The 57,671-nt window shown below is 61.6% G+C and carries 47 protein-coding genes, 1 tRNA gene, 1 other RNA gene and 2 pseudogenes (1 of these 51 running past the window's edge); 35 read left to right on the top strand and 16 right to left on the bottom strand.

The genetic code is table 11. From position 1 onward, the window contains the following. Positions 1 to 508: pseudogene (locus tag QWU44_RS03600) on the top strand (UPF0182 family protein) (its annotated part extends 2,495 nt beyond the left edge of the window); the annotation flags it as partial. Between the two features lie 244 nt (positions 509 to 752). Beyond that, positions 753 to 829, top strand: a tRNA-Met gene (locus QWU44_RS03595). On the opposite strand, the gene QWU44_RS03590 is transcribed toward QWU44_RS03595, so the two are convergent. Next, complete coding sequence (locus QWU44_RS03590) at positions 808 to 1,083, bottom strand: helix-turn-helix transcriptional regulator (protein ID WP_370914356.1); 276 nt, start codon at positions 1,081 to 1,083, stop codon at positions 808 to 810. The two genes, QWU44_RS03595 and QWU44_RS03590, sit on opposite strands and share 22 nt — an antisense overlap. A 189-nt stretch (positions 1,084 to 1,272) precedes the next feature. Here QWU44_RS03590 and QWU44_RS03585 point away from each other — a divergent pair, with 189 nt between their 5' ends. The 17 genes and pseudogenes from QWU44_RS03585 (at position 1,273) to QWU44_RS03505 (ending at position 15,688) form a co-directional block, all read left to right on the top strand. Then, a complete protein-coding gene (locus QWU44_RS03585) occupies positions 1,273 to 1,443 on the top strand; it encodes a helix-turn-helix domain-containing protein (RefSeq protein WP_370914355.1) in 171 nt (56 codons plus the stop codon). 126 nt (positions 1,444 to 1,569) lie between these two features. Next, positions 1,570 to 1,752 (top strand): helix-turn-helix domain-containing protein, encoded by a 183-nt coding sequence (locus tag QWU44_RS03580; RefSeq protein WP_370914354.1) that lies wholly within the window; start codon positions 1,570 to 1,572, stop codon positions 1,750 to 1,752. Between the two features lie 477 nt (positions 1,753 to 2,229). After that, positions 2,230 to 2,694 carry a hypothetical protein gene (locus QWU44_RS03575; RefSeq protein ID WP_370914353.1) on the top strand — a complete coding sequence of 155 codons (465 nt, stop codon included), beginning with the start codon at positions 2,230 to 2,232 and terminating at the stop codon, positions 2,692 to 2,694. A 10-nt stretch (positions 2,695 to 2,704) separates the two neighbouring features. Then, positions 2,705 to 3,247, top strand: a complete 543-nt coding sequence (locus tag QWU44_RS03570) for a hypothetical protein (protein ID WP_370914352.1) — start codon at positions 2,705 to 2,707, stop codon at positions 3,245 to 3,247. Then, entirely contained in the window at positions 3,244 to 3,510 is a 267-nt protein-coding gene (locus tag QWU44_RS03565; protein WP_267173136.1) for a hypothetical protein, read from the top strand. The genes QWU44_RS03570 and QWU44_RS03565 overlap by 4 nt, the downstream gene beginning before the upstream one ends. A gap of 5 nt (positions 3,511 to 3,515) precedes the next feature. Beyond that, positions 3,516 to 3,830: a M23 family metallopeptidase gene (locus tag QWU44_RS03560; protein WP_198737075.1), complete on the top strand. Its 315-nt coding sequence runs from the start codon at positions 3,516 to 3,518 to the stop codon at positions 3,828 to 3,830. Positions 3,831 to 4,025: 195 nt separating this feature from the next. Next, positions 4,026 to 4,451, top strand: a complete 426-nt coding sequence (locus QWU44_RS03555; RefSeq protein ID WP_370914351.1) for a hypothetical protein — start codon at positions 4,026 to 4,028, stop codon at positions 4,449 to 4,451. 4 nt (positions 4,452 to 4,455) lie between these two features. Then, entirely contained in the window at positions 4,456 to 4,932 is a 477-nt protein-coding gene (locus QWU44_RS03550; protein ID WP_370914350.1) for a hypothetical protein, read from the top strand. A 5-nt stretch (positions 4,933 to 4,937) separates the two neighbouring features. Continuing rightward, a pseudogene (locus QWU44_RS03545) lies at positions 4,938 to 5,276 on the top strand (peptidase M23); the annotation flags it as partial. Between the two features lie 33 nt (positions 5,277 to 5,309). Continuing rightward, positions 5,310 to 5,927, top strand: coding sequence for a hypothetical protein (locus tag QWU44_RS03540; protein ID WP_370914349.1), 618 nt, complete (start codon positions 5,310 to 5,312; stop codon positions 5,925 to 5,927). 321 nt (positions 5,928 to 6,248) lie between these two features. Beyond that, entirely contained in the window at positions 6,249 to 7,577 is a 1,329-nt protein-coding gene (locus QWU44_RS03535) for a phospholipase A2 (protein WP_370914348.1), read from the top strand. Between the two features lie 143 nt (positions 7,578 to 7,720). Beyond that, positions 7,721 to 8,626, top strand: a complete 906-nt coding sequence (locus QWU44_RS03530; protein WP_370914347.1) for a hypothetical protein — start codon at positions 7,721 to 7,723, stop codon at positions 8,624 to 8,626. A gap of 131 nt (positions 8,627 to 8,757) precedes the next feature. Further along, positions 8,758 to 9,438 (top strand): hypothetical protein, encoded by a 681-nt coding sequence (locus QWU44_RS03525; RefSeq protein ID WP_370914346.1) that lies wholly within the window; start codon positions 8,758 to 8,760, stop codon positions 9,436 to 9,438. Further along, positions 9,431 to 10,090, top strand: a complete 660-nt coding sequence (locus QWU44_RS03520) for a hypothetical protein (protein WP_370914345.1) — start codon at positions 9,431 to 9,433, stop codon at positions 10,088 to 10,090. The genes QWU44_RS03525 and QWU44_RS03520 overlap by 8 nt, the downstream gene beginning before the upstream one ends. 42 nt (positions 10,091 to 10,132) lie before the next feature. Further along, positions 10,133 to 10,300: a hypothetical protein gene (locus QWU44_RS03515; RefSeq protein ID WP_198737068.1), complete on the top strand. Its 168-nt coding sequence runs from the start codon at positions 10,133 to 10,135 to the stop codon at positions 10,298 to 10,300. Between the two features lie 460 nt (positions 10,301 to 10,760). Further along, complete coding sequence (locus tag QWU44_RS03510; protein ID WP_370914344.1) at positions 10,761 to 14,402, top strand: ABC transporter ATP-binding protein; 3,642 nt, start codon at positions 10,761 to 10,763, stop codon at positions 14,400 to 14,402. Then, complete coding sequence (locus QWU44_RS03505) at positions 14,399 to 15,688, top strand: MFS transporter (RefSeq protein WP_370914343.1); 1,290 nt, start codon at positions 14,399 to 14,401, stop codon at positions 15,686 to 15,688. Before QWU44_RS03510 ends, QWU44_RS03505 begins: the two co-directional genes overlap by 4 nt. Here the strand turns inward: QWU44_RS03505 and QWU44_RS03500 are convergent. The 4 genes from QWU44_RS03500 to QWU44_RS03485 form a co-directional block, all read right to left on the bottom strand. Next, positions 15,651 to 16,424 carry a 2-phosphosulfolactate phosphatase gene (locus QWU44_RS03500; RefSeq protein ID WP_370914342.1) on the bottom strand — a complete coding sequence of 258 codons (774 nt, stop codon included), beginning with the start codon at positions 16,422 to 16,424 and terminating at the stop codon, positions 15,651 to 15,653. The two genes, QWU44_RS03505 and QWU44_RS03500, sit on opposite strands and share 38 nt — an antisense overlap. Positions 16,425 to 16,497: 73 nt before the next feature. Then, the gene (locus QWU44_RS03495; protein WP_370914341.1) at positions 16,498 to 17,271 is read right to left on the bottom strand and encodes a hypothetical protein; all 774 of its coding nucleotides are present in this window, start codon (positions 17,269 to 17,271) and stop codon (positions 16,498 to 16,500) included. A gap of 80 nt (positions 17,272 to 17,351) precedes the next feature. Further along, positions 17,352 to 18,341, bottom strand: a complete 990-nt coding sequence (locus tag QWU44_RS03490; protein ID WP_370914340.1) for a lysostaphin resistance A-like protein — start codon at positions 18,339 to 18,341, stop codon at positions 17,352 to 17,354. A 399-nt stretch (positions 18,342 to 18,740) separates the two neighbouring features. After that, entirely contained in the window at positions 18,741 to 23,786 is a 5,046-nt protein-coding gene (locus tag QWU44_RS03485) for a DEAD/DEAH box helicase (protein ID WP_370914339.1), read from the bottom strand. 171 nt (positions 23,787 to 23,957) lie between these two features. Between QWU44_RS03485 and QWU44_RS03480 the strand changes: the two genes are divergently transcribed. From QWU44_RS03480 to QWU44_RS03465, 4 genes are all read left to right on the top strand, one after another. Beyond that, the gene (locus QWU44_RS03480) at positions 23,958 to 24,371 is read left to right on the top strand and encodes a hypothetical protein (protein ID WP_370914338.1); all 414 of its coding nucleotides are present in this window, start codon (positions 23,958 to 23,960) and stop codon (positions 24,369 to 24,371) included. Between the two features lie 173 nt (positions 24,372 to 24,544). After that, the gene (locus tag QWU44_RS03475) at positions 24,545 to 25,801 is read left to right on the top strand and encodes a S1 family peptidase (RefSeq protein WP_370914337.1); all 1,257 of its coding nucleotides are present in this window, start codon (positions 24,545 to 24,547) and stop codon (positions 25,799 to 25,801) included. Positions 25,802 to 26,128: 327 nt separating this feature from the next. Further along, on the top strand, positions 26,129 to 28,630 hold the full coding sequence (locus tag QWU44_RS03470; protein ID WP_370914336.1) for a Rib/alpha-like domain-containing protein: 2,502 nt from the start codon (positions 26,129 to 26,131) through the stop codon (positions 28,628 to 28,630). 2 nt (positions 28,631 to 28,632) lie between these two features. After that, positions 28,633 to 31,662: a Rib/alpha-like domain-containing protein gene (locus tag QWU44_RS03465; RefSeq protein ID WP_370914335.1), complete on the top strand. Its 3,030-nt coding sequence runs from the start codon at positions 28,633 to 28,635 to the stop codon at positions 31,660 to 31,662. Between the two features lie 29 nt (positions 31,663 to 31,691). On the opposite strand, the gene hisN is transcribed toward QWU44_RS03465, so the two are convergent. Then, complete coding sequence (gene hisN / locus QWU44_RS03460) at positions 31,692 to 32,477, bottom strand: histidinol-phosphatase (protein WP_370914334.1); 786 nt, start codon at positions 32,475 to 32,477, stop codon at positions 31,692 to 31,694. Between the two features lie 151 nt (positions 32,478 to 32,628). Here hisN and deoD point away from each other — a divergent pair, with 151 nt between their 5' ends. Next, positions 32,629 to 33,345: a purine-nucleoside phosphorylase gene (gene deoD / locus QWU44_RS03455; protein WP_370914333.1), complete on the top strand. Its 717-nt coding sequence runs from the start codon at positions 32,629 to 32,631 to the stop codon at positions 33,343 to 33,345. Positions 33,346 to 33,377: 32 nt separating this feature from the next. Then, a complete protein-coding gene (locus tag QWU44_RS03450) occupies positions 33,378 to 34,802 on the top strand; it encodes an MFS transporter (protein WP_370914332.1) in 1,425 nt (474 codons plus the stop codon). A gap of 123 nt (positions 34,803 to 34,925) precedes the next feature. Here the strand turns inward: QWU44_RS03450 and QWU44_RS03445 are convergent, their stop codons facing one another. The 5 genes from QWU44_RS03445 to QWU44_RS03425 form a co-directional block, all read right to left on the bottom strand. After that, on the bottom strand, positions 34,926 to 35,786 hold the full coding sequence (locus tag QWU44_RS03445; RefSeq protein WP_370914331.1) for a hypothetical protein: 861 nt from the start codon (positions 35,784 to 35,786) through the stop codon (positions 34,926 to 34,928). A 215-nt stretch (positions 35,787 to 36,001) separates the two neighbouring features. Further along, entirely contained in the window at positions 36,002 to 37,300 is a 1,299-nt protein-coding gene (locus tag QWU44_RS03440; protein ID WP_370914330.1) for an ABC transporter permease, read from the bottom strand. Next, positions 37,297 to 37,971 carry an ABC transporter ATP-binding protein gene (locus QWU44_RS03435; protein ID WP_370914891.1) on the bottom strand — a complete coding sequence of 225 codons (675 nt, stop codon included), beginning with the start codon at positions 37,969 to 37,971 and terminating at the stop codon, positions 37,297 to 37,299. Before QWU44_RS03435 ends, QWU44_RS03440 begins: the two co-directional genes overlap by 4 nt. A 113-nt stretch (positions 37,972 to 38,084) precedes the next feature. Beyond that, on the bottom strand, positions 38,085 to 39,893 hold the full coding sequence (locus QWU44_RS03430; RefSeq protein ID WP_370914329.1) for an HlyD family efflux transporter periplasmic adaptor subunit: 1,809 nt from the start codon (positions 39,891 to 39,893) through the stop codon (positions 38,085 to 38,087). A 137-nt stretch (positions 39,894 to 40,030) separates the two neighbouring features. Continuing rightward, the gene (locus QWU44_RS03425; RefSeq protein WP_370914328.1) at positions 40,031 to 40,963 is read right to left on the bottom strand and encodes an inositol monophosphatase; all 933 of its coding nucleotides are present in this window, start codon (positions 40,961 to 40,963) and stop codon (positions 40,031 to 40,033) included. Between the two features lie 38 nt (positions 40,964 to 41,001). On the opposite strand from QWU44_RS03425, the gene prfB reads away from it, so the two are divergent. Continuing rightward, the gene (gene prfB, locus QWU44_RS03420; protein WP_370914327.1) at positions 41,002 to 42,108 is read left to right on the top strand and encodes a peptide chain release factor 2; all 1,107 of its coding nucleotides are present in this window, start codon (positions 41,002 to 41,004) and stop codon (positions 42,106 to 42,108) included. A gap of 104 nt (positions 42,109 to 42,212) precedes the next feature. Here the strand turns inward: prfB and QWU44_RS03415 are convergent, their stop codons facing one another. Next, complete coding sequence (locus QWU44_RS03415) at positions 42,213 to 43,865, bottom strand: AbgT family transporter (RefSeq protein ID WP_370914326.1); 1,653 nt, start codon at positions 43,863 to 43,865, stop codon at positions 42,213 to 42,215. Positions 43,866 to 44,170: 305 nt separating this feature from the next. Between QWU44_RS03415 and ftsE the strand changes: the two genes are divergently transcribed. The 6 genes from ftsE (at position 44,171) to QWU44_RS03385 (ending at position 50,651) form a co-directional block, all read left to right on the top strand. Then, positions 44,171 to 44,860: a cell division ATP-binding protein FtsE gene (gene ftsE / locus QWU44_RS03410; RefSeq protein WP_370914325.1), complete on the top strand. Its 690-nt coding sequence runs from the start codon at positions 44,171 to 44,173 to the stop codon at positions 44,858 to 44,860. 38 nt (positions 44,861 to 44,898) lie between these two features. After that, complete coding sequence (ftsX, locus tag QWU44_RS03405; protein ID WP_370914324.1) at positions 44,899 to 45,801, top strand: permease-like cell division protein FtsX; 903 nt, start codon at positions 44,899 to 44,901, stop codon at positions 45,799 to 45,801. A 92-nt stretch (positions 45,802 to 45,893) separates the two neighbouring features. Continuing rightward, positions 45,894 to 46,385 (top strand): SsrA-binding protein SmpB, encoded by a 492-nt coding sequence (gene smpB / locus QWU44_RS03400; RefSeq protein ID WP_370914323.1) that lies wholly within the window; start codon positions 45,894 to 45,896, stop codon positions 46,383 to 46,385. Positions 46,386 to 46,476: 91 nt separating this feature from the next. Then, entirely contained in the window at positions 46,477 to 47,562 is a 1,086-nt protein-coding gene (locus QWU44_RS03395) for a hypothetical protein (RefSeq protein WP_370914322.1), read from the top strand. A gap of 116 nt (positions 47,563 to 47,678) precedes the next feature. Beyond that, positions 47,679 to 48,056, top strand: a transfer-messenger RNA (tmRNA) gene (gene ssrA / locus QWU44_RS03390). A 162-nt stretch (positions 48,057 to 48,218) separates the two neighbouring features. Continuing rightward, the gene (locus QWU44_RS03385; RefSeq protein WP_370914321.1) at positions 48,219 to 50,651 is read left to right on the top strand and encodes a DUF262 domain-containing protein; all 2,433 of its coding nucleotides are present in this window, start codon (positions 48,219 to 48,221) and stop codon (positions 50,649 to 50,651) included. Positions 50,652 to 51,881: 1,230 nt separating this feature from the next. Here QWU44_RS03385 and QWU44_RS03380 read toward each other — a convergent pair. After that, positions 51,882 to 53,411, bottom strand: coding sequence for a nucleobase:cation symporter-2 family protein (locus QWU44_RS03380; protein ID WP_370914320.1), 1,530 nt, complete (start codon positions 53,409 to 53,411; stop codon positions 51,882 to 51,884). A 146-nt stretch (positions 53,412 to 53,557) separates the two neighbouring features. Then, on the bottom strand, positions 53,558 to 54,073 hold the full coding sequence (locus QWU44_RS03375; RefSeq protein WP_370914319.1) for a type IIL restriction-modification enzyme MmeI: 516 nt from the start codon (positions 54,071 to 54,073) through the stop codon (positions 53,558 to 53,560). 193 nt (positions 54,074 to 54,266) lie between these two features. On the opposite strand from QWU44_RS03375, the gene QWU44_RS03370 reads away from it, so the two are divergent. After that, positions 54,267 to 54,968: a metal-dependent transcriptional regulator gene (locus tag QWU44_RS03370; protein WP_370914318.1), complete on the top strand. Its 702-nt coding sequence runs from the start codon at positions 54,267 to 54,269 to the stop codon at positions 54,966 to 54,968. Here the strand turns inward: QWU44_RS03370 and QWU44_RS03365 are convergent. Beyond that, positions 54,965 to 55,480: a flavin reductase family protein gene (locus tag QWU44_RS03365; RefSeq protein WP_370914317.1), complete on the bottom strand. Its 516-nt coding sequence runs from the start codon at positions 55,478 to 55,480 to the stop codon at positions 54,965 to 54,967. The two genes, QWU44_RS03370 and QWU44_RS03365, sit on opposite strands and share 4 nt — an antisense overlap. Continuing rightward, positions 55,477 to 55,881, bottom strand: a complete 405-nt coding sequence (locus QWU44_RS03360; RefSeq protein ID WP_370914316.1) for a pyridoxamine 5'-phosphate oxidase family protein — start codon at positions 55,879 to 55,881, stop codon at positions 55,477 to 55,479. Before QWU44_RS03360 ends, QWU44_RS03365 begins: the two co-directional genes overlap by 4 nt. Before the next feature lie 86 nt (positions 55,882 to 55,967). Here QWU44_RS03360 and nrdI point away from each other — a divergent pair, with 86 nt between their 5' ends. Together nrdI and nrdF are read left to right on the top strand one after the other, a co-directional pair. After that, complete coding sequence (gene nrdI, locus QWU44_RS03355; RefSeq protein ID WP_370914315.1) at positions 55,968 to 56,420, top strand: class Ib ribonucleoside-diphosphate reductase assembly flavoprotein NrdI; 453 nt, start codon at positions 55,968 to 55,970, stop codon at positions 56,418 to 56,420. Positions 56,421 to 56,433: 13 nt separating this feature from the next. Then, positions 56,434 to 57,432 (top strand): class 1b ribonucleoside-diphosphate reductase subunit beta, encoded by a 999-nt coding sequence (gene nrdF / locus QWU44_RS03350; protein ID WP_370914314.1) that lies wholly within the window; start codon positions 56,434 to 56,436, stop codon positions 57,430 to 57,432. Positions 57,433 to 57,671 lie beyond the last annotated feature (239 nt).

Raw genomic sequence — 57,671 nt, 5'->3', positions numbered from 1 at the left:
CTCCGACCAGGTCGCCCGGGACCGCTCACTGTGGCAGGGCACGAACGACATCAAGAACGGTAACCTCCTGACCCTGCCCGTCGGTGGGGGAGAGATCCTCTACGTCGAGCCGATCTACACCCAGCGCAAGGATCAGGACTCCGCCTTCCCGAAGCTGCTGCGTGTGCTCGTGAACTACAACGGCCAGGTCGGTTACGCACCGACCATCGCTGAGGCGCTGAGCCAGGTGGGTATCGATCCGCGTTCCGCCGCGGACGTCGAGGAAGCCACGGACCTGCCGGACAGCGTCGAGAAGACGCCCGCCGGTGGTGAGTCCGGTGGCGGCGGAGAATCCACACCACCGACCCCCGCAGGCGTTCCGGCAGTGGACCTCAACGAGGCGATGAACCGTGTCTCCGAGGCACTCAAGGGGCTGAACGACGCCAAGAATGATTCCCACGAAAAGTACGGTCGGGCCCTCGACCGACTCGACCGTGCGGTCGCCGAGTACCAGCGGCTGCAGAACAGTGCGGGTAACACGGACACTCGATCAGAGGAATCCGGGGATAGTTCCCCGGAAGATTCCGCAGGTGCAGACTCCTGACGGATGACTGAAGCGGTGAGCCCCATCAACCGGGTTCGCCGCTTCTCTCATTTTCGCAGTTCAAAGCGTCGATTGGACGTTCATCGGGAAGCTATGTAAAGTAACTCAACGTTGCCAGGGAGCAAACGAAAGAAAGTTTCCCGGCACGGTGTCAGTACGTAGCACCCGACGCGGGGTGGAGCAGCTCGGTAGCTCGCTGGGCTCATAACCCAGAGGTCGTAGGTTCAAATCCTGCCCCCGCTACCACGTACAGAAACCCCCTCTCCTTCGGGAGAGGGGGTTTTCGCATTTTCAGAGTCGGGGAGCTGAACGCGTCGGGGGAGAAGGTCTTCCAGGGGGATTTTGAAGAAGTCGGCGACCACATATAGGTCGTCCAGAGACCATGTGATCTCCCCTCGAACTTTGCGCCCGGCGGTCGCGGGCGTGACACCTAGCGCTTCCGCTAGCTCTCGCTTTGTGCGGCGAGTTAGGAAGAGAAGCTCGTGAACCTTGATGCCCACACATTCATTTGCGCTATAGCTGCGCCGAGAGAGTTACGGCGCTTTCGTGATCTGTTGGATGTTGCTCATGTTTCGTAACCTGCACGAGTTGCGCACCTTACGCAATAGGTTGCGCGAGTAACGCTTGACGTAATCTTTAGTGGCCGGCATGGTCACACCCATGGAATTACGTGACACGCAACAAGTTACGTGGCTAACGGTTTCGGAAGCTGCGGAACTTCTGCCAGAACTAGCAAGCGTTCAGTCCAGAACTGGGTGAAGGCTGGCGTCCTGCCAGGGGCAATGAAGCTCCCCAATGGCCAGTGGCGCATCCCTCTCGAGGCGATCCTTCGTGGTGAAGGGGGACCAGCAAATGACTGAGCGCATGAAAAAACCCGCCCCTGCTGGAACAGGGACGGGTAGCAAACGCTACAAGAACACTCCAATGATGGCTCTGAGCTTAGGTGCATTGAACGCACTTTGCAACACTGAGGACGGGGGAAGCTGATGGGCTTCGTGGGGATGGGCATCGTGCTCAACAATGTTGAGCTGCAACCTGCTCAGAAGATGATTCTCATGGCTCTGGCTGACCGTGCAGATGCGGCAGGGGTCTGTTGGCCGTCTATCGGCGAGATCGCTCACCGCACTTGCCAGTCGAGCGCACCGTGTTGCGCCACATCGCAACCCTGAAAGACATGGGTCTGTTGACCTTGCAGCAGCGCCGCTACCGCACAGTCAACGGTGACACGCGCCAGGCCTCGAACGTCTATCACCTGAACCTCGCGGGCATGTTGGCAGGTAGTTTCGATTCCCGCCCAAAGCGAGAAAAGACCAGCTCAAGCCCAGGGTGTCAGACTGTGCAATCCCAGGGTGACAACGGTGTCAGTCGTAGAACCTGTCATAAAGAACTAACCATTCCTGTACCTGTACCTGAGGCCAGCTCATCGAACGGTGAGCCACTTGAGACATCGGCACAGGAACAGGAGCCAGGGCCAGGCGGGGCTGTCGCCCCGGCAGAGGATTCTCCCTCCACCGCCTCCGGCAAGGCTTCGCCTGCCATCCGCGGAGCTTTGCGCACCGCGGCAACCGAGGACGAGTGGGATCGAGTGTTTGCGTGCCTGCCGTCCCGCATGGCCGAGGAGCTACCTCCAGCAAAAATCCCGCAAATTGCCAGCTATCTCGCTGAGCGAATCAACGCAGGATGGCCGCCAGGTCAACATGGTCTCCATGCTGGTCTCCCTGGGGCGCGGTGAGCCGATCCGCGACTGGGAATCCATGCTCGTCTCGGTCGCACTGCGCGAAATTTACGAGTCCGAGACCATCGACTGGGATAACCCCCCAGTGTTGGCAGAACTGATTGACTACCTCCAGGCAGGCTCTGAGCAGATGATGGATAAGGGGCGTGCCCGCGACAAGCACGAGTGGCATTTGCGTATCGATGACCTGATGCTCAGCCTGAACTCCCTGTTGGATGGCCCTACTGGACGTATTTTCGCAGGACAGACCTCCACACCGATTCGCGTTGATGCCACCGCAGTGTGCATTGATGTCTCCGCCATCGACCGTGGCGATAAGGCCATGAAAAGCAGATGTGATGATGGCATGCTGGTCGGCAGCGTTCGGTGCGATTGAGGCAGCGCACATGCTCGCAGACGCTGGCCTTGCCCCGCAGAAGTACTTTTCAGCCACCTTGGACGAGTTGTGGCAGGTGCTGGCAGCAGCACCCGGCATGGTCGCCCAGGTTGACGCATTGACCCGTCTGAACCGCTCGGACGCCACGGTGCTGAACATGATTACGCACACTTTCAAGGACTTGGAGGCGCTGCCGAGCATTGAGGACCAGAAGACCGCCATGGGCTTTATTGAGCGTGCAGGCATGGTCATTTGTGGTGGCCTGCCTGCCTCGGAGCTGTCGATTCTGTCGGACAAATTGGAGTTTTCACCCGCTGAGGCAGCCATGGTGGTCGGCTGGTCGCGGTGCGCGCACCCCAAGCGTGCGCGCACCAAAGGCTCACGCGCGGTGCCGGTGGGTCGAGGACAGTTCATGATTAAACCCTCCAAAGACGGCTCACCAGGCATTCCAGTTCGCACGATCCTGACCCCAACGGAAATTGAATACCGCCTACACGACACGAATATGCGCTTTGATGACTTCTTCAATCTGGGTGAGGAGACAGCGGTATGAGCGGCGGGAAGATCATCGACCCGCGCGTGAAGAACCGCGCGGTCACCGAGTTTGTCGACACCTGGCAGGACTACCGCTCTGTGACGGTTGCGTGCGGTGAAATCGCTGCCTCTCACGGCATGAGTCGGGCAACCCTTTTTGCTGAACTGCGTGAACGAGGCCAGTGGCCTGCGGCTCGGGTGGGTGATTTGGCATTGGAGAACAAACGACTGCGCAAACAGGTTCAGATGCTCGAAGCACAGCTCGCAGAAGGGCAGAAGTAAATCCTATGCCGTTTTTTAGTGGTTCACGGAAGAAACTCTGGGTCTTCCTGCTGGCCCTGGTGCTGTTTTTGGTGATCTTTGTCGTGGTGCTCGGTAGTGGTGAGGACAAGTGCGAAAAGCCTGCAGGCTCGCGTTCACGCGGGTCGGCGGCATCTGCCTCGGTTAACGCCGATGGTCTGGCATATCCGATTGACCCGGCAACGCCGATGTCTTCCGGGTATGGCCCCCGTGATGGTGGTTTTCACTACGGTGTGGACTTGGCTGGCCCGCATGGCACGCCGATCTACGCGTACGCCGACGGAGTAGTGAAATATGCTTAGGACACCGGTGTGCAGGGATTTGGGGGCTGGGTGGTCATCGACCACAGCAAAGACGGCCATCAGTTCTCCACCGTCTACGGCCACATCGACCCTGGTCACGTCTATGTGGCACCTGGTCAATAAGTCCGCGCTGGCGATCACATCGCAGATGAGGGAAACTCCGGTATTTCTTCTGGCCCGCACCTCCACTTCGAGGTGCACCCCGGCACCTGGACTTCCTCGACTGGCGGCATCGACCCGACCGCATGGCTTGAAAAAGCTAAGGGCGGGGAGGCCAGCAATCAGTCCCAGCATGATAGTGACCGTGAGCATGTCAGCATCGACCCCGGTGATGGCATCGCTGTCGCGGAAATCGACGACGAGAACTGGGTGGAGACTCCCTCTGGAGTCCAAGGATTTGACGGCAACGTGCCAGCGATTGGGCCTGGAGATGAGCTACCTCATCCGCGCGAGTTTGGCGTACCTGTTGGAGAAGGTGGTCTTCGCATCGACACAAAGCGCGGTATGCGCATTGCCGCTGCAAAGTTCCACCACTACATCAATAAAGCGGCAGGCTACGGCATCGGTGGAGTCCGGGAAGACCCGTACTATCCCGAGCACCCCGGGGGGCTTCGCCATTGACATCATGATCGACCACTTCGAGACCGACGGAGGTCAGGCGCACGGAACCGAAATTAAAGATTGGTTCTTCGCACACCGCCATGAGCTAAACATCAAATACATGATCTGGCAGCAGACCTATATTCCTGCCGAGGGTGAAGCCAACAAGATGGCTGATCGAGGAAACCCGAAAGAAAATCACTTCAATCACGTGCACATCACCTTCCACGAGTCGCCCTTTGCTAACGGGGACGAGCCGGTCTACATGGTTGAAGACGATGCCGGAGACAGCACTGGGTACACCGTTCGGGGCAATGGTTGCGGCACCCACGGCGGAACTCACCACGACCATGAGCTAGAACCCGGCAGCGTGCCAGAGGAGTTTGTGCGCTGGTTCCAGCTCGGTGCACAGGTCTGTGCTGACGTGGACGCGCCGCTGCTAGCTGCTCACAACAGGAGTCGGGCTTCCAGAAGGGCGCTGTCAGCGGCGCAGGTGCTCTAGGCTACGCCCAGTTCATGCCGGGTACATGGGCATCGTGGGGTTATCCCGTCGATGACGACGGCAACCCCACGGGGTCTGAAGGGGCGGGTGACCCGAATAATCCCGGTGATGCGGTCATGGCACAGGCGTACTTCATGTGTGCCCTGGCTGACCAGCTGCGTGAGCCGTACGAGGCAGGACGACTGACGGGGTTCAACAGTATCCAAGAGGTCATTCTCGCGGCATACAACAGTGGCCCTGGCAACGTGCTCGGGGCGGGAGGAATGCCGAATATCCAGGAGGCACAGGACTACGTGCGCATCATCAGCGGCAACCTGGAAAAGTACCAACAAGCAGTGAAATAACCTGGTAACGAAAAGAAAAGTAAGGAGAAGGGCATGGAGACAACGACCACGAAAGCTCTGAAGGTTCTAGTGGCGGTGCTGGCCGCACTGGTGCTAGCTGGTGGCGTGACGTGGCGTGTGCAGTCGTATCGTGATGCTCATGCTGACCATGCGGGGCACACTCACGACCATGAACACGACCGTGACCACCTTCACGGCGATGAAGACCCACTCGCATCGAGCACAGAGCTTATTCCTGCGGCACAGCAGGCCACTGCGGCACTGTGGGACTTCCAGCCATCCATCGATGCGACACGCCACGATGCCAATGTGCGCGTTGCCTCCCGCTACATGGAAGGAGAGTTAAAAGAAAACCTCGTCAACCCCGGTGAGGGATGGCGAGGGCAGATTCCCTCCGAACGCTGGCAGGCATGGGCACGAAGCGGTGAGCACATCCTCGGCACCTCCGAGTGTGACGACAAGGTAGAGCAGCTTAGCAAAACCCAAGCATGGGTGGACTGCACCGTGCGTCAGTTCGTTGTCACCAAATCCGGCACCAGCATTGGGATGGCGCCGTTCCCCATGCGGGCGCTCATGGAGCAAGGCGAGGATGGTGCATGGTACATGACAAAGATGGAGTACCCGCCAGACGGACACTTCGGAGTGTTCTAACCTTCAATACTGCTGAAAGAATCATCCAAAAACTCTGTGGCGAGCCTTGCAGTCAAGTATGTCTTGGTGACATGAGCGCCTGACAGCAAGGTGCCTTGGTGCCAGAAGAAAGAATTGCGAAGATGAAAACAGGCTGCGATCAGGACTGTCCGTTGTGGCGGCGTCGTTGCTAGTCGCGGGGCAGTTGTCCTTTGCTCATGCTGTGGCTGAGAAGCCTTCGGCCGCACAAATCCCGGTGGTGGACTCAGCTCTTGCTGGTGAAAAGCAGAGTCAGAACAATATGATCCTGACTTCTTCCCGGAGGTTGATGGATCGGGTGGGATGAGTCGCCAGGAGGTTGAGCAGGCGCAGGAGGAGATGGCTCAGATGTATTCGAAGGAGCAGCTTGTCAGTGAGGCCAAGAAAACCAGTCGCCGCTCGAAGCGCAGTACTCACTGTGAGCGATTTCTACCAACCAACATTGAGGTCTGTGGTGCGATCCTTCAGAAGTACAAAGAGGTTGGAGGGCCCGTTAGTCAATATCTTTGGCCGGTAGAGCCTATGGCTCAAAACCCTGACGGGCAAGGCTTTCGGCAGCGGTTCCAAAATGGTTTTATCTACTGGCACCCCCAAGCAGGTGCGCACACTGTCTCAACCTATACCGCTGAATATTGGAAACGGCAGGGTTGGGAAGCTGGCTGGATGGGGTATCCCACAACCGATGAGTTCGGTGTCCGTGATGGACAAGGCGCGAAGCAGGTCTTCCAGCATGCCGATGTATATCGCTCACCACTATGGACTATTGCGTCTGTGAAGGGCCGAATTCGTGACAGGTGCAACGAACTCGGTGGAGTAGAAGGCGAACTGGGGTATCCGCTAACGGGTGAGTTGGCGACCCCCGATGGTCGCGGGTGGTACAACACCTTCATGGATGGCGGTATTTACTGGACTCCCGAGCATGATGCCCATGAAGTACTCGGTGCAATGTACATGTACTGGGGCGTGAAAGGGGTCGAGGCGGGTGAGCTGGGCTATCCGGTATCATCACCGGCTGATTCTTTCGGCCCGGTGCAAGAGTTTGAGCGTGGCCGCGTTGACCTCTATCAGAAGTTTGCAGATGCGCCGACTCAGGTATGTGACGGTAAAGAGTATAACGGTCTAGTGCTTGAGATCACTGATGCCATGGGGAATCTTTCGAACCTTGGCTGGCGGTACCCGAAGAATGGGCGGGATGATAAAGATACGCGAGTTCTTGACTACGGTGGGGTCCTGATTCCCGATCGGTATAAGACCCTTATCGATAATAAGAGTACGGTTTCTAAGTCTCTTCGTGATTACTGCACGAAGTCTCCAGACGACGGTGTGGAATCCCTTGGAGAGAATATTTCCTTTAAGGGGATCTGTGCACGTCATGACATTTGCTACTACGACAGCGGGTCAGAGAAGCAGGGGTGGGTAAGTAAACGCAAGTGCGATCACGACTTGTTCAATAATCTCTATGATCAGTGCACTAACGTTTCGATGAGTATTTCCCACCAGCGACTCTGTCACGGAAACGACAGGGTGTATTACTCTGCGGTTGTAGCAACACACAGGTGGGATCAGTATGTCCAATGCGGAGATGTTTACACAGTTGACCAATCCTATTGTGGCCGCCCTAAGCGATACTGAGTTGGATCTGATCGATTCCGCTAGTGCGGTATTGACGGTTCTTGCAGATCCAGTCGAGGAGATATTTTATGGAAAGAGCCTTTGAGAGTAGCGGCTCGCTGCATACTCGATCCCGTTCAAATAGGGTGCCGAGGTATGCACGTGTGAACATCGTGGGGTTGGTGGGGTTGCTGGGCGTGGTTATTATGTTCACCAACTCGCTGCCGCCCGAACTGCAACTGCCCGCAGGATGGTGGGGTGCACTGCCGATGGCCGATTCTTACGTTGTTAGCACTTACGGTTTGTCGGCTGCAGGAGGCTTGGCGATCGCCGGTGTCATGGCCCGGTGGACTTATTGGCTTTCCGATCAGGCGCAGCGTAAGACGCAAGTGATTGTTGGTGTGGTCGCGTGGATTGCCGCCACTGTGATTGCCGTGGCCCATGTTCGGTGGGCTGCCAGCTTCGGATTCGAGCCGGTTCAGCGGGATTATGCGGGAACTCACGAGTACTGGTTGATGTATGGGGCGGCGAATGCTGTCTGTATCGGCGTACTGTGGGGAGTATGGGCGCGGCAGCGTGTTATCCCCGCTTTGCTAGCGTGCAGTGCTTCTGCAATGGTTGTCGGTATTGCTGTTGCGGTGCTCGGCGTGGATGCGCCCACTGCTTCGAGTGCGAGTGTGCCGTTAGTCTTCGGTCTCGGCCCTGTTTTTGTCCAGGTGCTGGTGCCACTGGTGCTGGCAGGTGTGGTGTTTGCTGTGGGCTACGTTGCCCGTAGCGCTCGGCACGGCCAACTGCTCGCGTGGGGTGCACTGGCGGTAGGACTTGTGCTCTGGCTGGTTGCCGGGATTATCCGTCCAGGTGCTTTCCCGTCGGGCGTATGGCGTATTGAGAACTTCGCTGGTGCGCATACAGATTTGTCTGCTGTCTCTACAGCGCCCGTGTGGGCACCCGTGGAGTGGCTGGCAGTCATCGCGGTGGGCTTGATGCTTGCGGGGCCAATGGTCGCTCAAGAGCTTGCGGTTAGATCGGCGGGTCTGGATTCACTCGGTCGCGGCTCGGTTGAGGGTTGAACGTCAAGTTAGCCGATAAATTCCTGTCTGCCGCATTTGGGGGAATGTGAAGGGTCTTGCGAGGATTCGCAAGACCCTTCAGTCTGTGCAGTGCCAATATCGACCGACCAACCCTTGAAAGGGGTTTTCACATGGCACTGTCAGCCAAAGACAAAGAACGCTGGGAGGAGATCGACTCCATCATCGCCGAGTACAAAGCCACTCTGAAGGTGGCAGAAGACCACGAAGTCCTGAAAGCCTTCGCGAAGCAGCAGGGGTGGGACAACGGGCCAGACTTCGGCAAGTTCAAGCACTCCCTAAAACGTATCGGGGTCAACTATGACCAGCTACGCGAAGACACGTTCGCCGCACGCGACGCGGAAAAAGCCGAAGCGCTGGCAGATATCGCCCATGATGCACCCATCGTCTACTTGTGGGCAGCGGCAGTCGAACAAGACGACAAGGCGGCTTTTGCCATCGTTAGTGAAGACCGCGATGCGCTCTGGTACGGCAATTTCTTTGATGATGACCGCATCCGCGTTACGGGTGATGTCGTCACCGCTGAGCAATCAGTAGCCGATAAGGCTGTGTGGCTGGACTCGAAGGCGCTTGCTGCCGCAGGGGTGGAGACCGGCAGGCTTGAACTGACGACCACCTGCCCGCACCTTGACGAAGACCAACTAGCCGCCGCTGGCGCACGCCTAGGCGTGGCCGTGGATGTCGTGGTTGACCAGGAGGACGACCGTGCGGTGGTCATGGCCGGTGAGCCTGGCTACAAGCGCTGGCAGGACAATGACCTCGAAGAGCTGGTGCTCGTGGTAGACGATGAGTAAACAGGGAGGACGCATCAATGCCCGCAACGCGGGCAAATCAGTCGCAGACCCACGCACCATCTTGGGGTTTTTCATCCTCGGGTTGGTGTTTCTGGCAGTTGTGGCCGTCAACGTCGGTGTGAGAGTCTCTCAGACCATCACTGGGGTGCCAGAGGAGATTCCAGCCAATCCCATGCAGGTGCTGTTCATGGTGGCTGCTGGAAAACTCGAGCTCACTACTCCTGCGATTGTCACCTCGATTGCTATTGCAGCTATTGCAGCATCTACGGCGATCATCGTCGCACTCCAACGCACCGCAAAACCAAAGCTTGTGGTGGACACTGCAGCAAAGCACCTGGCCTCGTCAAGTGACATCAAGTCGCTGAGTAAAGACGCGGCGGCAGTCAAGACTGAGAAATGGCTGCCTGCGGAGCTGTCGCCGGATTACCCTGGCCTGCGCATGGGCAAAGTACCTGGCACCACCACGGGGCTGTATTCCACGTGGGAAGACCTCTACCTGGTGATTTTTGGCCCTCGTATGGGTAAAACGACCTCCCAGGTCATCCCAGCCATTGTCGACGCGCCAGCAAAACCCCCTCTCCTTCTGGAGAGGGGGTTTCTTGTGTTCAGTCCCCAAAAGCTGAAGATTAGATATCGCTATAACCCTGGGTAATGATAGGTCAGATTCTTCGCTTGGAGATTCAGGATGTGTGTCGTGGACGATGAAGATGGTCAATCTGCTGGGATTGTGAAGCCTGCGCGGCCACGGGATCTGCCCATGTATGCGCGCCTGAATGTCATGGGACTGGTGGGTCTCGTCGCTCTCTGGATGGTGTTCTTGGGTGATCTTCCGGTCGAGCTTGCCTTGCTTGCAGGCTGGTGAGGGGCGCTGCCGATGGGGGACGGCTTCATCGTGAGAACATACGGTCTGTCGGCGGCAGGGGGCTGGCCATCGTTGGTGTTGTCGCGCCTTTGAGCCATGCGGCAACGTGGCGTATCCCCGGGGTCGCTCAGCAGATCGTGGGAGTAATCGCGTGGATCGCCGCCACGGTCATGGGAAGCTTGGGCTGGGTGACGCCCGTCGGGTGATCGCTGTTGCCGCTGTTCGGGGGCGCCGTCAGGTATCTGTGGCCTGGGCTCCGCCGCGGATTTCGACGGGGAAATGACAGGCGATGTTCCGCCGGAGCTGTGGAACGGAATCACCCCGCGATGAGGAGGTGTCTGGCACGGTCCCTGTGGGCCGACTGTGGTCATGTCGGCACCGGGGCGGCGATGCGTCCGTCTACGCGGGGGGAACAGAACTTTGCTTGCCCCGGAAAATAGCTGAGGCTAACCTTCGCCCTATGACGCAGACGTGCGGCCCCGGCGCCGATGACACCGCAGGCTCCCCCGACACGGCGCACTACCCACCGCCCGGCACCTCCGTCGGCGTCCTGATCGGGAGACAGAAGCCACGGCTGATCGCCAGTGGAGTGCTCTCCGTGTTCGGGGCTTTCGCCGGGCTCGTGCCTTACCTCGTCATCTATTTCCTCGCCCGGGATCTTCTCGTGGGGGAGCAGCAGACCGACAACGTCTCCTTCCTCGTCGCAGTCGCGGCCGCCGGGGTTGTCGGCAAAGCACTGTTGCGGATGGCGGCGAACAACGTCGCGCACATCGCCGCATACCGGGCGCTCGCCGACATCCGTCTCGCGCTGGCGGAGAGGTTGGCCCGGATGCCACTCGCCCGGGCGCAGGCGCGCAGCAGTGGGGAAGTGAAGAAAGTGTTCCAGGATGACGTCGAGCAACTGGAACTCGGGCTCTCCCACGCGATCCCCGACATCGCGGCATCGGTAACCGTCCCGGTCACCACGCTGATCATCATGTTCGTCATCGACTGGCGCATGGCCCTCGCAGCCCTCGCCGTGGTCCTGGGCGTCGTCGGATGTGTCGCTCTCGCCGTGACCGCGTCGAAGGACCTGATGGAACGCGAATCGGACGTGAAGAAGCGGCTCAATGTCGAGGCGGTCTCCTTCGTCCGGGGTATCCGGGTGATCCGTGGCTTCGTCGGTTCGACGTTCCTCTTCGACGGCATCCGGGATGCGATCGTCGCCAGCGAGGACATTGAGCTGGACAAGACCGAGCGCGGACGGGTGGGCGCTGCGGGTGCCGCCACACTCGTCGCGATCAGCATCATCGTCATCCTGCCGCTCGGACTGTGGCTGTACCACTCGGGTTCGCTGGAACCCCAGGACTTCGTGTTCTTCATCCTCGTCGGTGTCGGTTTCGCCCAGCCGTTGATGTCGCTGACACTGTCGGCGGCTGTTCTCCAGTACCAGATCGAGGCGGGGCTGAAGAACATCTCTGGGTTCCTGGAAGAACCAGACCTACCGGTGCCACCGACCCCCGCCACCCGGGACGGCTCGCGCATCGAGCTCCGTGGTGCGCGCGTCACCTACGGGGACACGGACGTCGTGAAGGACATCGACCTCGTCATCGAACCCGGTGAACGGGTCGCGGTGATCGGTGGATCAGGGGCCGGAAAATCAACGCTGCTCCGCATTATCGCGAGGTTCATCGACGTCAGCGCCGGAAAGGTCACGTTCGGCGGAACCGACGTCCGCGAGCTTGACCCGGCGGAACTCTCCAGGGCGATCGCCTTCGTCCAGCAGGACGATTACATCTTCAACGACTCCGTCCTGGAGAACATCCGGCTCGCCCGTCCGGACGCGACGGATGAGGAAGTCAAGTCGGCCGGCAGGCGGGCACGGGTCACCGAGTTCATCGACGAACTCGACCGTGGGTGGGATACCGTGCTCGGCGCTGCGGGGGCGAATCTGTCGGGTGGGCAGCGGCAGCGGATCTCCATCGCCCGCGCGTTGCTGGCCGACTCCCCGGTGGTGATGCTCGACGAGGTCACCGCATCACTCGACGCCACCAACGAACGGTCGGTGGTGGCGGCGCTGGCGGAACTGCAGCAGGGGCGAACGGTCATCACCGTCGCGCACCGTCTCGGGTCACTGACCGGATACGACCGTATCCTCGTCATGGACGACGGTCGGATCGTCGCCGACGGTGACCATGAGAACCTGTCTACGTCCTCCGAGACGTATCGCCGTCTCTGGCGGGACTTCGTCGCCGTCGACAACTGGGGGATGCAGGCGGGTGACGGGCATCCGGCCGCCGCCCCGGCGTCCCCACCGGTCGCCCGCGCCGCAGAAACCACTCTCGACGGTGGATTCGCCGACCACACCCCGCCGGTCCGTAACCTGACCGGTCTCAGCCCCGTCGGCCAGTGGTTCGCGATGCTCGGCACCCACCGGGGACAATTGTGGCGGGCGGGACTCTGGCGCCTGCTGCTGGAAGGGTTCTTCACCTCGGCGCCGATGATCGTTGTGTTCTTCAGCCTGCTCAGGGTTCTGGATCAGACACTCACCACCAGTGATGTCCTGGCTCTGACAGGTGGGCTCATCCTGATCTTCCTCGCCCGACTGACCACCGGGATCGGTGTGGCGAAACACTGGTGGCCGATAGCGTTCCGGGCTATCGCGGACCTGCGGCGCTCCGTTCTCCGACGGTTGACCCGGGCACCGCTCGGGGTCTTCGACCGGATGGACGCGGGCCGGACAACGACACTCATCGTCTCCGAACTCGCCCTCGTCGACTTCATCAACCTTCCCGCGAAGCTCATCATCGCAGTGGTGCAACCGGTCCTCATCACGATCGCCCTGTTCAGCCTGGATTGGCGGCTCGCGGCCGCGGCGCTCATCGGGGTCCCGTTCTTCCTGCTCACACTGAAGGTGACTGACCGGGCTCACGAGGCCACCTTCATCGATGTCACCGCCGCGCGTCAGCAAGCCAATTCCGCGCTCCTCGAATTCTGCCGGGGGACAGCGGTGCTCAGGGCCTTCCCGGATGCACCCCAGGCCCAGATCTACCGCAGCCGCGTGGAGGCCCTGCGTAGGGCCAGTGTTCGCATGGCGGTCCGCACGAGCCCGACGACCACCCTCGGCACCATTGCACTGGAGGCCGGGTTCGTTGTGATGCTGTGGCTCGGTGCCACCCTGTTCATCGGAGGGACGGTGAGTGCGACGACCCTGCTGTTGTTCCTCATCCTGGCACTGAACATGTACCGGCCCTTCCAGGAACTGCTGGAACTCTCCGCCTACCGGCACCAGCAAGAACGCATCGCCCAGAGCCTCGCGGAGGTCTGGGACACCCCGGAGCTACCCGAGCCGGAGAATCCCCGGATACCCGTCGACTCCACCGTCGAGGTCGACGGCGTCACCTTCGGGTACAACGACCGGGACATCCTCCGCGACGTCTCGTTCACCGCGCAACCGGGAACAGTCACCGCCGTCATCGGCCCCTCGGGAGCGGGCAAATCGACGGTGGTGAACCTCGTCGCTCGCTTCTTCGACCCGGGCAGTGGATCCATCCGGATCGGCGGCGTCGATCTGCGGGACATGGACGCCGCGACGCGCCGGGAGACCATCTCCACCGTCTACCAGGATGTCTACCTCTTCCCGGTCTCCATCCGAGATAACCTCACCATCGGTTCCCCGGGAATCACCGATGGTGAGGTGTGGGAGGCACTTGCCCGGGCGGAGGCGTCTGATTTCGTCGCCGCGCTGCCGGATGGTCTGGACACGATTCTCACCGACGGTGGTACGAACCTGTCCGGTGGGCAACGGCAACGACTCTCTATCGCGCGGGCGTTACTGAAGGATTCGCCGGTGCTGCTTCTCGACGAAGCGGTCGCCGCCGTTGACCCGGGTACCGAGCGTCGTATCCAGGCGGCGGTGAACCGGTTGATCAATGGCAGGACCGTACTGGTGATCGCCCACCGGCTGAACACGATCCGCACCGTCGACCAGATCGTCGTTCTCGCCGATGGTCGTGTCGACGGTGCCGGACCACACGAGGAGATCGTTGAGACGAGTCCCGTCTACCGGGAACTTCTCGGACTCCCGGAACAACCGACGAACACGGCAGGTAGCACGGAATGACGGGCACTGAACCGACTGCACCGGATGAGACACGTCGTTCCGGGCGTGGGCGGAAGTTTCATATGGCGCTGATAGCCTCGCTGTACAGCACCCAGAACCTCAGCCTCGCCATGTTCGCCTACGCGTTCCTGACCATCGCCCAGGCCGGTGGGGTGCCTCTCACCAGGATCGGTGGGGCCAGCGGGCTGGCGACCCTCCTCGTCCTGAAGTTCCTGTGGGCACCCGTCGTGGACAGGTTCGGGTCCAGCAGGTTCGGGCACTACCGGAGCTGGCTCATGGCCATGCAGATCACCCTGGTCACAGGTTGCGTAATCCTGAGCTTCATCGACCCCGTCGGGCAGTTCTCTCTGGCGCTGGTGGTGTTCGGGTTCCTGTTCATCGTGGCAGGCACCCAGGACATCGCGGCGGACGCGACGGCGACCCGACTTCTGTCCACGGCTGATCGGGGCCTGGGCAACGGATTCCAGTCGGCGGGCAGTGCCGTGTCCCAGGTCATCGGTGGCGGGCTCGTCCTCGTCATCTACGACACCGCCGGATGGCAGGCCGCCGCACTCAGCCTCGCCTTCTGGAGTGCAGTCCCGCTGCCATTCGTCCTCCTGTGGCGGGAACGGCAGAGCACCGCCCAGCTCCCTGAACCCGGTGTGAACGGGAACGTGGTCCGATCCTTCTTCGCGGACCGGGCCCGGCGACAGTGGGCACTGGTCCACATGCCGCTCTACTTCGCCGGAGTCGCCGTGGCGTACAACCAGGTGCGCCCCATCCTCGTATCCGCCGACTGGTCGGCCACCCGCATCGGGATCCTCTTCGTGATCTGCGGGAGCCTGTTCGGAATCGTCGCCGGAATAGGCGCCGGAATCCTGACCCGAAAATGGTCACGACATCGTGCAATACGGACCCTGGGGCTGATCCAGGCGACAACGACTCTCGGGGTGGTGCTTCTCACGCTGGGCATGACCGGTACATGGGCCGCGACCCTCATCATCGGTACCCTCTACGGAGGCGTGGCCGCCACGATGACCGTGGTGTACACCGTGGCGATGGACCTCACCCGCTATGAATCAGCCGGTACCGACTTCACCGTATTCAGCACCCTCGCGGCGCTCGTGATGGTCCTGTCGGCCGGAGGCGGCATGGCGCTCTCCGGGGTGATCGGTTTCCTGCCCGTCGCCGTGGTCGCCGTGGTCCTGGCCTTCACCGGAGTCGGTGTGGTCATCCGGGGCTGCGGTCCAGTGCTGGAATCGGCTGCCGCTAGACAACCCGCAGTGAACGGAACGCACCGTCGATGAGTGTCGGCACAACAGGTGAGGCATTCAACTCCGCCGCGACAGTGACGTCCTCATGGAAGCCCATGGCGGCGAGTTCCCGCCCGCCCACGCAGTCAGCCAGGAGCGCGGAGAGGTACTCCTGTGACCCGGCGAACAGCCCGGCCGCCGCCAGCGCCTCCGGGCTGCACGCCCTGATGTGACGCGGCACGATGAGCGCACTGAGAATCGCCCCCGCACCAAGATGATCCTCCAGCGCGGGGCGCAGCGATCCATCCTCCCGCCACCGTTCACCGGCGGCGATGACAGCCACACTCTTTCCCACATCCACCTGCTGCGCCGCCCACCGGCCGACCGCCGTGGCATTGCGCAGGCAGCCGGCGGCAACCGTGTCACCGTTCTCCGCGAGGATCGCGGAGATCGTCGACCCGTTGGGGGAGGGGAGCACGATCCGCGGGACCCGGGTGGCGGCGAGTAATCCGGCAGGTGAGAGTGAGATCCGGTGGGTTCCCGGTGCGTTACCTGCCTCGAGTCGACCGACCGCGAGCGTCGCATCATGCTCCGCCGCGAAGTCCGCAGCCCGGTCATCCTTCCACCGGTAGGGATACACCGTCATACCCCGACCAGTGGCAACCGTCACGGACGTCGAGAAGCTCAGCACATCCACGATGATGTTCACGTCCGCGGCACAGCGCCGCGCGCCCTCCGGCCCCCAGTCCATGCGGATCGCGTAGTCGGCCTGCCCGAAGTAGTCACTCATGGGGTCAAGCGTATCGGCACCGCTCGACCGATTGCCCCGGTGCCCAGCCGACGGCGGGTACCGCTGGGCATGATCAGATGCTCGGCGCGTACGGAAAACGATCCGTCTGGAACAACAGGTACTCGATGACATCCGTGGGCAGGTATTCCCGTCCCCAGTGCTCCCGGACAGCCCGCACGGTGTCCAGATACCGGGAATACCAGGTGGCACTCCAGCCGTCCGTGGTCTTCCAGCCGAGAGCGTTCGCGACCCTGCTGTCGAGAATGAGCGGGTGACGCTCGTCGGACGGGTCAGGGCGACCAGCGGCGAAGTAGAGGAGCTTGGTGAAGAAAGACGGGCCGAGTTTGTGGATCTTCGCCGCACCCCCGGTATGGAAGGCCCGGTACCCGGCCTCGGCCGATTCCCTTCCGGCCTGCAGCCCCGCGAGGAGCCGCCCGGGTGTCTGAGGGTCCTTCAGGGGTTGAACTCCCCGGTATATCTGCAGGTTAGCCTGCGCTGCTCCCCAGGCATAGACGGCGACATAGAAGTTCAGCACGTCCGTCTCGGTGCCGTCGCAGATGTTCTCACCGAGTTCGAAGAGTCGCTCCCTGGTCACTGAGAGGTACTCGTGATCAGGCTGATCCGTCAGGAACGGTGGTGGCGGGAACGGAACCGGGTCAGGATCCTTGTACCACTGGCCGATCCAGTCGGAGGGCCGGAAGCGTTCCCGCTGTCTCGACACCAGCTCCGCCAACCTCGAGTGATCGGAACGTTCGTCGTCCGTCCACATCAGTTCCTCGTGGATCTGGTGCTCCGTCGACTCAAGTTTTGTGACCAGATCGTCGAGGTCGGCAGAGATAAGCTCCATATTTCTCTTTCTCTGAATGTGCTGTCCCTGAGCCTGTCCGGGCGGAGGGGTGCCGTAGGCTGGGATCAGATCGGATGGCGTCAGGCGAGCGCCCGGGTGGGTTTCGACGGTCGCGTGAACAGGCCGAGGTTCGACTCGGGGTTCGTCTTGATGCACCATACGATGATCGCGATCCCCAGGATGGTGGTGAGTATTGAGCCCTCGAGCCCGAACTCCCCGCCGTTGAGCAGTTCACTACCGCTCGGCGTCGAGGACAGGATGGAGCCCGGCAGTACGTTGCCCGAGACATGCGAGCCGTAGATCATCGCGAGCACGAAGTTCCAGCCACTGTGCCAACCGGCGACGAACCAGGCATTCCCTGTACGCCAATACATCACACCGAACACCACACCGTAGAGCACCAGGTTCACCATGCCGAAGACCGTCAGGTTCGGGTTATTGATGTGGATATAAGCGAACAGAATCGACGACAGACCGATGGCTCCGGCGACCGTAAGCTTCGCGGCGTAGGCAGGAATGATGAAAAAGCGGAAGAGCAGTTCCTCGAAGAACCCCTGGAACGCGAAGAACACCGCAGCCAACGGAAGAATCCAGAGAGTACCGGCGTCGAAGACACTGCTGATCTGCACCGCCCCCACAACCACGTTGATCAGCAGAATCACCGTCACCCCGGCGAACCCTAAACCGACACCAACGAGCCACGCCCGGAGCCGACTCTCCCGGATCATCCCCAGATCGGCGAGCTTCAGCCGGAACACCTTCACTATCAGCACAACGAACAGCGTCGCGGCGAACACCCTTCCGAGCGTCGACCCGAAGGTGATGGGGGAGCTCAACGCAGGTAGCGGCAGCAAACCAACCAACTCGGAGAAGAACTGGCTCATGAAATCGTTGATCGTGAGCAGGAAGAATGCGACGACAGTGGGGACGAGGACACAGATCAGGATGTTCCGCCTGACCCAGGGCAGGACCCTATCCTCGAAGTTGCTGACCGGGATCACCGTGTCAGTGGAAGAAGCTACGGCGTGCCTGCCGGAGCGTGGAGCCCGGGAATCTTTGACTGGTGGCATAGCGTGGTTTTCCGTTTCTTGTGCGGGCAGTCATGGTGGAGCAGGACGTAGCCTCGGGATGATGTGGACACGAAAAGTATGCGGTCATCATGCGGTGCGTTTGTCTCCAAACTGACATATTCTCGTTCGACGGTACACGCGCACCCGCATGCCGGTGGGGGCGGCATCTCGGGAGATAATCAATAGTGATGATGATCATGCCCCAGGTTGCCTTCGCTGCAACAGCCTCATGTCCCTGCAGAACCGCTGAATGAAAACCGGTGCCGTCTGCCCGGGACAAACCGGCTCAACGGTTGGGGGCGGAAGAACGAGGATCGGCACCACGACGCAACCGAACAAGATTCTTACGTCGCGCGGACCCGTCTCACCGCCTCCGGGAAACCGCTCGCGTCCACGGGCTCAGCGCAGCGAATCCGTGATCCTCACGGTCTCCACCGCGACACGGGTGACCTTGGCGATCAGGTCGACGATGTAGCGCGGATTGCCGACCTCATCGCACCAGTCGTTCGGATCGTTGACGATGCCGGAAGCCTTGTCCTTCTTCACCTGGTAGCGGTCGATGATCCACCCGAGCGCGGAGCGGGAACCGAGGAGATAGCGCTCCGCCTCCTCCGGGATGCCCGAGACGGTGACCTTCGGGCTGTAGATGATCGTGGTCGTGTCGTTGACGTTCTTGCCCGTCTCGGGATCCTTCTTCTTCGCCCACTTCATCTTGGTCACCCGCCACGTCTCCCGGTTGTCGGGGTCCGCGGACTTCTTCACCTGCACATCGACCGGATAGGGATTGACATCCTCGTAGTTGACGTGCAGGTCCATCAACGTCCGACCGGCCTCGGTGAGCTGATCGAAGCGTTCGCGTGACGACGGCGTCTCCACGTGCGGCAGCATCTTCTTCAGGTCCGCGGCGTAGGCCTCCCGGTAGTTCGGGTCGTGCAACTGCCCGTAGACGAAGTAGAAGATGTCGTCCTTGGAGATGTCACTACCGAGCGCATTCCGGTAGATGGCGAGAATCTCATCGGTAATGTTGTCCACGCGCCGGTAGCCGTCGAGAACCTCGCCTTCGGTGCCTGACTCGGTTTCCGACGTGGTGGCGGAGCCGAAGTCGAGGGTTCCCGCCGGGGTTTCCACGGGTTCCCAGGTCCAGCGGGGGAAGAACTGGCCTGCATAGGTGAACATCGACAGATCTGGAATTAGATCCGTTGAGATTACCGTAAATTCTGCGGCTTCTCGGGGGCTGACTACGTATATTCCCAAATTGTCATGCTCCGCTGTCGGGAACATCTTGGGGAGCCGGTAGACCATGTCGTTCACGGCCCGATCAAAGTAGCAGTGTTGTGTCGTGAATGGTCGATAGAGAGATCGTCTGAAACTGTGCTCCTGTAGCGAGATCTCATGCCCCTGAGCGAGCTGATTATTCAGGCTCCGATTCCACGAGATTACGGTCGTGTTCTGGTATTCGGGATTGTGTTTTAGGAATTCAATGACACTTTTCCCGGAACGGTTCTCCGTAAGTTGTGAAGAATCCCAGATTCTGAAATCTCGTCTAGCAGATTCATACGTATCCAGGAACCTGGTTATGTTGTGCATCAGGGCGGTCTTGCTCATGGAGTAGCACCACGCGTCGCGTCCCGTTTTGAGACCAGCTCCGTAGATATTGAATATCCTCGGTGAACCGGGTGTTTTATCTCCCAGTACAGGCCACGTCTCAAATTCCTCCGAGCGCTGGTTGACCCAGTCGCCGTGGTTGTTCGGGGTGATCTTCTGCCACTCAATGCTCTCTGCCGAGCCATGTTCGATGATCGTGAGTTTCTCTTCACGCGTGAGATAGTCTCCGATGTCCCGGTAGTGGATCGTGCAGGATTCAGCATTCGGTGTCTTGATGCCTATGAAGATGGCGACGGTGTTGCGGCTGCCTGATCCGAAGACCTTTCCACCTTCTTTCCTTGACTGTTCTCCGGCGGTCCGCTGGTTTCCCCGGAGGTTGAACACGTACATCTCGCTGAACTCATCGGCGAAGCTCAACCGGATTCCGTCCGCGGTGTTGCCGTCGATCCAACCGCCGTTGGATACGAACGCCACGATTCCGTGATCACCGATGCGGTCGGTGGCCCAACGGAAGGCACGGAGGTAGGAGTCGTAGAGACTATTCTTGTTCGTGGCCGTCGAGCGTGCCGCGTAGGTTTCCTCGATACGCTTGTCCAACGTCGGATACTTCACGTTCGCGTTGAGGTCATTGGCGTTGTTCTGGCCCACGGAATAGGGCGGGTTACCCACGATAACGTGAATGGGCGCGGACTTCTGGCGCTCGATCCGGTCATTGTTCTCTACGAACATACCCAGATCCATCGCGTCATCGTCCTCGGTGATCTGGAAGGTATCGGCCAGCGCGATGCCCTCGAAGGGCTGGTATCCGCCCGTGTTGCCGTCCTCGTCCGCGTTGAGTGCGGCGTAAGTGGTCTCGATGTTGACGGCCGCGACGTAGTACGCCAGGAGCATGATCTCGGTCGCGTGGATCTCGGTGGCGTACTTGCGTGCGAGGTCCTCTTTGCGGATCAGCCCGGATTGGAGAAGCCGCACGGGGAACGTACCCGTACCAGTGAACGGGTCGAGAATGTGCACGCCCTCATCGGTGAGGCCACGCCCGAAGTGCTTGCGGGAGGCCCAGTCCGCGAAGCGGTTGATAAAGTCGACGATCTCCACCGGGGTGTAGACGATGCCGAGTGCTTCGGACTGTTTCTTGAACGCGAGCTTGAAGAAGCGTTCGTACAGATCCTTGATCACCTGCTGCTTGCCTTCGGCGGTGGTGACCTCGGAGGCTCGGACCTGGACAGACCTGTAGAACCGTTCCAGGGATTCGGTCTCGGATTCGAGGCGCTTGTCCGAGAGGGCCTCGACCATGCGTTGCATGACCCGGGAGACCGGGTTGTGCTGCGCGAAGTCGTGCTCGGCGAACAGGGCGTCGAAGACGGGCGCGGTGATCAGGTGCTGGGAGAGCATGCTGACGGCGTCGTCGCGGGAGATGGACTCATTCAGGTTTGCGCGTAGTCCCTTGAGGAACTCGTCGAACTCCGTGGCGACCGTCGGGTCCGCGGTATCGAGCAGTCGGTTGATGCGCAGGATCTGTGCGTCGGCGATGTTGGCGACGTCCTTCGCCCAGTCCTCCCAGTAGGTTCTGGTACCCACCTTGTCGACGATGCGGGCGTACACGGCCTCCTGCCATTTTTCCATGGAGAACAGGGCGAGTTGTTGGCTGGAGAAGGATGGGTCGCGGGTCGATTCGTGGCTGGTGCTCCCGGGCTCCGGAGCCTGGGTCGTGACATCGGGATTCGATACGAACGGATCGGCGGGGGCAGGGGTGTCCTTCGGTGGGACATCGATGAACGCGGGCTGGATGGTGGTGTTCAGGGCAGCGTTACTGGCGTTGAGTTTCGCGGAGTTGACCGTCGCGTTGAAGCGCTCGTCGTGGGCGCGCAGGGCGTTGAGGATCTGCCAGACGACCTTGAATTTCTGGTTGTCGTTGAGCACCTCGGAGGGCTTCTTGTCGGCGGGGATACTGATGGGCAGGATGATGTAGCCGTAGGTCTTCCCCTCCGATTTACGCATCACCCGGCCGACAGACTGCACGACATCGACCTGGGAGTTACGCGGGTTCATGAAGATCACCGCGTCGAGTGCGGGTACGTCCACACCCTCGGAGAGGCACCGTGCGTTGGTGACGATGCGACATTCATCCTCGGGGACCGCGTCGGACTTCAGCCAGCGCAGGATGTTGCCGCGCTGGAGGGCGTTCATGGTTCCGTCGACGTGTTTGGCGTCCACGGTGAGGTCGAGATTCTGGGTGGAGATTGCCTCGTTGGTCGCGGCCTTCTCCTCCAGGTTCCGGGAATAGACACTCGTCACGGAGGGGAACAGGTCGGTGAACTTCCTGGATGAGGCGATGTCCGAGGCGAACAGCACCGCTCGACGCATGGGTGCTGCGCCTTCGGGGAACCCGGTGGCCTGGTCCTTTCCGGTGTCGAGCGTGGTACTGGACCGCTTGGCCAGGCCGTTCCACGCGCCGATCATCTTGGAGACGTCATCGAGGTTCCCGGCTGCACCCGCCATTTCGAGGGCCTGCGGAAGGGTATCGGCGGCGATCTGATCGTTGATACCGAGTACGAGGACCTTGTAGTCGGTGAGCAGTCCCTTCTCCACGGCTGCCCCGAAGCTCAGGCGGTGGAACTCGGGACCGTAGGTGTCCTCGTCGTCCATCGAACACAGTTCGGCGGAGTGCTCCTCCGCTTTGTTTTTGATGTCCTCGCCGAACAGTCGGGGAGTGGCTGTCATGTACAGCCGCTTCGTGCCCCTGATGTAGGAGTTGTCGTGGATGCGCACGAAGTGCGAGGCGTCTTCGCCCGCGAGGGTGATGCCCGTGGTGCGGTGTGCCTCGTCGCAGATGATGAGGTCGAACGGGTCGGTGCCATTGTCGGTGTTCTGGGCCTCGTGGATGGCCTGGAGTGACTGGTAGGTGGTGAACACGACTGTCAGGCCCTTCGCGCGGCGGCGGTGGCGCATCTTGGCGGCGAGTTCGACACCATCCGTGGTTACCGGTACCTCAAGCTCGTAGGTGGCGATGTCCTCGGCGTCTTTGGACACCTTCTTGTCGGAGCACACCGCGTAGGCACGGAGGTCGTGTTCGGAGTGGCTGGTCCACTCCTTCAGCGTCTGGGAGAGCAGGGAGATCGACGGCACGCAGAACAGGATCTTCGCCTGGCCGCCGAGTTTCGTGGCCAATCGTTCCGAGAGTTTTAGCGCGGTGAATGTTTTGCCGGTACCGCAGGCCATGATCAGCTTGCCGCGGTCGTAGTCCCGGAAACCAGCGAAGACCGCGTCGATGGCTTCCTTTTGGTGCTTACGCGCGCGGAACCGTTTGCGCTTGGTTAGGGAGAACTCGATGGCGTAGTCCGAGTCGGGGTAGGCGATCTCCCAGTTGATCGGGGCGTCGGCGATTTCGGCGAGGCCGATGCGCTGCACGGGGATCGTCTGACCCTCGAGTGAGGCTTCCGCGTTCTTTCCCCACCGGTCGGTGGTGGAGACGATGATCCGGTTGCTGAAGGACTTCCGTTCGCCGGTGTCGGTGACGAAGGTGCGCCCTGATGCGGTGTAGAAGGAATCCAGGTGGGACTTCTGCAGTGTGGTGGTGGGTTCGTAGAACTTGCACTGGATCGCCGTCCAGGAGTCGTCCTCGGCGCGGTGCGCGACTAGGTCGATGCCGGTGTCTCCGGCGCTCGGGTCCTTGTACTTCCAGTCGTTCCAGCGCAACACCTCGTCGTACTCCTGCGAGTACATGGGGTGGAGCTGGAAGTAGCGCACCATCAGTTTCTCGAACTCCAGTCCTCTCGCTGCGTTGGAGTCGAGTTCACGGAGCGCTGTGACGACATCGTCGATGGAAACCTTGGAAGCCATGGGGACCATTGTGTCGTAGTGGAACGAGTACCACGGCGAATGAGGTCGGTGTCGCCGCTTTTGGGGGTGTGGCGACAGGGACGCCCGGTGGCCCGGACCCGTTGACATGCCCAGTGAAGGGGTGGTTAGCTGCCAACAAATACCGTCCACCCGAGATCCGAGGAGTTGTCAATGACCGAGAAACGCTCACCTCTCGTCAGTGTCGGAGCTGTCCTGCGGGGAGAGCTGGGTGTGTTGTCGGCCTGCGCCGCGTGGCTCGGTGTCGTCGTCCTCCTTCTTTCCGCGACCGTGTTCGGTGGTCCGGTCCTCTTCGTGGCGCCGGTGATTCTCATCGTGTTGGCGGTACGGGCTCTGCGGAGAGGTGCCGGTGCCCTGGAATGGACGGCGGTCGTTTCGACTGGGGTATTTCTCGCGTCGCTGGGCTATCTGGGGGCGGCGTTCTCCGTGGGGATCGACGCCGCGGATGCGGGGCTACCTGTGCCGTGGTGGACCGATCACGTTGCTGTCGGTTTCATCGTCGTGGCCGTATCCCTGGTTGCCGCGGTCGCATTCCTCTCCGCTGCGTGGGCACGGGCGGCGGACTGATTTCCGCGGGCCGCGGGAAGTCGAAATTATCCGGAAATCCCCAGGTTAAATCGAAGTAACGTGGTTACCTGCGGCTGTTGCGTGCGTGAGGTGACACAGTTCTGTTCCTGGGTGTGCCGGAGAAGTGACACCCCTGCGTCGGCAGTCCGGGGAAAGGGAGATTCTGTGGCAGTATGTACCTGTTAGCGAATCGTCTCCGGGTGCGCAGCGTCCGTGCGCCGGAGAGTCATCCCATTCTTGTGAAAGCAGTCAGCGTCTTCATGCCCAACCTGGTCAAACTCCGCCGTGTCCTTCCTGCCACCATCATCGGTATCGGGTTACTCGTGGCGGCGCCGCAGGCATCTGCGGCGGAGGCGGATCCGGTGTCGGATGTGACCGAACAGGTTCGATCGGTCGCCCGGGAGATTCAGACCGATATTGATCGGGCTGTTGACGGTGCGCTCCGCGCAGGCACCGGGGTGGGGGCTGCGGACACGGCGAAGCGTCTCAATGAGGCCGCGATTGGGAGTGGGCTCGGCCAGATTATCCCGGACAACGTGATAGCGGCTGCTGAGGCGGTTGCGCCGGATGATTCCTCCGATGTGCACGGTGACGGTATCTGGTGGGATGGTGGTGCCGTATCTGCTGTAGAAAGCACGTTTGACGCGTCTCGTCGCGGGCCGAACTACCAGTGGCGCACGGATGTCGTGTCACAGCTCATGGCGGGTCGCCCCGGCCCGGTACTCAATCGGGTGAGCGGTAGTTGGTTCAATGGCCCGGACATCCCGGAGGAGTCCTTCGCGGCGCAGCGCAGGGGGAAGTCGCTTTTCGGTCCCGGTACCCCCGTGTTCATCGGCCCGAAGACCCTGTGCACCCTCGGGGTAGCGGGTTATGATGCCGAGGGGCGTGCGGTGGGCATTACCGCTGGTCACTGTGGTAATCCGGGGGAGGCGGTGATCTCGGCCGACTCCTGGGAAGTGGGGCAGGCTGGCACGGTTGTGGCGTCGAGCAGGAACTACGACTATTCGGTGATCGAGTTCAATGATCGAGCTGAACTCACGCGCAGCTACAACGGTGTCACGGTGAACTCGGTCGGCGGTACGCCGGTGAATGGGGAGATCCTGTGCAAGCAGGGGGTCGCCACCGGGCACACGTGCGGTACGTCGTGGATCAGTGAGAAGCGGGTCAATTTCTCTCAGGTGTGTGCCATGCGTGGGGATTCGGGTGCTCCGCTGCTCGCCGGGGACCGGCTCGTCGGGGTGGTGTCGGGTGGTGTGTTCCCGGACCACAACCTGTCCTGTCGGAGTCCGCTCCAGGGGCCCTTCTTCATGCCGACCGCGAGTCCGACGATTGATGCGATCACCGATAACCTCAATGCCGGGGGAGCTGCAGGGGCGGGTTTCGTGCTCCCTCCGGAGGGGGGACCGTTCGCGGCGGTACGAGGTCGCTGAGGGTGATCTGAGTGCCCATTTGTACCGGCTCCTGTGTGGGGCCGGTTTTTTATGTCCGGGAACCAGCACTCAAGTTAGCTAATGAAATACAGCCCCAATAAGGGGTAAAAACGCCCCGCTGGGGAAGGTTGTTTCTCTTAGTTTTCAATGACCTAACGGTAATGAATGTCCAGTTCAATAGGCATTTATACTGGTTGAGGCGATGATGGTGGCCTCGTTCCTGTTGAAAAGTGCCCAAATGGGACACCGGAAAACTGATACCTTCGAGCCGCCGCCGTATCCGCCTCACTTCTTCCCGTCGCCAACCTCAGCGGGAGGAACGACGCGGTGGTCGCGGTCACCACCATCGAGGAACAGGACAACTTCATGCGCACATCCCCACTGACCCGCAGAGCCCGGTCAAGCCGCTCTGCCCGGGTCGCCTACATCGCCGCCGTCGCCTCCGTGGCACTGATTACACCATTCGTCGCCGCCCCGATCACTGTTCCACAAGTGGCGACGGCAGCGGAGATTTCGGAGGACAGCGATGGGCACGCCTGGGACTTCTCCACGATCGCGATCACCTACCCGGTGATCACCGGAACCCCGGGCGTGGTTGCAGAGTCCTTCCCCGACGTCTACGACGCCACGACCGGGCTTCCCGTCGGCACCTGGGGGTTGATGACGTTCCGACTGATCGACGATGTCCCGGGCCTGTCGGTGAACATCGACACCGGCAACGTCGTGTACGAGGCGCCGGAGGGTGCTGCACCTGGACCGAACGCCCCGGTGGACGTTGAGGTCACGTTCCTCGACGGCTCGACCCGCATCGTCCAGGTGCAGACAGCGGTGGGGCGGATGGCGGACCGTGGCGGATACACGCTCGTTCCGGTCACAGTGGACAATGTGCTCACAAAGAGCGCCCCCGTGGAGTTGGAGTACGGGCGCAGCAACGACTACGAGGCGGCGCAGCTCATCGCCTCCATACTCCCGCGAGCGGGTGTCGATACCCCGCCGTGGGCCCGCATCCGTGATGATCGGGTGGAACTCGTGGTTACACCCGACGTCTACGACCGCACGCTCACTCTGCCGGTGACCATCACCTACCGGGACGGCAGTGCCACCGACGACGTTGCCGTCTGGAATGTCGGTACCGCATCCGACATCACCCCCGTCATCCCGGATACCCCGGTGTCGGCAGGTGCCCACTCGGTGATTCCCGTCCGCTATGAGAAGAACGGATGGACGATACCGGACAACCTGCCCGTGCCTGTCGAGATCACCGAGGGGCCGGACTGGGTCACGGTGACGGACGGCTCGATTCTCGCCCTACCGGGTGTCGGTGCCGCCCCCGGTGACTACCGGGTTCAGGTATCGGTCGGGTTGCCGTCCGGCGACGTCCCGGTCGAGTTCACCGTCCGGGTCACCCCATCCGCCGGTGGCGGCATCGGGGACTATCACCTGGCACCGGTGGGTGGGCGCGAGGTGATCCCGGGACGGGAAGCCTCTGTGCCGCTTCCGCAACTCATGCGCGGGGAGGAACCAGTCGATGCCATGGGCTACACGTTCACCGTCTCCTCGGATGACGTCGATGCGGAGATAACCGAGGAAGAGCCGGGGAACAGGGTCATCCGTTTCACAGCGCCGAAGGCGGGGAGAGAGCAGATTCGCCTCGTTGTGACGGCGACCCCCGTCGTCGGTGACCACGAACCGGTGACCGCCCCGGTCCGGCTGTTCACCCGTCCCTACAACGGCCGACACGACAACCACTACAACAACATCGTCGATGTGAAGCCGGGAGAGGGAGAAGTCAGTTCCCCCGTGCTCGTCACCGACGATGACCGGGAGTACGGCACCGAGCCTGGGGAACTCACCTTCACCCTGGGACAGAACCCGCCCGCGGGGGCGTCGATCGCCGCGGACGGCACCGTGTCGGTCCCCCGGTCAGCGGTAGTGGAGGCGGAGATCCTGAAGGTTCCGGTGACCGTGACCTACCTGGATGGTTCCACGGACCGGAATGTCGCTGTGTTCACCACCCTGGATTCCGGGGCGTTTGTCGATGTGGTTCTCGCGGCGGGCCCGCAGGGTAGCTACAGCATGCGGGACGTCTACCTCACCCCCGGCTCGGACCGGGACCTGACGCTGCGTGATCTGCTGTTCACCGACGCGGACTTCGGGGGAACCGTTGAGCGTTTCCCGGAGTTCACCGGCGTCGGCGGTTCCACCTGCACGGTTACCGCGCCCGAGTCCCTGCCTGCGGGTGTGCATCTCGAGGAGGGCTTCGGGTACGCCAATTGTGATCGGGCGGTCCGCGTCGACGCCGACGCCCCGACGGGGACGAGCTTCACGGTGGACGTCGCGGTGGAGATCGTCGACGCCGAGGGCGCACGGCAGCAGCTCACCACCACCCAGACGGTGCGAATCGTGGACAACCCGGTTGACTATGAGCTGCCCGCCGACAACTACGAGACGGTACCGTCCGGTGCGGCGAGTACGTGGGATCTCGGCGGCGGGATACCGGCCGGCGATGTGACGCTCGTCGATGACGCATCCGGGAGGTTCACCCTCACGGGGCAGGGGATCGTGTTCACCCCGGAATCCGCTGATGCGGGAAAGACGTTTGCGACCACGGCGCGCATCCGGCGTGCCGACGGCACCGGTGGTGACGTTGCGTGGGTCGTCCGGGTGAGCGACAGCAGCGTCCTCACCCCGACCATCGACTACGGGGATCTGCGCGTCGTGCGGGGTGAAACCCGCACCTTCAGCCCATATGTCATCCCGCATCCCAGGGGGAGTGCTGGCCCGGTGGCTGCGACGTACCGGCTGTCCGACGGGCCCCCGACTGGTTGAGCGTGGATCCGGGGACCGGTGTGATCACCGCCAAGGTGCCGGACGACGCCCCGGCCCGTGGTGTCCGGGCCCTCGTCGAGGTGAGCTTCGCGGGTGGCGGTACCACGAGTGCGCCGTTGAACGTCGAGGTGGTGAGCCTCGCCGGCTCACGCATCCACTACAACAGTGCGGACCTGCTCGCGGTGGGGCCGATCACGGTGGAACCGGAGACCGCATTCCTTCGCGTTGATCCGGTGTCCTTTGAACTCGTCACCCCGGAACCGGGAATCAGCATCGATGATTCCGGCGTGATCACCATCGACGACGGAATCATGGGCGCGGATGACTCCCGGAACATAGTGGTCACCGCAGTGTTCCGCGACGGTTCCCGGTACACCCAGAACGTCCACGTGACCACGACGTCGATGGCGGTGTCCTATGTGACGGTCTACGACTGGGTCACCGACATCACCGGCTCATCCCCGGTCACCGGCGGCTGGCCGACTCATGTGGTGCGGTCGGGTGCGCCGCACGGTGCGCCCGAGCCCGAGCCGACCTACGAACTCGCGGCCCCGGAGGCAACCCCCGACGCCTCGGTCGATCCCCGGACAGGCAGGGTCACCACGACCCTCGCCGCGGGCGTCGGAGAGGCCGATGTGCCGGTGCGGGTGACCTACCGCGACGGCTCCAGCCGGATGTCGGTCGTTCACTTCACGCGGGACGCCTACCTGGACAAACTGACGTTCGCCTACCCGGAGCGCCGCGTTCACATCGGGTTGGAGGACGAGCACGTGACCAACGAGAACGCGGTCCTGCCCACCTTCGTCAACGGTGCGGCCGGAACGCAGCGACCCACCGTCTACGGCACCTGGTTCGAGGCCACCCCGGGGCAGGAGAACGCCGACCTCTTCACCGTGGACCGCAACTCCGGTGAGGTGACCCTCCTCGATCCCGTGGCCCACGCGGGGGAGACCCGCACGCTGAACGTCACCGCGCACCTGCCCGGCGGGTCCACCGCGACCGCCGATGCCACCTTCACCGTCGACCGGGCCAGCAGCGATGTTTCCGTCATCTACCGTGACCTCTACGGCGTGGCAGAGGGGAAGACCTCCGTCAGCGCCCCCATCTTCGTTCCGGAGGTCTCCCGTGACCTGGTCGCCACCTTCATCTTGCTGGACGCGCCAGAGGGCATGGAGATTGACCCGACGACCGGCCTGGTGACCTACACACCCGCAGGTGAACCCGGGGACGGAAGGGTCGACATCATCGTCGAGTTCACCGACGGCGACGCCGCCCGCGGTGAACTCGCTTATCACACACAGAGCTACGCCGACGCCATCGTGCCCGACGGACTCACCGCGAACCTCACCGCCGAGGCCGGGCACCGGACCGTCGTCACCGTCGATGCCTTCGCGGGGGAGCACTCCCACTACCGCTGGGGGCCGAAGCGGTGGCTCATCCAGTCCGTCGACCCCACCGGTGACGTCTGGGACGAGTTCTCCCCGCACATCACCCGCCGCGAACACCATCCCGATCTGCTGAGCTTCATCGCCCCCGACCGCCTCGCGGGTCAGCAGGTCGACCTCCCGGTCACCCTGACATACCCCGACGGGACCAGCGTCGTGGCGACACTCCGCACCACCGTGACGGACCCCGGACATGACCATGACCACGGTCACGGTGGTTCCGTGGCAGCGGCAGTGCGCTTCTTCTACGACCCCGTCACCGTGGACAACGATGCCCGGAGCGCCACCTCCGGGCCGCTCCGGTTCGCACCGAAGTACCGTCCGCGGCACGCGGGTGAGCACGACCCGGAGACCGGTGAACTCGTCGATCTGTGGCGCGCCGGGCGGATACTCAACGTCACGGCACTCACTGATCGGGAGGTCACGCTCGAACCTGACACCGGTGTGCTCACCATCGCGGTCACGGACGACGACCGCGACAGCCAGATCACCATTCCCGTTCAGATCACGTTCAACGATGAGCACGCGGAAACCGTCACCGTGCCCGTGGTGTTTGCCGTCGGTGCCGCGGCGGTTCCCACGGCGGAGAACACCCGGGTGATCTACCCGGCGGTGAGCGTGGCCACGGGGTCCGACGCCTTCGCTGAACCGCTCGTCCGGGTCGACGGCGGGCGGTTCTCCGTGCCCGTCGACGGGCTGCGTTTCGATCTCGCGGACGGGGCGCCCGCCGGTGTCGTCATCGATCATGCCACCGGCGCGGTCGGGATCGCCACGACCCGGAGTCACCTCGCGACAGCCGACGGGATCGTCGAGGTACCCGTCACCGTGTCCTTCCCCGGTGGCGGAGAAACGGCCTCGACCACGGCGAGGTTCGTCGTCCACGAGAAGAACACCCGGACCGGCGCGGAGACCCACGATCCGCAGGTGGAGACCGGACTCAAGCCGGTACAGCCCGCGGCATTCGCCTCACGCATCGTCTTCGACGGGGCCCGCCCCGACGGGGTGCGGTTCGCACCGGTGGACGGCGGTGCATCGGGTGTGCGGGTGACCGATGACGGAGAGGTCACCACAACCGGTGACGGCAGCACCCCCGCGACGGTTCTGGTCACCTACGCCGACGGCTCACAGGATGTCGTCGAGGTTCCCTTCACCGCATGGACCGCGCCGACCCCGGTTCCCTACGGCGACCCGGTGGTACACCCCGATGGAACGGTCACGGTCTCCCCGGACCCGGACACGGATCTCACCGGGGTGGAGTTCAGCCTCGACGAGGGATCCCCGGAGGGCGTGAGCATCGCGGCCGACGGCACCGTGAAGGTCACGCCCACGACGGATACCGCGGGTGAGACCGTGACAGTCACCGTGGTCACGACCCGACCCGGGGAAAACCCCGCGCGCACGACCTTCACCGTCGCTGTGCCGGACCGTCCCGAAGCCCCCGACGCGGGATCCTCCGTCGGGCGGAGTTTCCTGGCGCTGCTCCTCGCGCTGCCCCTGTTCATCGGGGCCATCGGGTTCGCGCTCCTGCACAGTGGGCTGATTCCTGCGCTCCCGGGACTGCCGCCCCTGTGGTTCCCCCACCGCTGAGGACACGGCCGCGGGGAGGGGAGCGGTGCTCACACCGTGAACCTCCCCAGCAGCTCCTCGTGGAGCAGGCCGTTGGTGGCGAGGGCGTCGCCACCGGAAGGGCCGTCGATCCCGGAGAGGGAGGTGAAACGACCGCCCGCCTCGGTGACCAGTACCGCGAGCGGGGCGAGGTCCCACAGGGCGACCTCGGGTTCGGCGGCGACGTCCACCGCCCCCTCCGCGACGAGGCAATAAGAGAGGAAGTCGCCGAACCCCCGCAGTCGCCAGGTGTCATCGGAGAGTTTCAGGAATGCGTCGAGAAGCCCGCGGTCCCGCCAACCGTCGAGCGATGAGAAGGACACCGACGCATCTGCGATGTCCGCGACCCCGGAAACCCGGAGACGCTTGGGGGAGCCGCCCGAGAAGGACCGCCAGGCACCCTGCTCCTCTGCGGCCCACCAGCGGCGTGCTAGGGCCGGGGCACTGACGACGCCGACGACGGGTTTCCCGTCGACGAGCAGTGCGATGAGTGTCGCCCACACGGGAACGCCACGGACGTAGTTTTTCGTACCGTCGATCGGGTCGATCACCCACTGGCGCCCTTCGAGGGCGGCGTCACCGCCGAACTCCTCACCCAGTACCGCATCCGCCGGACGGTCGGTGGACAGTCGTTCCCGGAGGAGTTTCTCGCACGCGATGTCGGCGTCGCTCACCGGCGTCATGTCCGGCTTTGATTCGACGGTGAGGTTCGATGCCTCGAACCGGTCCAGCGTGTGGGTGTCCGCGATATCGGCGAGTTCAAGGGCCAGTGCGAGGTCATCGGCGTAGGTGCTCATGTCCACTAATGATAGGCGAGGTGCGCAGCCGGAACCTCTGGAACAAATGAAAAAAATTACATGGACAAATGTTCGCATACTGGGTCACAATGGGTCAGGAAGTACGGGCCACCACCCCTTCGCCCGAAAACAACACACAAGGAGATGCGTCATGAGTACCGAATCCACCCCGCATATCAACCCCAAAGGCGCCCCCATCGCCGAAACCATCCTGCTCCCCGGTGATCCGCTACGCGCCAAATTCATCGCCGAGACCTATCTCGACAACGCCGTCCAGTTCAACGATGTCCGCAACATGCTCGGCTACACCGGGACCTATCAGGGACGTGAGATCTCGGTGATGGGCTCCGGCATGGGCATCCCCTCCATCTCCCTGTACTCCTGGGAACTGATCAACGTCTTCGGCTGCCGCAAGCTCATCCGCATCGGCTCCTGTGGAGCATTCCAGAAGGACCTGGACCTGTACGAGATCGTCGTCGCACAGTCAGCATCAACCGACTCGAACTTCCTCTCCCAGTACAACGTTCCCGGCACCTATGCCCCGACCGCCTCCTGGAAGCTACTGTCCGCGCTGCAGGAGCAGGCCCGTGAGCAGGGTGTGGAGACGCATGTCGGCAACGTCCTGTCCAGCGACATCTTCTACCACGCCGATGAGACCGCCAATGACCGCTGGGCGAGGATGGGGGTTCTCGCCGTCGAGATGGAGACCGCAGGCCTCTACGCCGTCGCCGCTGCCAACGGTGCCGACGCACTTGGCCTGTTCACCGTCTCCGACAACATCGCCACCGGAGCGCGGACCACTCCCGAGGAACGACAGACCGCGTTCACCCGGATGATGGAGCTCGCCCTACCGCTCGCCGGCGTCTAGCCGATTCACCCGTATCAAGGAGCACCACACCAATGGACACCCCCATCTCGGCAGGGCACGGCGTCAACCCCAAAAGGGCGGTGCCGATCCTGCTCTTCAGCTTCGTGTTCTGCCTCGTCATCGACAACGGCTTCAAGTTCATGTCGAAGCCGATCGCCGATGCCCTCGACCTGAGCGTCACCACCGTCAGCCTGCAGGCCACCCTCGCCGGCATCGTCATCGGGATCGGAGCCGTGGTCTACGCGGCACTCGCCGACGCGTTCTCCATCAGATCCTTGATGATCGCCGGTATTGCCCTGATCGTCACCGGATCACTCATCGGATTCTTCTTCCAGAGCATCTGGCCCATGGTCCTCGCTGGGCGCGTCATCCAGACCACCGGCCTCGCCGCCGCCGAAACCCTCTACGTCATCTACGTGACCAAGTACCTGGACGCGAAAGATCAGAAGACCTACCTCGGCTTCTCCACCTCCGCGTTCCAGGCGGGACTGCTCTTCGGCATCCTCGGATCCGGATTCCTGGCCACCACCGTGTCCTGGACCGCGATGTTCCTGGTCCCCCTGATCCTCGTGTTCACCATCCCAGTGCTGATCAAACGGGTCCCACCGGCGAAGGCCGTGTCCAGTCACCTCGATGTGCTCGGACTCTTCCTCATTGCGGTCATCGCTACCTCGGTCATGCTGTTCATGCAGGACTTCAACTGGCTGTACCTGTTCCCCGTCATCCTCGGGACCGCGTGCTTCATCTGGCACATCACCGCGCACAAGGGCGCCCTGGTCCGTCCCGAGTTCTTCACCAACAGGCGCTACGTGTGGGCGCTCGTCCTCGTGCTCGTCGTCTACTCCGTGCAATTGGCCTACATTTTCATGTTCCCGTTCGCCACCGCGGATCTCCACGGCATGGAGATCGACGAGGCATCGATGCTGCTGGCCCCCGGATATGCTGTCGCCATTGTCGTCGGTGCACTGTCCGGCAAGATCGGTCAGTACCTCAGCTCACGGCAGACGATCGCCATCGCCCTCGGGGGAATCGTTCTCGCGCTGGCGCTCCCCGCGGTGTTCACCACCGCCAGCGTCACTGTCCTGGTCATTTCGATCATCCTGTTCGCCTCGGCGTTCGCGCTGCTCTACGCGCCGCTCGTGTCCACCGCGATCTCCACCATCCCGGCGGAGAAGTCCGGTGTGGCCATCGGGTTCTACAACCTGACCATCAACATTGCCATTCCCGTTGGTATCGCCTACACCGCGAAACTCATGGACCTGAAGTTCGAGTTCTTCCGTTTCGCCACCACCGCTTCCTCGGATATCGGGGTCCAGTACGCGACGGTTCTCTGGATCATCACCCTTGTCGCGGTGGCTGGCAGCGCGGTCTACCTGCTCGCGGACCGTCGGATGAGCACCGCCGAGAAGCAGCGGGCGGTGGCCGGTGACGATCCCTCCGTGCCCACCGCCCGGTAACGGAGTCACTCGGAACCGTCCCGCAGTCACTTCTATCCGGTACTCGTACTGAAACGACGATCCGCCCCGCACCAGGTCACACGGTGCGGGGCGGATCTTTCTGACGGAGAAATCAACCGGAAATCAGTCTTCCGGGTAGACACCGCCGCTGGCCTGCCGGTAGACGTAGGCGAGGGCAGTGATGTACGCGGGCCCGGTGATCAGCATGCCGAGTCCGAGTGGGATCGCGGACACGATAAGGATCAGGCCCCACAAGATCGAGAAACCGAGCAGCGGAAGATAGTTCCGGGTACCGGCCTGGAATCCCTGCCTCGCGGCGTCACCAAAGGATGCTCCCCGGTCGAGGACGAAGAGATACATCAGCATGTACAGCGGGCCGACGAAGATCAGAGCAATGTTCACGAAGATTTGGAGCACGCCCGGCAGCAGGTAGGGGACTGCGGACGTGATGATGTCGACGATTAGGACGAACACCAGAGCCTTGACGAAGTTGGGGCCACCGAAGAAATCAGTGAAGGTGATCTTCTTTCCGTCCGCAGCCTTCAGCGCGGCGGTGGCGAACATCACCTGAACCACGATCATGATCAGGGTGAAGAGGATCAAAATGATCGGGTTGAAGTTGTAGCTGTCCGTATCCGGTGTCGCCCCGGTCTCCGGGTTGAAGGCACCGTCCGCCGACATCTGGGAGAACATTGCGGCGAATCCCGCACCGAATATCACCACGGACAGGATACCCACGACCAGCGTGGTGACGATCCACGCGAGCGGAGAAGCGAATACGGTGCGGAAGCCGTAGCCGACACTTTCCATGACGCGGACCTTGCCGTCGCCCTGCACCATTCTCCGACCGTTGTTGTAGGGCGCGGCCCCTGCGTATCCTTCGGCGGAGCCGTCACCGTAGTTGTTAGCGCCGTTATAGGGATTGCTGTCATTTTCCGGGTGGTAGTTTCCCCCCGGGTAGTTGGGGTAATCGTCTCTTGCCACTGTGTGTTCTCCTTCGTGTGCACCGAGTGGGTGCGCTGATAGGTTGTTCCGGTGGGATGAATGACATCCGGTGCTCCATCTGGTCCCCTTGTACCAGGATCCATCAGGGTACCCGATGCACACCACCATTCCGGTTGATGCTGTCGACCATGTACAGGGTAACCGGGTGTTTTTCGTGGTTCGACACTGCCCTGCAAATGATACGGGTTAAGATACTATTCGTAGCGCAGGGCGTCGATGGGTCGCATCCGTGCCGCTTTCTCCGCCGGGTAGAAACCGAAGAATACGCCGATGCCCATGGAGAAGCCGAGGGCGACGATGACGCCGATCAACGGGGGCAGAACAATCTTCCCGAGGAACTTCGCTCCCACCATGCCGAGTGCACCGCCGAGCAGTACGCCGATGATTCCGCCGAGCAGACAGATGATCATCGACTCGATGACGAACTGCCTGCGGATGTCCGCATTCCGGGCACCGAGAGCCTTACGCACACCAATCTCCCGGGTCCGCTCGGTGACCGTCACGAGCATGATGTTCATGACACCGATGCCTCCCACGAGCAGGGAGATCCCGGCGATGACGGACAGCCCGATACTGAGTGAATCGATGATCGTCTTGAGGATCTCGAAGTCTTTGCTCATGTCCCGGGCGTTGGCGGTGAACTCCGGATCATCGGCGTAGGCGAGCTCCAGGAAGGAATTGAGGTCAGCGAGCAGCGCTTCGCCGTTGACCCCAGGGGACGGCCGGACCGACACCTGATCCCAGAGCCCCGGATCATCGGTGTTCAACCGGGAATCGACGGTCCAGGGGGCGTAGATCCGGTACTCCTTGAACGAGCCGGAGAGCAGTCCGCCCTTCCCCTTCTCCGCGATCACGCCGACGATCATCAGGGGGAACGTTGATCCGTCGGAGGAGGTGTAGTCGATGGTCTGGCCCAGTGCACCATCGGCATCTCCCGCGAACAAGGAGTCAATGACGGATTGGTTCACCACCGCGACGGAGCGTTCCCCGGTGATGTCATCATCGGCCAGATTACGGCCGTAGCCGATTTCGAAGCTCTGCATCGCCATGTAGTCCGGGTTGACTGCACTGAGAGTAACGCTCTGGGTGGTCTCCGGAGCATCGGACGAGGCCGCGTCTCCGGGATGATAGGACATGGCCCCCACCGCCACACCACTGATCCGGCCCTTGAACCGGTCGGACAGCACGTCGATGAACTGCGGGGTGATCTTTGAGGATGCGGCGACGGGTTCCGGCGGGACGTACATGAACGCGTTGGACTGTTCGGTCTGCTCCTCACCGTCCTTGGGGCGGGCCTCGACCTTCACGACATAGTCGTTGACGCCTGCGGCGGCGAGCCCCTCGACCGTCTGTGCCTTCAGTGAGGCCCCGAGGGTGAGGATCGCGATCACCGACGAGATACCGATGATCACACCCAGTAGGGTCAGGAGGGAACGCATCTTGTTGCTGCGGAAACTTCCCAGCGCCAGGCGGATCGCTTCAGCGTAGGTCATCGGTCCGCCACCCCGTTATCGAGTCGGCCGTCGGTCATGGTGGCGATTCGTGTCGTCTCCGCCGCGAGTTCCGGGTTGTGGGTGATCAGGACGATTGTTTTCCCTTCCTCGGTGTTGAGCTTGTGGAAGATGTCCATAACGAGGCGACCGGTCACCGAGTCCAGCGCGCCCGTCGGTTCATCGGCCAGGATCAGATCGGGGTTGTTCGCTAGGGCCCGAGCGATGGCGACGCGCTGTTTCTGGCCACCGGACAGCTCGTTTGGGTTGTGCTTCATCCGTTCGCCCATCCCGACGAGGTCGAGGAGTTCCTCGGCACGCTGGCTGCGTTCCTTCCTGCCGACACCGGCGTACATCATCGGCATCTCCACGTTCCGGGCTGCGCTCATCCGGCCGATCAGGTTGAAGTTCTGGAACACGAAACCGATGTGGTGGTTGCGGTACTCGGCGAGTTTGTCACCCGGCATGCGGAGGATGTCGACGCCACCGAAGAAGTAGCGACCGGACGTCGGATAGTCCAGGAGCCCGATGATGTTCATCAGGGTCGACTTGCCGGACCCGGAGGCGCCCACGACCGAGACGAATTCACCGTTTTTGACGGTGAAGTCGCACCCCGGGAGCACTGTCAGTTCATTGTCGGTGCCGATGTTGAATGTCTTGGTGATCCCGCGCATCTCCAGCAGTAGGCCAAGAGTGTCCGTCTGTCCCGGTGCGGGGGCGGTGGCGTCCGGATGCGCGGGAACTTGGGCATGGCGACCTGCGGGAGAGTTCCTTCTCCGGCGAACGATCATCGCCCGTCGTCTCCGTCCTCGGGGGTGTCGAGTTTCACCTTCTGGCCGATGAGATACCGATGGGTCGAACCCTGGTTGATCACCTTGTCCCCCTCCTTGAGGTCCCCACCGCTGACGGCGACGGTGAAGTCACCTGTGGTGCCGAGGGTGACGCTGCGTTCCTCGACGGTGCCGTCCTCGGTGACCACCAGAACGGCCTTCGTACCGTCATCCCGGTCGTAGGCGGCGTCACGGGACACGGAGATCGTGTCGGTTTCCTCCGCGAACGTTATGTGGATCTTCGCGGATCCGCCGATGAGGAGACCATCCGTGGGGCCGTTGACGCGGATGACGACGGCGAAGGTGGGCTTCGTGTCCTTCGTCGGCCCACCAGCGGCGGTAGCTCCGGAGGCTGCGGCCGACGCCACCCCCGAGGCCACGGGCGAGACGGAGGAGACGGTGCCCTTGTAGGTGCGGGAACCGGTCGCCGGGGTCGTGAACTCCGCCTTTGCACCGGGGGACAGTTTCGCGACGTCGATCTCCGGGATCTGCGCGGTGACGGTGAGACCGGTGTCATCGGCGATCGTCGCAATGGAACCCGCGGCAGGCTTACCTACTTCGGCGGGAACCGCGATCACCAGACCGGCGAAGGGTGCCCGGACCGTACTTGACGCGATATCGGCGTTCAGGGACTCAGCGGTCCGGTTGGATCCGGATCTGGTGGCCTGGGCGGAACGTCGGGCCTGCTCGATACCACTCGTGAGATTCTGCAACTGGTGCCGGGTGTTCAACCGTGCGGTCTCAAGGGCGACGGCGGCATCCTTTTTCTGATCGAAGGCTGCGGCGACGTCTCGCTGCGACTGCGCCAGTTCGGAGTTGACCGAGCGGAGGGCGGCGTCGTAGGCCTGCTGCTGCCGGTTGAGCGACTGCACGGAATCCGCCAGGTTCGCCACTGACTCGACCGTGCCCAGGTGTGCGTTGATCTCCTGCTCCGGGATGATGCTGTCTGACCGTTGTCGGGCCTTGATCGAGGCCTGCAGAGCGTCGATCTTCGCGGAGATCTCCGCCGTCTTCTCCTGATCGCCTGCGGCATCAGCCAGTTCCCTGCGCAGGGCCGACAACTCGGCGAGGTCCGCGGCGAGATCGAGATTCTGTTCCACACCCCGGGTTTCCGCGGCAATGGATCCGACTCCGGCGCGGGCGACGTTCAGGGAGGCAGAGAATACCTGTTTGCGGGCGGCATCGACGGCCTGTTCCTGGCTGACCAGTCGCTCATCACGACCCGCTTTGACCTGGGATTTCTTCTCATCGAACGAGCGCAGTGCATTGTCGTAGGCGGTGGTCGCCGTACGGAGCGCTGACTCCGCACCGTTCAGTTCGGGGTTGAGTCCCTCATTGAGGCTCTCCTGGTACTGGTCGTACGCCTGCTGCGCCTGCTCAATCCCGTTGACCGCACCGGCGACGGCATCGGCCTGCTGTGCCTGTTGATCACGCAGGGCACGCTCCTGTTCGGACACATCGATCGTCGCGATGATCTGATCTGCCTCGACCCTGTCACCGACCGCGATGTTCAGGGTATTGACCGGGCCGGTCAGGGCGGTGTTCACCGACCTGGTTTCACCTGCGGTGATGGTTCCCTGCGCCTGGAGCTCCTGAGCGACGTCACCTATCTTGACCACACGATATTCGTGGGCAGCCAGGGTCGTGTCATCATTCGATCCACATCCCACCAGGCCGAGAGCGAGGACAGCGGTCACGGCCAGGAGTCTGGTGCGACCACCGGGCACCGACCGCTCAAAGAAAGTTGACTGAGATGAGTGGCGCACTGGAGGCAGCACTCCTTCCGCTAGGTGAGGCGAACAGGGGTAGTCATCCCACTCTAAGTGTGTGGAACGGGCGTGTTCCAGAGGCTACCCCCGTATATTTGAGGGTGAATCAACACCGCGCGGGTGTCTCCCGACCATCACGACCAGATTGCGGCGATCTCCTCGACGGCCCTGGGGTTGCCGGCGACGCACCAGATTTTTCCTCCGGCCTCGATCTTGCGGCAGGATCCGCCTGCTCCTTCGACGAGGGCCCGGCCGGGTAGCCAGTCCCAGTCCGCGACGCTGTGCTGGGTCCACACACCGAGTTTTCCCTCCGCGACACCCGAGAGATCGAGGGAGCCTGCGCCGAGCATACGGAGTGTCGCAAAGCGGGTGGAGACGGCCAACCACGCATCCCGGACGGTGTCTTCGGCGAGGAATGTCGGATGAACGTAGGTGGCCAGTGACACCTCGGCGCAGGGGGCATCGTTGAGCTGTCCGATTGCCTTTCCGCTCACCGTTGTGGGAATCCCCGGCCCCCCGAGATGCGTGGTGTCGTGGGAGGGGCGGTGCACCGCCCCGAAGTGTAGACGCGACGGCGCGGAGGGGGAGCCGTCGACGAGGGCGATAGCGGAACAGAAGTAGTCCGAACCCGACGTGAAGTTGTAGGTCCCGTCCACCGGGTCGATCACCCAGGTACGCCCCGAGGTCGAGCGCCGGGCAGCACCTTCTTCACCGAGAAGACCGTCATCCGGGCGCAACGCAACCAGTGCCTCGGAGACGAAGGTTTCCGCCGCCCGGTCGGCCTCCGTGACGACGTCCGAGACCGATGTTTTGTAGTCCACATCGAGTCCTCCGCTCTCCCGGATCGTCAACGCCAATTGGCCTGCGGTACGAACCAGGGCACACGCGAGTTCGACGTCGGTGGATCCGGCGTGCACGGTGGTGAACTCCGAAACCAGCTTCCGGGTGTCCGTTCCGTAGTAGTGACTCAGATCTGTGGTAGCGGATCCAGTTGGGTCCGGAACGGTCCTGTCCGTGGAGGGGGCGGTGACGGACGGAGGTTCTATGCGCTGGCGCGGCTCGCTCATGCTGCCCATTGTGCACCGTCACGGTAGTGTTAACCACTGTGCAACCTGATGTAATCGCAGACCTCAATGAACTCGACGCCACGCTGACGACCATCGAGAAGGTGATGGATCCGGAGGCGATGGCCGACCGCGTCCGTGAGCTCGAGGCGCAGGCCTCCGACCCGACGCTGTGGGATGATCCCGAGCACGCCCAGCAGGTCACCTCGAAGCTCTCCCACATGCAGGCCGAGCTGCGCAAAGTCGGGGAACTCCGGCAGCGGCTCGAGGACCTTCCGGTGATGTACCAGCTCGCCGAGGAGGAGGATGAGTCCACCGAACTCGTCGACGAGGAACGCCGTGATCTGCGCGCGGACATCGAGGCCTACGAGGTCAAGACCATGCTCTCCGGCGAGTATGACGCCCGTGAGGCCGTCATCAACATCCGTTCCGCCGCCGGCGGCGTCGACGCCGCAGACTGGGCGGAAATGCTCATGCGGATGTACACCCGCTGGGCGGAGAAGAGCGGGCACAAGGTCGACATCTACGACATCTCCTACGCGGAGGAAGCCGGCATCAAGTCCGCCACCTTCGTCGTCCACGGCGACTACACCTACGGCACGCTGTCCGTGGAGCAGGGCACCCACCGCCTCGTGCGGATCAGCCCGTTCGACAACCAGGGCCGCCGCCAGACATCCTTCGCAGAGGTCGAGGTCCTGCCCGTTGTGGAGACCACCGACCACATCGAGATTCCCGACAACGAGATCCGCGTCGACGTCTACCGTTCCTCCGGCCCCGGCGGACAGTCCGTCAACACGACCGACTCCGCGGTCCGGCTCACCCACGAACCCACCGGCATCGTGGTCACCTGCCAGAATGAGAAGTCCCAGATCCAGAACAAGGCGTCGGCCATGCGGGTTCTTCAGGCCAAACTGCTGGAACGCAAGCGCCAGGAGGAACGCGCCGAGCTCGACGCCCTGAAGGGGGACGGGTCGAACTCGTGGGGCAATCAGATGCGCTCCTATGTGCTGCACCCCTACCAGATGGTCAAGGATCTGCGCACCAACTTCGAGGTCAATGACCCGTCGAAGGTTCTCGACGGCGAGATCGACGGATTCCTGGAGGCGGGCATCCGCTGGCGGATGTCGGAGCAGCAGAACAAGAACTGATCCGCCGTACCCGCCGGGGCCTGCTTCGGCACTGAGTATGTGAACGGCCCTTCCCGTGGTGATCGGGAAGGGCCGTTTGTCGTGTGATCCGGGTGCCGTGAGAGTCAGCGCACCGGTACCCCTGGGCCGAGTGGTAGTCCGAGGATGTACCAGAGGAGGAAGAAGAGGAACCAGCCGACGAGCATCGCGATGGAGTAGGGGAGCGCGAGGGACATGAGTGTCCCGATGCCGGCCCGCTTGTAGTAGCGCTGCAGGAAGGTCAGGGCGAGAGCGAAATAGGGGCTCATCGGCGTAATGATGTTGGTGGGGGAGTCACCGATGCGGAAGAGCATCTGGCTGACCTCGGGGGAGACACCGACGTACATCATCATCGGTACGACGACGGGACTCATCAGCGCCCACTGTGCGGACCCGGAGGTCACCATCAGGTTCAGGACAGCGACGAGGAGCACGAACAGTGCGAAGAGGACGGGGTTCGGCAGGTCCGCCCGGGAGAGTAGCTCCGCGCCGTGGATGGCGGACCAGACCCCGAGGTTGGACCAGGTGAAGTAGGCGAGGAACTGGGCGACTGCGAAGAACAACACCATCATGGGGACGAGTGTTCTGATGCCTTTGGCCATGAACTCGGGGACGTCCGCAGCTTCGGTGATTGTTCCTGTGGCGCGACCGTAGATGATCCCGACGATGAAGAAGTACACGGCGATGGCGACGGCGATGGAGCGGATCAGCGGGGACTCCATGACGGAGCCATCCTCGCCCTGGAGCGGGGAACCGGGAATGAACATCGCGGCGAAGTAACCGGCGAGCAGAACCAGCGACCACACGGCGACCTGAATGAGTCCACGCTTCTCGACGTCGTGCAGTTCGAGCTGGGTCTCATCCTTCTCCGCGTCACCTGCGTCATCGGCGGCGTTGGGCGGGGTCTCCCCGAAGCTGGCGGCCTCGTAGTTGACCTGGTCATGGTCGATGAGCTCACGGGCCTTGTGTCGGACGAAGAATTCGGTGACGGCGGTGATGATGAGAGCCAGAATGATGGATGAGGGGACGACGAAGAAGTAGTTCGCCAACGGAGAAACCTCGTAGCCGGGTTCGACGATCTGCGCCGCGGACGTCGAGAGTCCGGCGAGGAGGACATCGGTGATGTTCAGGATCAGCGAAGAGTTGAACCCTGCGGAGCTTGCGGCGAAGGCCACCATCGCGCCGACGATGGGGGAGCGGCCGACATGTCGGAAGGCGGTGGCTCCGATGGGAATGAGGATGACGTACACGGCGTCGGATGCGATGGAACCGGTGACACCGGCCAGCGCGACGACGAAAGTCAGCATCGTCGGGCCGACGCGCCCGATCGCTCCCCGGATGGCGGCGCCGATCAGGCCCGAGTATTCGGCGACGGCGACACCGAGCATGACGATGATGATCAGTCCCAGCGGCGGAAATGAGGTGAAGTTGGGGACGGCCTCATTGATCATCCGCTGGAGTCCGTCCGTGGAGAGCAGGTTCGTAACCCGCACCTCCTCGCCGGTGGAGGGGTTCGTGGCGGTCATGCCGATCTTCTCGCCGATGAAGCTGGAGACGAGGACCAGACCGGAGAGGATGACGAAGAGCCAGAAGGGATCGGGGAGCATGTTCCCCAGGCGTTCGACGAGTCCGAGGAAACCACCCGCCTGATCTCGTTTTTTCTCTCTGTTCGCCGTGCCCGTGCCTGTGTCTGGGGTTGTGGCCGGGGCACGGGTGGCGGCGTTCTTGCTGTCGGTCATGTCTTCTCACGACTCCTGGTGTCGGTTCGGGGACCACGGGGGTCGGGGCAGATGGTGGGGGCGATGAATGTAGTACCCGGTCAGCGGCGTACCTTACCGAGGTGCGACCTTTGGGACGATGGTAGCGGTCGTGGTTCCCCCCACCACCGTCTCGTACGGGAATGCGGTCTGTGTGGCGCATGGGGCCTGGCCTGTCACTTGCACCACCTTGATGAAGAAAACCGCAGGTCACAGTAGCGGCACAGGTGCAGATCAGGAAGTGTCCAAAGTTTCGCCAGTGGCGCCAATGAACTAAGGTGACGGGTGTGATCACCTTCGACCAGGTAACAAAGACGTACAAAACCTCGACCCGGCCCGCGCTGGACAACATCTCCGTGCACATCGACAAAGGCGAGTTCGTCTTCCTCATCGGGCCCTCCGGATCCGGCAAGTCGACGTTCCTGCAGTTGATGCTCCGTGAGGAGAACGTCACCTCCGGGGACGTCCGTGTCGGTGACTTCCACGTGAACAAGCTCCGTGGTGCGCAGGTCAACAAGCTACGGCAGCGGGTCGGCTACGTGTTCCAGGACTTCCGCCTGCTGTCCAAGAAGAACGTCTACGACAACGTAGCGTTCGCGCTCGAGGTGATCGGCAAGAAACGCAGCGTCATCGAGAAGCTCGTGCCCGAGACCCTCGAACTCGTCGGACTGGAGGCCAAGGGCACCCGATTCCCCGCCGAGCTCTCCGGTGGCGAGCAGCAGCGCGTCGCCATCGCAAGGGCCTTCGTCAACCGGCCCCTGGTGCTACTGGCCGACGAGCCGACCGGCAACCTGGACCCCGAAACCTCCAACGACATCATGCTGCTGCTCAACCGCATCAACCGCACCGGCACCACCGTCGTGATGTCCACGCACAACGCCCAGGCTGTCGACCAGATGCGCCGCCGAGTCATCGAACTGCACCTCGGCAGGCTCGTCCGCGATGACGCCCACGGCGTCTACGGCGTCGGTCACTAACCCACCCCGGTCACCTCTCTAGGAGAATCAGAAAAAGCATGCGATACCGATTCATCGCCCGCGAGGCGTTCCAGGGGCTGGGACGAAACCTCACCATGACCATCGCCCTGATCATCACCACGGCCATCTCCCTGGCACTGCTCGCCACCGGATTCCTGGTCACCGGGATGACCGAACGCACCAAGGACATCTACCTCGACCGCGTCGAGGTGATGATCCAACTCGACAAGGACATCTCCGCCAACGACACCGACTGCTCAACCGAACCATGCCGCGAGGTACTCACCGCCCTCGACGGCTCCGACGGCGTCGAGTCCGTCACCTTCCGCAGCCGTAAACAGTCCTACGAGCACTTCGTCGAGGTGTTCAAGGACACCGATCCCGCGCTCGTCGAGGCAACGTCCCCGGACGCGCTTCCCGCCGCGGTTCATGTCAGGCTCGAGGACCCCCTCGATACTTCTCCGCTCGACCCCGTGCGGGATCTGCCCCAGGTGGACACCGTCATCGACCAGATCGACGATCTTCGCTCCGCGACCGATAACCTTGACGCCGTGCGTAACGCCACCTTCCTCGTCGCCGCCATCCAGGCGCTGGCCGCTATCTTCCTCATCGCGAACATGGTGCAGATCGCCGCCTTCAGCCGCCGCGAGGAAATTTCCATCATGCGCATGGTCGGCGCCTCCCGCTGGTTCACCCAGGCGCCCTTCGTCCTGGAGGCCGTCATCGCCACGCTACTTGGTTCGGTGCTCGCGGTTCTCGGCCTCATCGCCGGCAAGAACTTCGTCGTCGACAAGGCGCTCAAAGGCCTCTACGATTCCCAGCTCATCGCGCCCGTCACCACCGGCGACATCTGGGTCATCGCGCCCGTCGTCGCCCTCGTCGGCGTCGTGTTCGCGGCGATCACCGCGCAGGTCACCCTCCGCCTGTACGTCCGCAAATAACCCCCTGTACCACCCGACGCCCGCCCCTCCCGCAACAGCGGAGAGTGAGGTGGGCGTCGTCATGCGACAGGTGCGGTAACATCGGACGGGTTATGGCAAAGAAGAAGAAAAAGGCGAACGAGAACCCGGTGATCGCCACCAACCGGAAAGCGCGCCACGACTACAAGATCCTCGATACCTACGAGTGCGGCATCGTGCTCGTCGGCACCGAGATCAAGGCACTGCGCGAGGGCAAGGCCAACCTCGTCGACTCCTTCGCCATGATCGATAACGGGGAGGTGTGGCTGCACAACCTCAACATCCCCGTCTACTCCCGCGGCTCCTGGACGAACCACACCCCACGCCGCACCCGCAAGCTCCTGCTGCACCGCAACGAGATCGACACCCTCATGGGCAAGGTCCGCGACGGCCGCCGCACGCTGGTGCCCCTCAAGCTGTACTTCGTCGGCGGACGCTTGAAAGTGGAGCTCGGTCTCGCCGAGGGCAAGCAGGACTACGACAAGCGCCAGGACATCAAGCGCCGTACCGAGGAACGGGAGATCACCCGTGAGCTCGGCCGCCGCATCAAGGGGATCAAGGGCTAAAAACCGTTTTGGGGCGCACATCCCCGTCGTTTCGGACTACCTATAATTGGCGGAACGACGCGTTCGCCACCCCATAAGGAGTCCCCCGGCAGTGGAACACTGGCACCTCGACCACCCCGAGATCGGCCGAATTGAACTCACCCTCGGCAGCCCCGGGGAACTGCGTGAACTCGACCCAGGCTGGCCGTTGAACAAGCAGGACGTCGAGGCCGTCAAGGAATCTGGGGGCAGCGTCGACAAACGCACGAAGAAGGAAGCCGACTGGGCGGAGAGCGCCATCTTCGGCGCCACGACAATGTCCTCCTTCCTCAAAGGCGCCGCCGACACCGCGGGGAAAACACCGCTGCTGAAAACCCGCAGCGACAGAATCGACGCGGCGGCGAGCCGGGCACGGGACGCCGTGACGACCGGCGTCCTCATCACCGTCGACGGAGCCATCCGGGGCAGACTCCCCGTGGCCCAGACCATCACGGTACGGATCGACAAACGAATTCCCTCCGGAACCTACAGCCGGGCAGTGAAGAACAAGAGCGCGCCCTGCCTGAAAATCGACAGAAACGCCCTCCACGAAATCCGCTCCGTTCTGTTCCGCAAGGGCGGCGAGATCATCGAATTCACCCCACCCCCCGGATCACACGCCGAAGACCGATACCGGCAGATGGAGGAAACCCCCTGGAAACGATTGCTCTACCCACTGGGGGCAGGCCTCGGTAAAGCAGGCTGGGCAATCATCGCCCTGGTACTGGTCCCACTCATCGGTCGCATCATCGGGACGATCATCGACTGGATCATCGAGCGGCTACCCGACGTCGACATCCCCTGGCCCGACATCAACCTCCCCTCCATCCCCTGGCCCACAATCAGGTTTCCAGCCATCCCCTGGCCCGACATCAACCTCCCGAAGATTCCGTGGCCCGACTACGAGATACCCGAATGGTTGGAATGGCTACTCGACCACCCCAGAGTATGGTTACCCATCGTTATCGGACTCATCGTCGGGATCGTATCGCTGCGCAACGGCAGAAAATCCCGGAAAATTCGCCAGCAATGGAAGCAGACCGGAACCGGGCGACCTCCCGGGACAGAAGCCGGGGAGTCGAACGAACGACGGGACGACCTCGACGAGGGGGAGACCCCCGAACCACCGTCGGAACCGGATGAACCAGATGAGCGATGAACCCGCTTGCAGGTCAGCGCCCCGCAGCGTAAAGTAAGTGCTCCTGTGGTCAACGTACGACCCACCACAGGACTGCGGCCACCCGAGGGAAACCGAGGAGACACCGCAGGATGCAAGGGGCTGATATGGTTTCGACTTCGTGCATCAAGCCAGGGGAAGCGTGCCGGTGCAGGCTAGAGACCACCGTAAGCGTCGTAGCAACCTCATAAGCGCCGAGAACACTCAGCGCGACTACGCCCTCGCTGCCTAATACCAGCGACCGCGTGTCTGTCGGCCCAGGTTCGTCCCTGACCTGGTAGCCGGCATCGATCAAGGGACTTGCCGTCCGGCCGCGTCAGCGGGGCCGTCCGGGACTCTCACCGCTGACTGGGCCCATCATCCGGAACGAGTTCGTCCGAGCCGGAGGGCCGAGCAGAGATCAGGCGCGAACTGCGCACGGAGAAGCCCTGGCGCGATTACGGAGGACCCGGGTTCAATTCCCGGCAGCTCCACAAAAGAGGATGTTCCCGCCCAGCATGCTGGGCGGGAACATCCTCTTTTTCATTAGTATAGAATAATGTTCCAGAATCGCAGTATTTTGATCCCGATGGCACGAATTTACAGCCCACAGACTACCCGAACTAAACTGCTTTTTTAGATCCGAAAGGGGGCGGAAAATGAAAGAGAGCATGCAAGAAGTATGGAAAGTTTACGATGGGGCAAATAAAGAAATAATAATACCGGTTTACCAGAGAAACTACGACTGGACCGTCAAGCAGTGCAGACGTTTATTTGACGACCTTGAAAACATAATCGACGAGGGGCGACCGAAGCACTTTTTCGGCGCCGTAGTTGGAGTCTCCGAGTCTTCTTGGAAATGGGTGGTCATCGATGGGCAGCAACGGCTGACCACTGTCAGTCTCCTGATGGTCGCACTGGTCCACGCTATTGAGCAGGGTGCAATCGAATGTAGCGACGGTTCCCTGTCGAAAAACATCAAAGAATCCTACCTACTGCTGCGAGACGACAACGAAACCATCAAGCTCAAATTGAAACCAGTTAAAGATGATTTCTCCGCGTATGAACAGCTATTTGTTGAAGGGGGGAGTAGAAGCAGTTCGTCAAATGTGATCAGCAATTATCTGTACTTCATGGAAAGGCTCGACCATACCTCTTTGACAGCGGATGATGTTTGGAAAGCAATCCAGCGCCTAGAGGTCATGCAACTCGATTTGGAAGCTCACGATAATCCTCAGAGAATTTTTGAGTCCCTTAATTCCACCGGTCTCGCATTGAGCGAGGCCGATAAAATCCGAAATCTAGTATTAATGGGGCAGGGCACGGTGACGCAAGCCAAGCTCTACGATCGGTACTGGAATCCGATGGAGAAGGCTGTGGACTATAATACTGACTGGTTCATCCGCTGGTGGCTCGTGGTAGAAACTGGACGCACACCGAACAAAAATGCAGTATATGAAGATTTTAAAGAATACATCCTTCGAGATAAACAAGATATTTCGGAGGTTCTGGAAAGCCTGCTGGAGTATTCTATCATTTGCCGACAGATAGAAAATGCCGAAACCGGTATTGTTGCAGTCGATACGGTTCTTCGCAGGTTTAATGATATTAAGGGTGATGTCGTACTTCCCCTCCTGATGCCTCTGTTGCGGGATGTTCGCAGGCAGGTAACAACAGGCGAAGATTTTCTGCAAGTGGTCAAGATGCTGGAGAGCTACCTGTATAGAAGAATAACCTGCTCCATCGCTGCAAATTCGCTCAATAAGATATTTTCGACCGCGTATGCCGATTTAGTTAAACTACGTAAAAATGATGAACCATACTCGGAGATACTCACCTACTTGTTACTCCGCAGGGATGGAGGAGGTCGTTTTCCGGGTGACCAAGAGTTTCGTAGAGAGTTCACGCAAAGAAACTCCTACCGAATGCGCCCAAGTTACCGTCAGTATCTCTTCGACTGTCTTGAGAACGGCAAATCGAAAGACGTTCGAGATATTTCTAATGCGTTGAAGCGAGGTGATATCTCGATTGAGCACATAATTCCACAAACTCTTACGGAAAAATGGAGAAGTGAGCTCGGAGAAGATTGTGAAAAGATTCATGCGGAGTGGGTTCACCGTATAGCCAACCTAACGGTTACGGGATACAACTCCGAATACTCCAATCGTTCATTCCGGGAAAAGAAAGAAGATCCCGAAGGTTTTGTCAGTAGTCCGTACAGGCTCAATGCAATGGTTAAGGAGCAGGAATCTTGGGGGCTTCCCGAGTTGATATCTCGCGCAAAGATCCTCGAAGAGCTCGCTATTTCCTATTGGGCGTATCCTGAAACCAAATTCGAACCGCGTGAAAATTCTCTGGAAACCGAAGCTCTGTCATCGGACATTAACTTCACCGGTCGATCAATCGTTGGTTATGACCTGGGTTCATCAATGATCGTCGTTTCCAGTTGGCAGGAAATGTTGATCCGAGTCCTGGGGACTCTTGTGCGGGATCATCGAACCAAGCTATTGGAGTTTTCAGAGAAGTCACTCTATCTCAGGCGCCTGCAGTCGCCAGAAGATATTGTAACGAATGATCGTGGTATCGATTTTATTCGGGTTTCGGACGAACTCTGCATTCCACCCGGTTCTAATACGGAATCGAAGATCAGCTTTTTACGGAGCCTGTTTGAACACCTCGATCTAGATCAGGATGATCTGGTCTTTTCGTTGCGCTCCTTGAAGGATGAGGTCGAGAACAAGCACAAGGACCACAACCGGTTTCGGGAGCTTCTGGTGTTTTTGCCTAGATTTGAAGAGGTTGGCAACAACTCTGCGCGAGAAGAGGACTTTTCCGCCTTATTGGAACAATTCTCTGGAAAAATGTTGCAACTGAATCTCGTGGTTCAAGATCCGCGTGAAGTGATTCACCCGAAGCGACTGTATGACTATTACTCCAGCGAGATTGTTGCGAATTCGGGTGAAGAAGAGATACTTGCTGTCATCTGTTTGATGTTGAATGTCAGTCATTTGACAGGAGGGGCGGAGTTTGAACAGGTAATCCGTTCGGGCGTCATATCAATGTGGCTCAAAAGGCTCGAGACTTTCGGTTAGGGTGATCTTTGATTTCATTCCGGATCGGCGTCTCCTGTCGAGGGCAGATGGTCCCGTACTGTGGGAGGGGTCAGAGTCCCTGGAGTTCCCGCCAGAACCTTTGCGACCTAGGGCAATCCTATAGATCGGCCTCAACAAAGTCGCCGCCCACCGCTGTGTTCAATGCCACGCAGAAATTCCTGGGGTGGCTCCATCCAGGTTCTGCGCGGTGTCAGATGAGTTGCAACGGTGAGACCGTGAATTGGTACGCCTGTGTTTGGTTCGGGTTCCGCGATTGCTGTGGTGTTTTTGAAAGGTGAGAGGGAACATCGTGTGCGCCTGACGGGGGGGGGATCTGGTCACAAAGACTCAAGATACGGTTTCGCGCACCGTTGGGGGGATACGAGACAGCCTCCGATACGGAGATCTGTCAAGCTCCGATCGGGGAAGCGGAATGGGAAGGCACTCGGTGGCGGAGCGGTCCGGAGCATTCCACTTCTTCGACAGCCTGCTGTCGGCGTGCCGGTTTTCCCAGGTAGTCGATACCCAGCGTGGACAGCGACGGAATAGTGAACGCATGTATATACCGTCTGATGGGGTCGATCGTGTTGCCGAGTGCGAGGAGATTCGCTCTGGTTCGCACATGGCATGCATTGATCGCCGCGACTGTCTGCCCTGGATGAGATCCGGTTCTCCCGCGAATACTCCTTTGACCGCGACAATCGTCAGGGTTCACCGGGCTCGTTCTTCGGTTGGAATACCGGCGCCGGCCTGTGGCTGTTCTTCATTCGCAGACGGTCAGTTTCAGATTCCTGGTCGAGTCAGTTTGCATCCTCGGGTCTCCCCGGCGTTGTTCTGACTGAATGATGGTCACCTCTCGGGAAGAAGCGTGGAGGAGCCGGGGCCGGTCCAGGAATCCGGGGAGCTTTTCCGGATAAGGACGGAGGATGTCTGGGCAGGTGGAGTTCAGAGATCGGGGAGTCCGTTGGTGTCGCTGTGTGCGCACCTATCTGTCGGTGGAGCCTCAACCGGGGCGCCGGAAGGTGTTGCCTGACGCGTGTGTGTGATCGGACCACCTCTCGGACCGAATCACATTCCTGCCGGAGCCCGATCCGGAGCAGTGGTGCGGGGAACCCACGGTAAAAGATCGTCGCCCGGCCCCCCGACGCAGCCCTGAACCGAAAAAGACCCCACCCTCCGACGACACTAACTGCCGGAGAGCGGGGTCGTGCCCGTTGTACGGGGCGCGAATTAGCTGCGTTCGGTGCCGGTCTTGTAGACGTTGGCGTCGACTCCCGCGAACTCCGCATCGTCGAGCTCCACGCCTGCGTTGGCGGGCGTGCGCCTGGTTCCGAAGAAGAGGAGGTTCAACAGGATCGCGGTGAATGCGCCGGTGGTGATGCCGGAGTTGAACACGGTGCCGAACCAGTTGGGGAACTGCTCGAACAGGGTCGGGTGCATGACCGGCAGCAGGCCCATCGTCAGCGAGACCGCGATGACCAGGACTGAGTTCTGGTTCATCTCCAGTTTGGTCAGGGTCTTGATGCCGGATGCCGCGATCATGCCGAAGAGTGCGGCGGTGGCCCCGCCGAGAACCGGGGTCGGCACAGCGGCGATGATTGCGCCGAGTTTGGGCAGCAGGCCGAGTACCACGAGGATGACGCCCGCCCCGGCGACGACGTAGCGGGACCGCACCCGGCTCATGGCCAGCAGGCCAATGTTCTGCGCGAAGGCGGTGTACGGGAAGGTGTTGAACACGCCGCCGAGCATGGTGGAGAATCCGTCGGCACGCAGGCCGTCGGCGATCTGGCGGGGAGTGGCCTTCTTCCCGACGATCTCGCCGGCGGCGAGGAAGTCGCCAGTGGCTTCGACGAGGGTGACCAGGCCGACGAGGACGAGGGCGATGACCGCGGAGACGGGGAACTCGGGGAATCCGAAGTGGAAGGGGGTGGCGACGCCGACCCAGTTTTCCTCCCCGACGCCGGAGAGGTCGACCTTGCCCATGAATGCGGCGACGATGGTGCCGACGGCGAGTCCGATGAGGACGGAGGTCCGGGCGATGGCGACGGGTGCGAAGCGTTCGATGATGAGGACGACGAGGAGGGTGAACAGTCCGAGGCTGATGTTGGCGACGCTGCCCGCGTCGTCGCCGTAGCCGCCGGAGATGTTGTTCGCGGCGACGGGGATGAGGGAGAGTCCGACGCAGGTAATGACGCTTCCCGTGACCAGTGGCGGGAACATCCAGAGGATCCGCGCGAACACCGGTGCCATGAGGAACATGAACAGGCCGCAGGCGAGAACCGAACCGTAGATCGCGGCGGGTCCGTAGTTGACGCCGATGACGATCATCGGGGGAACGGCGGTGAAGGTGCAGCCCTGGACGATCGGCAGGCGTGCGCCGAGACGCAGGAAGCCGACGCACTGGAGGATCGTGGCGATACCCGCGACGAGGAGGTCGGCGGTGATCAGATAGGGCAGGTCGGACGGTTGCATCCGTCCGGCCTCGATCATCGCCCCACCCAGAACGAGCGGAACCGCGACGGCCCCGGCGTACATCGCCAGGACATGCTGGAAGGACAGTGGCCAGAGTTGGGTGGCCGGCGGGATCTGGTCGACGGGGTGGACGGAGTTGTCGGGGGTGTCGAGTGCTGTGGACTCGTTCTTCGGGGAGCTCAACGTGGCGGACCCATCTATCGGGGGTGGTCGGGGATGCGGCGGGGCCACCGTCGACAAGGTTCGTGCGGTGGTCGCGTTGACCCGGGATTCCGGGGTGGTGCCCATCGGGAAACACCGCTTGAGACTTTAGTACGAGTTGTCTGACAGGACTCAATAGTTACCGTGAGAAAATTCGGACATGAGCCCTTGACCGAAGAAGACCCCGGCCGGGACGGGCGTCCGGTCGGGGTCGTGCGGGAAAACGGTCCGTGCTACTTGGACTCGTCCTCTTCTTCCTCGGGGTCGATTTCTTTTTTGGCGAGGCTCATCAGTTCGTCGACGTGCTTCGGGAACTCACCGACGTGGAACTTAGTGGTCTCGGAGTCGTCGGCGAGATTCATGAGGGCCACGTTCACGTAGTCGGTGACGAGGAGATACTCGGGCATCTCGGTCTGGGCGGCGAGAGTCTGCAGGGCCCCTTGAATGGCGTCCTCCAGGTCGGAGCCGGGCTTCTTCATGACACCCGCGATGACGCTGGGCCAGTAGATGGCGAGGGGGTTGTCGGACCCCTCGGACAGGCGATCCGCGTCCTCGAAGCTAGTGGTGACGCGGTCCGGGTCGGTCCCGAAGGCCTGGAACAGGCCGGTGAAGAACTGGCGGACGTCGGTGTCATCGATCTTGGCGTCGCCGCCGGCGAAGCTCTTCGCGCGGTCGGCGCGGGCGTCCGCGAAGACGGTCAGGTTGTCGACGATGGTTTCACGGTCCAGGTTGTATTCTTCGTTGCTCATGGTCGACGAGTGTACGTGCGTGAAGATGAACCTGCATCCCCATACGGGTGCGCCCGTTTTCTTGGTGGCGGTCTCACCGGCGCTGCAGAAGTCTCCGGTGCACGATAAGGTCGGGGGTAATGGAACCTGGATGAGGACGAGCGCTGGCCCAGTGCGAAATTGTCGTCCTCACGGATTGCGGTGGGATGTGGGTATGAATCTTGAGGATCTGACTGACAGCGCGCAGAATTACCTGAAGAGTCTGTGGACGTTGTCCGAGTGGACGGGCGGTGCTGTGACACCTTCGGAGGTGGCCCGGCACCTGGATCTGCGTCCGTCGTCGGTGTCGGATCAGATTCGTCGCCTGACGTTGGCCGGACTCGTTGATCACGCACCTTATGGTTCGGTGACACTCACCGATGAGGGTCGTGCGCTCGCCTTGCAGATGGTCCGCAGGCACCGGCTCGCGGAGACGTTTCTCGCCGAGATGCTCGGCTACGAGTGGGATGAAGTGCACGAGGATGCCGACCGGCTGGAGCATGCCATCTCGGAGAAGATGTTGGAGCGTATCGACGCCGCGCTCGGTCACCCGGAGCGGGATCCGCACGGTGATCCGATTCCGGCCTCTGACGGTGTTCTGCCGGAGCGTTCATTCCGTCCGCTCGTGGATTGCTCGGTCGGGGAGTGCGTACAGATGAGCCGGATCCGTGATGCGGATCCGGCGGTTCTCCGGCATCTCGGGAGTCTGGGGATCGTGCCGGGGGCGGAGTTCACAGTCAGCGACGCAGGGGAGACCTCCGGTGTCATGCTTCTGAAATCGGGCGACCGGGGGCACGATGTGCCGCTCGCCAGGGACGTCGCGGCGAGCATCCGGGTGGTTCCGGTGTCCGCTCCGGATGAAGGACGGGAAGACTAGTCCTGTTCGCTCTCGTGCACCGGTTCGGCGGTCCAGTAACTCCGCGCTGAATGGATGAGCGGTGGTGGCCGGTCGCCGGCGATGTAGGTTTCCACGCATTGGGCGAGTACCAGCCGGGAGTCACCGACCGGGATCGTGGTGAGTATCCGTGCTCTGAGTACCGCACCGAGGCCCCGGATCACCGGTAGACCGGTTGGTCCCGGAAGGTGATCGACGCCCTCGAAACGGTTGATACCGGACGTCGAGAAGCGTCGGGCAAGAGCTGCATCCCCGACTCCGAGTGCATGGATCGCAACCTCCTCGGCAGCTTCAACCGCAGGCCAGGACGATGATCCGGCCTGCAGTGAGAACGTCAGGGTCGCCGGGTCGAGCGACACTGACGCGACCGATGAAGCGGTGAACCCCACGGGGGCACCGTCCGGAGCGAGCGTGGTGATGATCCAGACACCGGAGGCGCATCCGCGGAAGAACGTTCGGAGACCTTCACCTGCGGGGAGTGCATCGGAACTCATTTGTCGTCGACCCGGGTTCCCGCTTTGGCGCCCGAGCGCAGTGAGTAGATCTCCTCGACCGTGATGACCACAGCGTGCTTCGGTGTGCCCATGCCGTTGTCCTTGGCGAAAGCGATGGCATTGTCCCAGGCAGGGCCTTCGTCGACTAGTTCGGCGGTGCCGATGAACCGGTATCCGTCGAGAGCCTCGCGGTCGATGACCGCGACGGCGACGCGTGAACCCGCCACGATATTCGCCTGATGCTGCCCACCGGTGTTCTCGTTGAAGATGAGATGAGTGTCGTCGAGGACGCGGAGGGACCGCTTGGGGCCGATGTTTGGGGTGGTGGGGTCGGTGACGGTCGCGAGGATGGGGAGCTGGGTACCCAGCATCTCGCGCATTTCAGTGGTGATGACTGGCATGGTTGGTTCTCCTTGGAACGTCGGGTACGGTTACCGGCGTCAGTATAGTTCGTTGGGCCGTAAATGAAAGTTCGTGCGTTTTCGTCATGTCCGAGCCTTGCATCATCTATTTTTCCTCAGTCTCCGGAAATACCGAGCGTTTTGTGCAGAAGCTGGGGTTCGCTGCCCAGAGACTACCGCTACGGGTCTCAGATCCGAAGGTGGAGGCGACCGCGCCCTATGTTCTGATCACCCCGACCTACGGAGGCGGGTCCAGGGCCCGGGCTGTTCCCAAGCAGGTCATCCGTTTTCTCAACGAACCGGGGAACAGGGCACTCCTCAGAGGCGTGATCACAAGCGGAAACACGAATTTCGGCGAAGCCTTCTGCTGCGCCGGCCCGATCATCGCCGCCAAATGCGGCGTCCCCGAGCTCTACCGTTTCGAACTCCTCGGAACCACGAGGGATGTCGAGCGCGTCAGGGCCGGACTCATCGACTTTTTCCGGGACCTGTGCGCTGACGTCTCCGCGCAGTGCCCCGATACGGCAAAGAAACCCTGAAAGCGAGGAACGAATGACGACGACAGAATCACTCACCCCACCCCAGTGGCGTCCGGGGGAGAACCGCCCGCTGCGACCGGTCAACTGGAACCGGCTCTCCGACGAGAAGGATCTCGAGATCTGGCAGCGCCTCACCGCCAACTTCTGGCTACCGGAGAAGGTGCCGCTCTCCAATGATCTCGGACAGTGGCGGAACATGGATGAGGTGACCCGTCAGCTCACGGTGAAGGTATTCACCGGATTGACGCTCCTTGACACGGTGCAGGCGACCGTCGGCGAAATCTCACAGATCCCCGATGCCCGTACCGAGCATGAGCAGGCAGTCTACGCGAACATCGCGTTCATGCAGGCCGTGCATGCGAGGTCGTACTCTTCGGTGTTCAGCACGCTCTGTTCGACCGCCGAAATCGATGAAGCCTATGAATGGGCGGTGAAGAACCCGTTGCTGCAACGCCGTGCTACCGCGGTGATGGCGCACTACTACGGCGATGACCCACTGAAACGAAAGGTCGCCGCCACGCTGTTGAGCTCACTCCTCCTGTACGCGGGTTTCTACCTGCCGTTACGGTTCTCCGCACGCGGGCAGATGATGAACACCGCAGACATGATCAGGTTGATCCTCCGGGACAAAGCGGTTCACGGCTACTACTCGGGATACAAGTACCAGCGCGGTCTCGATGCGCATCCCGAGCGGCGCAATGAGATGGAGGATTTCACCGGAACCTTCGTCGAGGAACTTCTTCGCATGGAACTCGACTACTCCTCGGATCTCTATGCCGGATTCGACATTATCGATGGGGTGATGGCTTTCGTCCACTACAACGCGGACAAAGCATTGATGAACCTTGGGTACCCTGCACGTTTCGAGGCGGAATCCGCGGGCGTAGAACCCGATGTGCTGGCAGCCCTTGCACCGGAGTCAAGCGAAACGCACGATTTCTTCTCGGGGTCCGGTTCGTCCTACGTCATCGGGCGAGCGGAATCGACCGAGGAATCGGACTGGGACTTCTGAGGAATATTAACCTTTCGTTCATCCGGCGCCGGTGGCTCCAGGTTCGGCGCCGGCATGGATCACAATGACCCGGATGGGCCGGAGAAGCGTGGGGATCCAGGTCTGCCCGGATCCCGGCCTGGTGGCGTTCTGTCCGACTAATCTCGCGCTGGCTTTCATAAAACATGCCTTTTACCTGGGGTTTTGCGTGTGTTGAGTGGTGTGTGTAGATTCATTCGAGTCAGCGCGGCGGGCCGTTA

The sequence above is a fragment of the Corynebacterium sp. CCM 9203 genome, assembly GCF_041357675.1.
In the GTDB taxonomy this organism is placed as follows: Bacteria; Actinomycetota; Actinomycetes; order Mycobacteriales; family Mycobacteriaceae; genus Corynebacterium.
Note: the sequence above shows the minus strand (reverse complement) of the source record. Positions and strands in the feature narration are given on the sequence as shown.

Excerpts from the sequence above, each read along its gene's own strand:
- QWU44_RS03360 (WP_370914316.1), bottom strand. The coding sequence starts at position 55,881 with ATGCCAGTCATCACCACTGAAATGCGCGAGATGCTGGGTACCCAGCTC.
- hisN (WP_370914334.1), bottom strand. The coding sequence starts at position 32,477 with ATGAGCACCTACGCCGATGACCTCGCACTGGCCCTTGAACTCGCCGAT.
- deoD (WP_370914333.1), top strand. The coding sequence starts at position 32,629 with ATGAGTACCGAATCCACCCCGCATATCAACCCCAAAGGCGCCCCCATC.
- QWU44_RS03560 (WP_198737075.1), top strand. The coding sequence starts at position 3,516 with ATGCCGTTTTTTAGTGGTTCACGGAAGAAACTCTGGGTCTTCCTGCTG.
- QWU44_RS03550 (WP_370914350.1), top strand. The coding sequence starts at position 4,456 with ATGATCGACCACTTCGAGACCGACGGAGGTCAGGCGCACGGAACCGAA.
- QWU44_RS03435 (WP_370914891.1), bottom strand. The coding sequence starts at position 37,971 with ATGCGCGGGATCACCAAGACATTCAACATCGGCACCGACAATGAACTG.
- QWU44_RS03525 (WP_370914346.1), top strand. The coding sequence starts at position 8,758 with ATGGCACTGTCAGCCAAAGACAAAGAACGCTGGGAGGAGATCGACTCC.
- QWU44_RS03440 (WP_370914330.1), bottom strand. The coding sequence starts at position 37,300 with ATGACCTACGCTGAAGCGATCCGCCTGGCGCTGGGAAGTTTCCGCAGC.
- QWU44_RS03485 (WP_370914339.1), bottom strand. The coding sequence starts at position 23,786 with ATGGCTTCCAAGGTTTCCATCGACGATGTCGTCACAGCGCTCCGTGAA.
- QWU44_RS03520 (WP_370914345.1), top strand. The coding sequence starts at position 9,431 with ATGAGTAAACAGGGAGGACGCATCAATGCCCGCAACGCGGGCAAATCA.
- QWU44_RS03475 (WP_370914337.1), top strand. The coding sequence starts at position 24,545 with ATGTACCTGTTAGCGAATCGTCTCCGGGTGCGCAGCGTCCGTGCGCCG.
- QWU44_RS03535 (WP_370914348.1), top strand. The coding sequence starts at position 6,249 with ATGAGTCGCCAGGAGGTTGAGCAGGCGCAGGAGGAGATGGCTCAGATG.
- QWU44_RS03415 (WP_370914326.1), bottom strand. The coding sequence starts at position 43,865 with ATGACCGACAGCAAGAACGCCGCCACCCGTGCCCCGGCCACAACCCCA.
- QWU44_RS03370 (WP_370914318.1), top strand. The coding sequence starts at position 54,267 with ATGAATCTTGAGGATCTGACTGACAGCGCGCAGAATTACCTGAAGAGT.
- QWU44_RS03570 (WP_370914352.1), top strand. The coding sequence starts at position 2,705 with ATGCTCGCAGACGCTGGCCTTGCCCCGCAGAAGTACTTTTCAGCCACC.
- QWU44_RS03480 (WP_370914338.1), top strand. The coding sequence starts at position 23,958 with ATGACCGAGAAACGCTCACCTCTCGTCAGTGTCGGAGCTGTCCTGCGG.
- smpB (WP_370914323.1), top strand. The coding sequence starts at position 45,894 with ATGGCAAAGAAGAAGAAAAAGGCGAACGAGAACCCGGTGATCGCCACC.
- QWU44_RS03500 (WP_370914342.1), bottom strand. The coding sequence starts at position 16,424 with ATGAGTGACTACTTCGGGCAGGCCGACTACGCGATCCGCATGGACTGG.
- QWU44_RS03385 (WP_370914321.1), top strand. The coding sequence starts at position 48,219 with ATGAAAGAGAGCATGCAAGAAGTATGGAAAGTTTACGATGGGGCAAAT.
- QWU44_RS03425 (WP_370914328.1), bottom strand. The coding sequence starts at position 40,963 with ATGAGCGAGCCGCGCCAGCGCATAGAACCTCCGTCCGTCACCGCCCCC.
- QWU44_RS03565 (WP_267173136.1), top strand. The coding sequence starts at position 3,244 with ATGAGCGGCGGGAAGATCATCGACCCGCGCGTGAAGAACCGCGCGGTC.
- QWU44_RS03375 (WP_370914319.1), bottom strand. The coding sequence starts at position 54,073 with ATGAGCAACGAAGAATACAACCTGGACCGTGAAACCATCGTCGACAAC.
- ftsX (WP_370914324.1), top strand. The coding sequence starts at position 44,899 with ATGCGATACCGATTCATCGCCCGCGAGGCGTTCCAGGGGCTGGGACGA.
- QWU44_RS03495 (WP_370914341.1), bottom strand. The coding sequence starts at position 17,271 with ATGGAGCTTATCTCTGCCGACCTCGACGATCTGGTCACAAAACTTGAG.
- nrdI (WP_370914315.1), top strand. The coding sequence starts at position 55,968 with ATGTCCGAGCCTTGCATCATCTATTTTTCCTCAGTCTCCGGAAATACC.
- QWU44_RS03450 (WP_370914332.1), top strand. The coding sequence starts at position 33,378 with ATGGACACCCCCATCTCGGCAGGGCACGGCGTCAACCCCAAAAGGGCG.
- QWU44_RS03510 (WP_370914344.1), top strand. The coding sequence starts at position 10,761 with ATGACGCAGACGTGCGGCCCCGGCGCCGATGACACCGCAGGCTCCCCC.
- QWU44_RS03505 (WP_370914343.1), top strand. The coding sequence starts at position 14,399 with ATGACGGGCACTGAACCGACTGCACCGGATGAGACACGTCGTTCCGGG.
- QWU44_RS03540 (WP_370914349.1), top strand. The coding sequence starts at position 5,310 with ATGGAGACAACGACCACGAAAGCTCTGAAGGTTCTAGTGGCGGTGCTG.
- QWU44_RS03580 (WP_370914354.1), top strand. The coding sequence starts at position 1,570 with ATGGGCTTCGTGGGGATGGGCATCGTGCTCAACAATGTTGAGCTGCAA.
- nrdF (WP_370914314.1), top strand. The coding sequence starts at position 56,434 with ATGACGACGACAGAATCACTCACCCCACCCCAGTGGCGTCCGGGGGAG.
- QWU44_RS03490 (WP_370914340.1), bottom strand. The coding sequence starts at position 18,341 with ATGCCACCAGTCAAAGATTCCCGGGCTCCACGCTCCGGCAGGCACGCC.
- QWU44_RS03365 (WP_370914317.1), bottom strand. The coding sequence starts at position 55,480 with ATGAGTTCCGATGCACTCCCCGCAGGTGAAGGTCTCCGAACGTTCTTC.
- QWU44_RS03380 (WP_370914320.1), bottom strand. The coding sequence starts at position 53,411 with ATGGGCACCACCCCGGAATCCCGGGTCAACGCGACCACCGCACGAACC.